Origin of the sequence: Stenotrophomonas chelatiphaga, assembly GCF_001431535.1 — a bacterium.
GTDB lineage: Bacteria > Pseudomonadota > Gammaproteobacteria > Xanthomonadales > Xanthomonadaceae > Stenotrophomonas > Stenotrophomonas chelatiphaga.
The window spans coordinates 1-56,272 of the sequence record NZ_LDJK01000018.1; the positions used below are offsets into that span (position 1 = coordinate 1).

The following is a 56,272-nucleotide window of genomic DNA, read 5'->3' on the forward strand; positions in this document are numbered from 1 at the left end:
ATGCGTGGCAGGGGGCGGGGCAGGGGCGTCGACGGGCGAGGGCAGCGGGGTGTCAGTCATACCCGAATTCTAACAGAGGCGGCCGGTCGGCCCCGGCCCATGGGGTTGCCGGCGAGCGGCTGCGGCCAGCCAGCGAGGGCCTTCCCCCCCAACGGCGGCCTCGAACGAGGAAAGCCGAGCAGGGCTCGGCTTCCAGGCAACACCGTGCCACGGATCATTCCGCGGCGCTGGAGGTCTCGTCGCGCTTCTCGCGCGGCGGCAGCGGCTGTTCGCCATGCACCAGGAACCAGACGTTTTCGGCGATGTTGGTGGCGTGGTCGCCGACCCGCTCCAGGTTCTTGGCCATGAACAGCAGGTGGGTGCACGGGGTGATGTTGCGCGGGTCTTCCATCATGTAGGTCAGCAGCTCGCGGAACAGCGCGGTGTACTGCGCATCCAGGCGTGCGTCGTCCTCGCGCAGCGCCAGCGCCGCGTCCACGTCGTTGTCCCGATAGGCTTCGATGGCCCGACGCACCTGCACCGCGGCCAGCCGGCCCAGCGCACGCAGGCCCTGGATCTGCGGCAGCGGCGGCACCCTGCCCAGCGCGATGGAGCGCTTGGCCACGTTGGCGGCATAGTCGCCGATGCGTTCGATATCGGCCGGGATGCGCAGGCCGGCGAGGATCTCGCGCAGGTCGCGCGCCATCGGGCCACGCAGCGACAGGCGCATGACGTCGTGGCTGATCTGCTGTTCCAGCGCGTCGATGGCTTCGTCGTTGGCGATGATGCGGCGGGCGGCATTCTCGTCGCGCTTCTCGATCACGTCCATCGACGCCTCGAGCTGGGCCACGGCCATCTCGCCCATGCGCACGATTTCGGCCACCAGGCGCTGCTGCTCTTCGTCGTAACTCTTGACGATGTGGTCGTTGGGAAGGTTCATGTCTGTGCTCTCGGAAGGGGGCGTGCGGCGGATCAGCCGAAGCGGCCGGTGATGTAGTCTTCGGTCTGCTGCTTGCTGGGCTGCGAGAAGATCACCTCGGTCCGGTCATGCTCGATCAGGTCGCCCAGGTACATGAAGGCGGTGTAGTCCGAAACACGCGCGGCCTGCTGCATGTTGTGGGTCACGATGACGATGGTGTAGTCGTGCTTGAGCTCTTCCACCAGCTGTTCGATGCGGCTGGTGGAGATCGGATCCAGCGCGGAGGTCGGTTCGTCCAGCAGCAGCACGTCCGGGCGCAGGGCGACGGCGCGTGCGATGCACAGGCGCTGCTGCTGGCCACCGGACAGGCCCAATGCGCTCTGGCCCAGCTTGTCCTTCACTTCGTCCCACAGCGCGCCCTGGCGCAGCGCATGTTCGACGCGGTCGTTCATGTCCGCCTTGGACAGTTTTTCGTGGTGGCGGATGCCGTAGGCCACGTTCTCGAAGATGGTCATCGGGAACGGAACCGGCTTCTGGAACACCATGCCGACCTTGCTGCGCAGGCGGTTCATCGGGTACTTCGGCGACAGGATGTTCTCACCATCCAGCAGCACTTCGCCGCGCGCTTCCAGCTTCGGGTACAGCGCGTAGATGCGGTTGAAGATGCGCAGCAGGGTCGACTTGCCGCAGCCGGACGGACCGATCAGCGCGGTGACGCGCTTTTCCGGCACTTCGATGTCGATGCCCTTCAGGGCATGGAACTTGTCGTAGTAGAAGTCCAGTCCACGCGCGGTCAGCTTGACCGGCGCCGGGGTGGCAAGCGATTCATGCGAGGCCGGGACCACGATGCGCTGCATCGGCACGGCGTTGGAAAGATCGTTCATGGCAGTGTCCGCGGAAAGGTCAGTCATGGGAGATACGGTTGCGCAGCAGGATGCCGCGTGCGCTCAGGCTGATAAGGAGCACGAAGACGGTCAGCACCAGCGCGCCGGCCCAGGCCAGCACCTGCCAGGATTCGTACGGGCTGCCGGCGAACTGGTTCATCACCACCGGCACCGAGGCCATCGGCTGGAACACGTTGCTGCTCCAGTACTGGTTGCCGAAGGCGGTGAACAGCAGCGGGGCGGTCTCGCCGGAAATGCGTGCCAGCGCCAGCAGGATGCCGGTGACGATGCCGGCCGACGCGCTGCGATACAGCACCTGCACGGTGACCTTCCACTGCGGGATGCCCAGCGACAGCGCCGCTTCGCGCATCTGCGAAGGCACCAGGCGCAGCATCTCGTCAGTGGTGCGTACCACCACCGGCAGCACGATGAAGGCCAGCGCCAGCGCACCGGCGAAGGCGGAGAAGCTGCCGCCGGTCTGCATCACGAACAGCGTGTAGACGAACAGGCCGAGCACGATCGACGGGGCCGACAGCAGGATGTCGTTGACGAAGCGGACCACGGTGCCGGCCTTGCGGAAGTTGCCGTACTCGGCCAGCCAGGTGCCGGCCAGCACGCCCAGCGGGGTGCCGATGCCGATCGCCATGGCGCACATCACCGCGCTGCCGTAGAAGGCATTGGCCAGGCCACCTTCCTGCATCGGCGGCGGGGTCATCTGGGTGAACAGCGCCCAGTTGATGCCCGGGATGCCCTTGGAAAACAGCGTCCACAGGATCCAGCCGAGGAAGAACAGGCCGAACAGCGCGGTGACGACGGACAGCAGGATCGCGATGACGTTGCCGATGCGACGGCGCAGGTACAGCGATTCAGTGGCAGTGGACATCAGTTGCCCTCCTTGCGGGACAGGCGCATCAACATCAGGCGGGCGATGGCGAGCACCACGAAGGTGACGATGAACAGTACGAAGCCGAGCAGCAGCAGCGCCGAACGGTAGGTTTCGGTGGCCTCGCCGAAGTCATTGGCGATCAACGCGGCGATGGTGGTACCCGGCTCCAGCAGCGACGGCGACAGGCGCACGCTGTTGCCGATCACGAAGGCCACGGCCATGGTCTCGCCCAGGGCGCGCCCCAGGCCGAGGAAGATGCCGCCGATCACCGCCGAACGGGTGTAGGGCAGCACGATGTCCCAGCTGACTTCCCACTTGGTCGAACCCAGCGCATACGCCGATTCCTTCAGGCGGGTCGGCACGGTCAGGAACACTTCGCGCATCACCGAAGAGATGAACGGAATGACCATGATGGCCAGCACGAAACCGGCGGTGAGTATGCCGATGCCCAGCGGCGGACCCTGGAACATCGGACCGATGATCGGCCATTCGCCCAGGGTTTCGTTGAGGAAGGGGGTCACATGCTCGGTCATCACCGGCACCAGCACGAACAGGCCCCACATGCCGTAGATGATGGAAGGAATGCCGGCCAGCAGTTCGATGGCGGTGCCGACCGGGCCACGCAGCCAGCGCGGGGCGACTTCGGTCAGGAAGAAGGCGATGCCGAAGCTCACCGGTACGGCGATCACCATCGCGATCAGCGCGGTGACCAGGGTGCCGTAGATCGGTGCCAGCGCACCGAATTTGTTCTCCACCGGATTCCATTCGGAGGAGTAGAAGAAACTCAGGCCCTGCGCTTCCAGGGCGTGGCGACCGCCCCACAGCATCGACAGCGCGGCGCAGGCCAGCGCGGCCAGGACGAAGATGACGGTGCCGACCAGCACCCAGCGGAACAGGCGGTCGTTGCGGGCATCACGCGTGTCACGCGTGGAAGGTACGGCGGCAGGCTGTGCGATGGCATTCATGGGATGGGCGGCGCGGCCAGTTGGGGGCGGGGTGATGCGGTACGCAGAAGGACGGTGCCCGCGCGGGGCGGGCACCGTGCCGGCATCACTTCAGTTCGGTGCCCCAGTAGGCTTCGATCTGGGTGACCAGCTCGGCCGGCAGCGGCACGTAGTGCAGCTCGTTGGCCTGGGTCTGGCCGTTTTCGAAGGCCCACTTGAAGAACGCCAGCGCGTCCTGGTTGCGCTTGGCATCCTTGGGCTGCTTCTGCATCAGCATGAAGTTGGTGGCGGTGATCGGCCAGGCCTGCTCACCCGGTGCATTGGTGATGACCAGGTTGAAGTCCTTGGCACTGGCCCAGTCGGCGCTGGCGGCCGCGGCGGCGAAGGTTTCAGCGCTCGGCTGCACCCAGGTGCCGGCCGCGTTCTGCATGGAGGTGTACGGCATGCTGTTCTGCAGGGCGTAGGCCAGTTCGACGTAGCCGATGGAACCCTTGATCTGCTTCACGTACGAAGCCACGCCTTCGTTGCCCTTGCCACCGACGCCGTCCGGCCACTGTACGGAGGTGCCTTCGCCGACCTTGCCCTTCCAGTCCGCGCTGACCTTGGACAGGTAGTTGGTGAAGTTGAAGGTGGTGCCCGAACCGTCGGAGCGGTGGACCAGGGTGATCTTGCCTTCCGGCAGGGTCACGCCCGGGTTGGCGGCGATGATCGCCGGGTCGTTCCAGGTCTTGATCTTGCCCAGGAAGATGTCCGCCAGCAGGGTGCCACTCAGGCGCAGCTTGCCCGGCTCCAGGCCTTCGATGTTGACCACCGGCACCACGCCGCCGATGGCCGACGGGAACTGCGCCAGGCCGGACTGGGCCAGCTCTTCGCTGCTCAGCGGCTTGTCCGAGGAACCGAAATCGACGGTGCCCGCCTTGATCTGCGCGATGCCGCCGCCGGAGCCGATCGACTGGTAGTTGATCTTGGCGCCGCTGGCGGCGTTGTAATCGGCCGACCACTTGGACACCAGCGGGAAGATGAAGGAAGCGCCGGCGCCGGAGACTTCGGCGCTGACCTTGTCACCGGCGGCCGGGGCCGCAGCGGTGGAGCCGTCAGCCGGCTGCTGGGCGGTCGGTGCTTCGTTGCCGCCGCAGGCCGACAGGCCGAGGGCAATGGCCAGGGAAAGGGTGGCCAGGCCGGCCTTCTGCAGTTTCATGCGTCACTCCATAGCGGTAGGTTGCCGGTCTGTCCGGCGGTTGCGGCTATGAAATGATGTTTTTGTTACAACCTGATGACGCAGGTGACAGGCTACCCGCAGCGCCCCTGTTGACGGGCCTTTCACGACCCAGCGCCGTCCAGCCAAGGCACCTGCGCCACCCGAACTGCGCGGCTTCTGCTCTCGCCTTTCACCCCCACCGCGCCCGCAGTCTGTCCCCAGCGGTGCCGGGTGCGGTAGTGCAGGACGCTGAGCCGCATGGATGCGGCGACGCAGCCTACAAGGACGTACTTACGGCGTGTCCGGCACTACCCCACCCGGCACCGCGTTCCTGCAGGAAGACCGGGCGCAAAAAAAAACGCGCAACCCTGGAAGGTCGCGCGCCCCGGAAAGGGCCGGCGGAGGGAGAGAGTCCCCGCCGGCCCCATGCCTCGATGGATCAGTACTTCAGGTTCTGCGTCCAATACGTTTCGATCTGCTGCACCAGGCTGTCCGGCAGCGGCACGTAGTCCAGCTGCTTGGCTTGGTTGTCACCGCTCTTGTAGATCCAGCGGAAGAAGTCCTGGGTCGCCTTGGCGTTGGCCACGTTGCGCGGCTGCTTGCGCACCAGGATGAAGTTTGTGGCGGTGATCGGCCAGGCCTGGGCGCCCGGTGCGTTGGTCATCACCAGGTAGAAGTCCTTGGCGTTGGCCCAGTCGGCGCTGGCGGCCGCAGCGGCGAAGGTGGTGTCCGACGGTTGCACGACATTGCCGGCGGCGTTCTTCATCGACGCATAGGACATGCGGTTCTGCAGGGCGTAGGACAGTTCGACGTAGCCGATGCCGCCCTTGATCTGCTTGACGTACGCGGCGACGCCTTCGTTGCCCTTGCCGCCGATGCCGGCCGGCCACTGGACCGAGGTGCCTTCACCGACCTTGGTCTTCCACTCCGGGCTGACTTTGGACAGGTAGTTGACGAAGTTGAAGGTGGTGCCCGAACCGTCCGAACGGTGGACGATGGTGACCTTCGCAGCCGGCAGGGTCAGGCCCGGGTTCAGCGCGGCGATGGCCGGGTCGTTCCAGGTCTTGATCTTGCCCAGGAAGATGTTGGCCAGGGTGGCGCCATCCAGCTTCAGCGCGCCCGGGGCGATGCCGGCCACGTTGATCACCGGCACCACGCCGCCGATCACCGACGGGAACTGGGCCAGGCCTGCAGCCGCCAGTTCTTCCGGCTTCAGCGGGGCATCGGAGGAACCGAAGTCGACCGTGGCGGCCTTGATCTGCGCGATGCCACCGCCGGAACCGATGGACTGGTAATTGACCTTCTTGCCGGTGGCGACGGTGTAATCGGCCGACCACTTGGACATCACGGGGAAGATGAAGGACGCGCCGGCGCCGGTCACATCAGCGGCGTTGGCGGCGAAGACGGACGACGCGGCCAGGATGGCGACGGCGGCGCGCGACTTGAAGGCGTGGATCACGGGGATGGCTCCTGGGTGGTGGACGGGTGAGTACCCGTCGTGTCGCTGCACATTCCATAACCATTTCGTGACACCAGCGCGACTGTCACATGACGCATCCATGACAGCGCGAAAAAGCTTCCGCGGCCGATCAGCCCGCAAACGCAGAAGGGCACGGCGCAATGCCGTGCCCTCCACGATCAGCTGACTGCAACTGCGGGGCTTACCAGAAGAACTGCAGGCGCGCTTCCAGGATGTTCGGGTCGTCGTTGACGAAGCCACGCGCGCTGGAGCTGTACTTCTCGCTGTCCACCATCACGTAGTTCAGCGCGAACTTGGTGTTGGAGCGCCAGTAGTAGTTCACGCCCACGGTCCAGATATCCATCTTGCCGCCCAGCACGCCGTCCACGATCGGCGGACGACCGGCGACCGGGTTGGCGCTCAGGTTGCCGTCGTTGAGGTCCATGTGGTCGTAACGTGCGCCAAGCTGCCACATGCCGCTGCCCGGGTTGTCCGGCAGGCCGGTGCCCGGCACGCCGCCCTTGTAGCCCCAGGTCTCGCCGGTGATGTTCCACAGGCCGCTGACATAGAAGCCATCGCTGGTGTAGTTGTCGTTGGCCATGCGCTTGGCCTTGCTGCTGTAGTACTCACCTTGCGCCTTGAACGGGCCGCCGATGTACATCGCTTCCACGCCCAGCGTGGTGACGCGGTCGGTGTCGACCATGTTGCCGCTGTCGACGAGGCGCACGGTGGCCAGGTCGGCGTTCGGACGGGCACGCACGCGCAGGGTATCTGCGTCGGTGTCGTAGGCCACGTAGCTCAGGCCGAAATGCAGCACCTGGCCCTTTTCGTTGATCGGGGCGAAGGTGCCGCGCGCGCCGTAGCCGCTGCCGTGGGCCAGGTTGCGGGTCAGTTCGCGGCCGAAGGCGCTGGCGGTCACCGACCAGTTGTCCTGGCCGTAGCCCCAGGCGCCGCCGAGGCGACGCGCCACCGCGTAGGTGTTGGTGACGGCGGCCTTGGAGATGAAGTCGTTGTTCTTGGTGCTGGACAGCTCTTCCAGGCTGTTGGGCTGCTTGTACTGGCCCAACTGCAGGTAGTGGTTGCTGTTGCCACCCAGCTTGTACTTGATGTTGGTGTCGAGGAACTTGTCAGCCTTGGCGTCGTAGCCGACCACCCATTCCACGTTGCCCGGGCCCTTGCCCTTGAGCACCAGTTCGGCGCGGCGCAGCTCGAATTCGCTGTCCTTGCCGTTGGCTGCATCGCCGCCGTTGAGGTCGGCTACATCGTTGTCGAACCAGTTGCCATCGGCCTGGACCAGGCCTTCGAAGGTGATCTCCGAGCCGCCGATCACATCGATGGCCACTTCAGCGTGGGCGGCCGGGACGAACAGCGCAGCCGCAACGGCCGCAGTGAGAAGTTGGCGATGCAGTTTCATGGAGAAAGTAGCCTTGCAGGCAGGTGGGAAGATGCGCGCAGGCTAGATCGTGAAGATTGCGTAAATATGACAGTTCGCGAACGGCCGTCGGCCGCGAGGGGCCTTGCCCACCAACAAGGTGCCTATCAGGCCCGACCCATATGACGGCAGGATTGCGTCCCGATGGCAGCGCGTGTGCCCGCGTCAGGCGGCCAGCGTCTTGTCCTTGAAGCGGCACAGATCGCGGATCACGCACTGCGGACAGTCCGGTTTGCGCGCTTTGCACACATAGCGCCCGTGCAGGATCAACCAGTGGTGCGCATCGAGCAGGAACTCCGCTGGAATCGCCTTCATCAGCCCGTCCTCGACCGCGCGCACGTCCTTGCCCGGTGCCAGCCCGGTTCGGTTGGAAACGCGGAAAATATGCGTATCCACCGCCATGGTCGGCTGCCCGAAGGCGGTGTTGAGCACCACGTTGGCGGTCTTGCGGCCCACGCCGGGCAGGGCTTCCAGCGCGGCGCGGTCCTGCGGCACCACGCTGCCGTGCTGCTCGACCAGCAGGCGGCAGGCGGCGATCACATTCTTCGCCTTGGCGTTGAACAGGCCGATGGTGGAGATGTAGCGCTTCAGTCCTTCCTCGCCCAGGTCCAGGATTGCCTGCGGCGTGTTGGCCACCGGAAACAGCTTGCGCGTGGCCTTGTTGACGCCCACGTCGGTGGCCTGCGCGGACAGTGCCACGGCCACCAGCAGCTCGAACGGCGAGCTGTATTCCAGCTCGGTCTTCGGGTGCGGATTGAGTTCGCGCAGCCGGGTGAACATTTCCACCACGTCGGCGCGCGGCATCTTCGCGGTACGCCGCGCGGGTGCGCGTGCGGTCTTGCTGGCGGTAGCCATCAGTTTCCTTTCGATGCGGCGGCGCGCGCCTTCGCGCGGGCCAGGATCGCCGCGGCGGCAGAGGGCAGGGCAGGCTTCTGGTCGGGTGCCGGCGGCGGTGCACGGCGCGCATCACGCTCGGCATCGCGGCGCGCCAGGCGTACCGCGCGTGCCCGGTAGCGCTCACGTGCCGCCCAGGCCCGGCGCAGTTGGTGCTGGGCCTGCAGCAAGCGCTGCGGCAGATCCGGATGCCCGGGCACCCGGCTGCCATCGGCATCACCGGGCGCGTACTCCATCAGGCCAGCCTGCACGGCGCCATCCAGGTCGTCGGCCAGCACCCGCTGCAACAACAGCGCAGGGTCGATCACGCGGGCCATGGTTCAGCGGTTCTGGAACATGGCGGCACGCCGCTCAAGGAAGGCGCTGGTGCCTTCTCGCATGTCGTGGGTGGCAAACAGCAGCCCGAACTGCGCACTTTCGTATTCCAGCCCCGATTCCAGGCTGCATTCGCCGCCCACGTGTACCGCATCCAGCAGCGCACGCACGGCCAGCGGCGCCGCGTTTGCCAGCCGCTCGGCAAGTCCGGCTACCCGCGCATCCAGGTCATCGGCGCTGGCGACCTCGTTGACCAGCCCCAGCTGCAGCGCCCGCGCGGCATCGATCGGGGTGCCCAGCAGGCACAGTTCCAGCGCTGCGGCGCGCCCGCACAGGCGCAGCAGGCGCTGGCTGCCGCCGAAGCCGGGAATCAGTCCCAGGGTGATCTCCGGCTGGCCCAGCCGGGCGGTATCGACGGCAATGCGCAGGTGGCAGGCCATGGCCAGTTCCAGCCCGCCACCCAGCGCGAACCCGTTGACGCGCGCGATGACCGGCTTGGGCATCCGCTCGATCTGACGCATAAGGCGCTGGCCCAGAAGGGAAAAGTCCCGTCCCTCCACGGCCGACAGGGTATTCATCTCGCTGATGTCAGCCCCTGCAACGAAGGCTTTCGGCCCGGCGCCGGTCAGGATCACGACGCGTACGGCCGGGTCCTGGGCGGCCTGCTCGAAGGCTGCAGCCAGTGCGCGCAGGGTTTCCCCGTTGAGCGCATTGAGTTTCTCCGGCCGCTGCACCGTCACGGTGCGGATGAAACCGTGGTCCAATACGACAACGGGGGCGGCAATCGGGGCGTCGGCCACGCTGAATCTCCAGAAACGTTAAAAAATAGTGATGTTGAACTCTTGAAACGCAGTCAGGTCAAAGCCTGCGTTGTCAGTAGCGGAACCCCCCTCGCGGCCGCTATCCTAACCCGTCGCCTCAGGGCGGCGAAAACGCCCCCTGAGTTACCACCCCTGGAGAATTGTTTGATGAAGTTGCGTTCTATCGCGGTCGCCGTCGCGGCCCTGGCCCTGACGGGCAATGCCTTCGCCCAGGACGTTGCGTCCGAAAAGGGCAAGCTCAGCTATTACTTCGGTTACGACTACGGCAATAACCTTGCCGAGCTGACCGGTCGCGGTGAACAGCTGGACATCAACTCGGTGGTGAAGGGCCTGCAGGATGCCTACGCCAAGAAGCAGCCGGCCATCACCGCCGACCAGCTGAAGCCGGCCGTTGAAGCGTTCCAGAAGCGCGAGCAGGGTCGTGCGCAGGCTGCCAAGGCCGAGTACGACAAGGCTGCTGCTGAAAACAAGACCAAGAGCACCCAGTTCCTGGCCACCAACAAGGCCAAGTCGGGCGTGCAGACCCTCGCCAGCGGCGTGCAGTACCGCGTGATCGAAGCCGGCAACGGCGCCAAGCCGACCCAGGCCAGCACCGTGCAGCTGGAAGTGGCCGGTCCGTTCCCGTACGGCACCCGCCCGGCTGAAGCCCGTCCCGCCCAGCAGATTCCTGCGATGAAGCTGAGCGAAGTGGAAATGAAGGCCATGCGCGAGACCCTGCTGCAGATGCCGGCCGGTTCGAAGTGGGAAGTCACCCTGCCGCCGGAACAGGCCTACGGTGCGGACCCGCGTACCCCGTTCCCGCCGAACGTGGCCGTGCAGTTTGAAATCAAGCTGGTCAGCGTCAAGTAATCAGCAACACGGTTCTACCCGACGCGCCGGTGGCTTCCACCGGCGCGTTTTTGTTTGCGCCGGGTGCCGGCCGTGGCACATTCGCGGTAATGTACGGCGGTGCAAACCACGGAAAAAACAGCACGTGCCGTGCCCAGTCCCTGCATTGGAAAATGCGAACTCGACCCGCATCGGTCGTGCACCGGCTGCCTGCGCAGCATCGACGAAATCGCGCGGTGGTCGTCGATGAGCGAGCGCGAACGGCAGCACGTCATGCACCATCGGCTGCCGCTGCGCGAGCAGCTCCGCGCTTCACTGGAAGGCTCGCTGGCCGACCACCAACGCCTGATGCGCGCGCTGCATCCGCTGGATGCGCCGCCCCAAGGTGATGGCTGGAACCGCAGCGAACTGATCGACCTGCTGCCCCCCGGGCCGCTGGTCGAAGCGGCCGTGCTGGCCGGTATCGTGCCGCGTGCCACCGGCGCGCAGGTGATCCTGACCCGCCGCACCGAAGCGCTGCGCCAGCATGGTGGCCAGGTGGGTTTTCCCGGCGGCCGCACCGAAGCCGATGACGCCGATGCGGTTGCCGCGGCGTTGCGCGAAAGCAACGAAGAGATTGCGTTGGCGGCCGGCCAGGTGCAGGCACTCGGTTATCTGGATCCGTTCGTGACCATTACCGGTTACCGCGTGACGCCGGTGGTGGCGGTGATCGATCCGGCCTTCAAGCCCATTCCATCCCCTGATGAAGTGGCCGATGTGTTCGAAGTGCCGCTGGATTTCCTGATGTCTCCGGACAACCTGCGCCACGTGGAAATCACCCATCGCGGGCGCGTGCGCCATGTCCTGGAATACAGCTGGCCGGGCCAGCGGATATGGGGCGCCACCGCAGCCATCCTGTACAACCTGCGCCGTCGCCTGGAGCAAGTGCAATGACCGACATTGAAGGACGCTGGAACCCGCTGGTCGACGCGGCATCATTGGCCGCGATGCTCGACGCCGATACGCTCCGCGTGGTGGACGCACGCGCCACCGCCAGCACCGCCGTGCGCGTGGTCGATGCGCGGTTTTCGCTGACCGATGCGCAGGCCGGGGCTGCGCAGTACGCCGCCGGGCACATTCCCGGTGCGGTGCATGCCGATCTCGACCACGATCTTTCAGACAAGCGCAGCGTGGGCCACGGCCGGCATCCGCTGCCGGACAGCGCATCCTTTGCTGCCACCGTCGGTCGCTGGGGCATCGGCCCGGACACCCAGGTGGTGGTGTATGACGCGGCCGAAGGCAGCATGGCCGCCGCACGCCTGTGGTGGCTGCTGCGCTTGATGGGGCATGCCCGGGTGTCCGTGCTTGATGGCGGCTTCGCGGCGTGGCAGCAGTCCGGTCTGCCGGTAAGCACGGAGGTCATCCCCCCCGCCGCACTGCCGCCGTATCCCGGCCAGCTGGATGGCCGCCAGGTGGCGAGTGCGGACGAAGTATCGATGCGGCTGAAGCATGCCGCCGGCTGGCTGGTCGATGCACGCGCCAACGAACGTTTCCGCGGTGCAGTGGAGCCGCTCGATCCGGTGGCCGGCCACGTACCCGGTGCGGTCAACCGTCCGTTCGCGTTGAACGTGGTGGACGGCAGGATGCGTCCGGCCGATGCACTGCGTGCCGAACTGCAGCAGGTGATCGGCGCGCATGATCCCGCGCAGGTGGTGCTGATGTGTGGATCGGGCGTTACCGCCTGCCATCTGTTGCTGGCGATGGAATCGGCCGGCCTGCATGGCGCGCGCGTCTACGCCGATTCGTGGAGCGGCTGGATCAGTGACCCAGCCCGGCCGGTGGCGACCGGCGCGTAATCCATCCGTGGTGGCGGGCAGGCCCGCCGCCCTTTTACGGTACGGCGTGCCGGAGCGGGACGCCGGCCAGCACCTCGTGCCATGGGAACAACGGGCCCGGATCGCGCTTGCGCGCCACCGTGATCGCCGCATCGTCGCTGGCCGGGATCTGCTCCAGGTCCAGCTCGTCGTGGCCCACGATGTGGCGCAATGACGGATGGCGCGCCGCCAGCGCGCGCACCAGCACGAGCAGGGCCGCGATCTGCGCGGCAGGGTAGGCTTCCTGCATGGATTGGCAACGGCTGTCGAACCAGTCCGGATAGCGGCCCGTGTTGACCAGCTCGATGCCGATGGACGTCGCGTTCATGCCCCGCACGTGGTGGGCGATGCGGTCGGTGGCCACGTACTGGTACACGCTGCCATCGCGGTCGATGTAGAAGTGTCCGCTGTTGCCGGTCCCGCTTTCGTACAGCGGCTTCTCACCGTACTGGCGGGCCATCGCCAGGTCCGGCAGTTCGGTGCAATGCACCACCACCGTCTGCAGGCTGTCCGTCGCGCGCAGGGGCAGCAGGTCGTGGTAGGGCAGCGGCTGGATCTGCAGCCCGGGAATCAGCGGATTCGGCATGTGCCGATGCTAGCATTGCGCGATGAACTGCATTCCCGAAATGACCGCTGCGCGTGTCCCGACGGTGTCCGCATGAGCCGCGGCCACTGCATCCTGTCGCATGGCTTCGAAAGCGGCCCCGATGCCATCAAGGTGACCGCGCTGGCCGACGTGGCCGAGCGGCTTGGCTGGACCCACGAGCGGCCCGACTTCATGGACCTGGATGCCAGGGCGGAGGTGAGCAGGCTCGGCGACGTGCCGGCACGGCTGCAGCGGCTGATCGTGCTGGCCACGACCGCCGCGGCCCGCGGCCCGGTGGTGCTGGCCGGGTCCAGCCTGGGCGCCTACATTTCCGCCATCGCCTCGCTGCAGGTGCCGGTGGCGGGCCTGTTCCTGATGGTGCCGCCGACCACCATGGGCCCCATGCCCGCGTTGGATGCGGCTGCCGTGCCAATCAGCGTAGTGCACGCCTGGCATGACGAACTGATCCCCGCGACTGCGGTCATCGACTGGGCGCGCAAGCGCTCGGCATCGCTGCTGCTGGTCAACGACGGCCATCGCCTGAACGACCACGTGGCCGAATCCTCGGCCGCCTTCGAAGCCCTGCTGCGCCGCCTGTAAGACGCCGCCCCCGGTAGGGACGGCCGCTGGCCGTCCTGCGCTTGCAACAGGCACGCCCCGGTAGGGACGGCCGCTGGCCGTCCTGCTCCTGCACCCCGCCGAGCACGGCTCGGCGCTACCACGGGCTTGCTCGCTGACGACCGATCCCCACGGTGGGTGACGACCGTTGGTCGTCACGCCCTTTCCCAACGCCCGACACCGGTCAGGGCGGGCCGGGCCGCCAGCGATTACAATGGGGCCCCCGTGCCGCCGGCATGGGCGCGGGCCCGTTGCCAAGGCCTGCCCGATCCTGCGCCGTGCAAGCGGCCGCCCCACCTGCGAAACCGATCCCGTGAATTTCTTCGTCTCCTGCGCCAAGGGCCTGGAATACCTGCTTGCCGATGAACTGTCGGCCCTGGGCCTCGCCAAGGCGACCGCTACCATTGCCGGCGCCAACGCCGAAGGTGACCTGGCCCAGGCGCAGCGCGTGGTGCTGTGGTCGCGCCTGGCCAGCCGCGTGCTGTGGCCGCTGGCCGAGTTCGAATGTCCCGACGAACAGGCCCTGTATGACGGCGTGCACATGATGCCGTGGCAGGACCACATGAAGCCGGAGATGACCCTGGCCGTGGATGCCCACGTCTCCGGAGACAAGATCACCCACGCGCGCTTTGCCGCGCAGCGGATCAAGGATGCGGTGGTCGACCGCATGCGCAGCGAAGGGCTGGAGCGTCCGTCGGTGAATACCGATCTGCCGGACATCCGCATCAACCTGTCCCTGCGCAAGGGCCGGGCCACGATCTCCATCGACCTCGGGGGTGGCCCGCTGCACCGCCGCGGTTGGCGTGGCGCCGCGCACGATGCGCCGCTGCGCGAAAACCTCGCCGCCGCCGTGCTGCTGCGCGGGCAGTGGCCGCGCCTGCACGCCGCCGGAGGGGGCCTGCTGGACCCGATGTGCGGCAGTGGCACGCTGCTGATCGAAGGCGCCTTGATGGCCGCCGACGTGGCACCCGGACTGATGCGCCATGGCAGCCTGCCGCCCAGCCGCTGGCTGGGCTTTGACAAGGACAGCTGGAAGGCCCTGCTGACCGAGGCGCGCGAGCGCGAGACCGCCGGCCTGGCGGCGCTGAAGCCGGTGGTGTTCGGCAGCGATATCGATCCGCTGGCGATTGCCGCGGCGCGCGAAAATGCCGAAGTGGCCGGCGTCGCGCATGCGATCACCTTCACCCGCGCCGATATCGATGACCTGCCGGCGCCGCCGCTGGAGATCGGTACAGTGGTCTGCAACCCGCCCTATGACGAGCGGCTGGCGGCCGATCCGGCGCTGTATCGCCGTCTCGGCGATGCGCTGCAGAAGGCCGTGCCGCAGTGGCGCGCCAGCCTGCTGTGTGGCGATGACGAACTGGCCTTCGCCACCGGCCTGCGCGCCGGCAAGAAGTACCAGATGTTCAACGGTGCGCTGGAGTGCGCGCTGATCGTCTGTGATCCGGTGGCCGTGCCCAAGCGCGACCCGGCCGTGCCGCGCGAGCTGAGTGAAGGCGCGCAGATGGTGGCCAACCGCATCCGCAAGAACCTGAAGAAGTTCAAGACCTGGCGAGCGCGCGAGCAGGTGAGCTGCTTCCGTGCCTACGATGCAGACCTGCCCGAATACGCGGCGGCCATCGACGTGTACCAGGAAGACGGCGGCAAGGGCCGCACCTTCCTGCACGTGCAGGAATACGCCCCGCCGGCGACCATCCCGGAGAACGACGTGCGCCGCCGCCGCAACGAACTGCTGTCGGCCGCGCGCGAGGTGTTCCAGGTTCCGCCGGAGCAGGTGGCGCTGAAGTCGCGCGAACGCGGCAAGGGCGGCAGCAAGTACGGTCGCTTCGAGCGGCGCGATGAGTTCCTCATCGTGCGCGAGAACGACGCGCTGCTGCGGGTGAACCTGTTCGATTACCTCGATACCGGCCTGTTCCTGGACCACCGTCCGCTGCGCCGGACGATGGCCGAACAGATCCGCGGCAAGCATTTCCTCAATCTGTTCTGCTATACCGGCGTGGCCAGTGTGCAGGCGGCGGTGGCGGGTGCGGCCAGCACCACCAGTGTGGACCTGTCGGCAACCTACCTGCAGTGGTGCTACGACAACCTGGCCTTGAACGGGCAGGGCGGCAACCAGCACCTGCTGGTGCAGGCCGATGCGATGGCGTGGCTGGAGGCCGACGAAGGCCGGTACGACGTGATCTTCTGCGATCCGCCGACCTTCTCCAACTCCGCGCGTGCCGAAGATTTCGACGTGCAGCGCGAGCAGCTGCGGCTGCTGCGTGCGGCCGTGGCGCGTCTGGCACCGGGTGGCGTGCTGTACTTCTCCAACAACTTCCGCCGCTTCAAGCTGGAAGAAAACGCGATCGCCGCGTTCGCCACCTGCCGCGAGATCAGCCCACGCACCATCGGGCCGGATTTCGAACGCAACGCGCGCATCCATCGCGCATGGGAACTGCGCGCGCTCTGATCGCCCCGGCGGGTCGCGCCCGCCGCGACCCCGGTAGTGACGGCCGCTGGCCGTCATGCTTTTCGCACCCCGCCGAGCATGGCTCGGCGCTACCAACGCGCCCGCCGTTCCCCGGTAGCGCCGAGCCATGCTCGGCGAGCGCAGCGGCAGAAGCGTGACGGCCAGCGGCCGTCACCACCTCACACCAGCGCCGCCACCAGCCCCAGTACCGGCAACGCCAGCGCCACCGGCGCGATCCAGCGCGGCTTCCACGGATACAGCCCGAAGGCCAGCAGCAGCCCGGCGATGGTCATCGTGCCCAGCCACAGCACCGGGCCCATCGCCCAGCCGTGGTCGACCACGCTCAAGCCGAACGCCACGCCCAGCAGCACCCAGCCCAGCACCGACCACTGCCGGCGCCGCGACAGCGGCGCGGCCTGCTTGCCATGCAGGTCCAGCTGGTGCTTTTCCATCGCCAGCGACAACGCCGCGAACGCGCTGAAGGACACGCCCAACGCCAGCAGCATCATGCCTTCGCCTCCATCGCCACCGCACTGCCCGCGGCTGCGGCGGCCGCTCGTTTTTTCTTCTCCGCCGCGCTCAACGGCGGCGTCCAGCGCTGCATCCTCCAGCCGCACATCGCCAGCATCGCGCCGAAGGCCAGCATCACCAGGTCGAAGCCGGCCAGTACCCAGTCGCCGGCCGGCACGGTCACGCCCAGATGGGCGTGGGTGGTCAGCGCATTGAGCAGCGGCAACAGCGCGAACAAGGCCGCACCGAGGTACAGCTGCCACGTCCACATGACCCGCTTCGGCCAGACGAACGCGGCCAGCAGGGCTGCACCCCAGGCGTAGAAGAACACGCTTACCTCGGCGTCGGCGCGCTCGGGCAGCTGCAGCGGCAGCAGCCGGTTACCCCAGAAGTACGCTGCGAACGCGATCGGCAGGCCGGCCACCGCGCCGATGTTCAGTGCGTCCACCAGCCGCAGGCCGAAGCCGATCCGGCCACTCTTGGCATGTTTCGGCCGCTCCTTGACCGCCCACAGCACCACGCCGCTGGCCACCATCAGGCAGCCGGTCAGGCCGGACAGGAAGAAGAACGCACGCAGTCCCCAGTCGGCGAAGTGGGCCAGGTGCAGCCCGTACATCACCCCGCGCGTCGCAGTAGCCGCGCCGGAGGCCGGTGATTCCATCAGCAGCTTGCCGGTCACCATGTCGTAGCGCAGTGCCGGCGTATCGATGGACAGGCGTCGACCATCGCGCTGGCGGATGTCGATCACCGCATTGGCCGCGCCCGGGCTGGTGACGCTGAAGCCGGACACATCCACGCCCTTCCAGTGCGTGCGCGCGCTGTCCAGCAACTGCTGGATCGGCAGCGGCGCAGCGCGTCCTTCGGCCGGTGCGCTGACCTCGGGCATGCCGCCGAACGCTTCGCTGAAGAACGCATCTTCATCAGTGGGGTAGGCCGCCTTGATGCCCCACGGCAGGTACATCACCATCAACGTGACGATGCCGGTGTAGGTGATCATCGCGTGGTAAGGCAACGCCATCACCGCGCTGACGTTATGGAAATCAAGCCAGGAGCGCAGGCCCTTGTCTTTGCGGAAGGTGAAGAAGTCCTTGAAGATCTTCTTGTGGGTGATGACCCCGGTGATGATCGCCACCAGCATGAACATCGCGCAGAAACCCACCAGGTAACGCGCCCACAGCACCGGGATGTAGTGCAGGTCGAAATGCAGGCGGTAGAAGAATTCGCCGCCGCGGGTTTCGCGCGCCTCCAGCTTTTCGCCGGTGTTGGGATCTACCGTGGCATCACCGAAGCGTCCGCCACCGCGGCGGCGGCGCTCGCCTTCCACCGGCGGTTTGACCACCGATTCCGGATTGCGCCAGAACATCCGCATGGCCGGGTTGCGCGGGTCGGGCAGGGTGACGAACCAGGTCTCGGCCTGGCCGGCATGTTCCTGCAGGTAGTGCACCGCGCGCTCGGCGGCGACGTCGGTACTGACCGTGGTGGCCGGCAGTTCCGGGCGCATCCAGCGGCTGATTTCCTCGCGGTAGTAGCTGGCCGTGCCGGCCATGAAGATCAACAACAGCAGCCAGCCGACCAGCAGGCCGGTCCAGGTGTGCAGCCAGGCCATCGACTGGCGGAATCCGTTTTTCATGCCCACGCTCCCAGTGCCCGTGCAACCGCCGCCATCACCACCGTGGGCAGCGCGATGCCCAGCCAGGCACGCAACGCGGTACGGCTGGCGAAGGCCCACAGCGCCGCACAGGCACAGACCACGATCGCCACCAACATGCCGGTCAGCACGGTCTGGCCGCGCGCGCCGGGCAACGCCAGCGCGCAGAACACGCAGGTCACCGCGGCCAGCGCGTAGCCACCGAAGATGGCGGCCATGCTGCGCGAAAACACCCCCCAGCCGGGGCGGGCGAAGAACGTGGCCAGGCGGGCGCTGGCGGTCGTGCTGGCAGAAGGAGGCGAGCGGTCCACGGTGATCCTGCAGTTGCGGTTGATGGCATCGCTGCCGGTGGAGAGGGGGCCATCCGTGGCCGGCCACCGGCACATCGCCGGCGGCATCCATCGGATCGTCAGAGCTTCCAGCGCAGCGTCATGGTCACGTTGCGGGGTTCGCCCCAGTAGACACCCTGGTAGAAGCCGACGTTGTTGTAGTACTCCTTGTCCAGCACGTTGTTGATGTTGAGCTGGGCACTGAAGTTTTCGTTGAAGCGGTAACCGGCCGACAGGTTCACCAGGTAGAACGCATCCTGTTCGATGCGCGCGCTTTCGGTGCGGCCGCTGGTCAGGTAGTCCGCGCGCGGCTTGGTGCTGTTGTTCCAGATGCCGCTCTGCCAGGTCGCGCCGCCGCCCAGCCAGAAGCGGCCCTCGGCGCCGCCCGGACGCCAGCTGGCGTTGAGCCGGAAGGTGTCCTGCGGGTTGGTGGTCTTCTGCAGCACGCCGGCACGGTTGCGGATGGTGGTGTGGGCAAACCCGGCGGAGAGGTTCCAGTGCTCGCCGATGCTGCCCTGGGTTTCCAGCTCCCAGCCTTTCACCTTGTTGCCCTTGCCGGTGGAACGGTAGGCCTGGCTGCCATCGGGCAGCGACGACGGCGGGACCGAATCATCGATCTCGGCCACGTTGTCCTGCTCGCCTTCGAAGATCGCCGCGGATGCATTGAGCAGCCCGCCGAAGAACTCGGCTTTCAGGCCGCCTTCCCACATCGTGCCGACCACCGGTTCCAGGTAATCGCCATTGCGGTCGCGGTAATTCTGCGGCTGGAAGATGTCGGTGTAGCTGACGTAGCCGCTGAAGATCGTGTTGAAGTCGTACACCAGTCCCAGGTACGGGGTCAGCGAATCGTCGGGCTTGTAGCCGGTGCGGGTGGTGGCGGTCAGGTTGCCGGCGGTGTCATGGGTGTAACGCCAGGTCCTGGTTTCCCAGCTGCCATAACGGGCACCGACCACGGCCAGCAGCGGATCCGCCAGCTGCAGCCGTGCGGCCACGTAGGCGGCGCTCTGCTTCAGCTCGTTCTCCGACGCCAGGTAGCCCAGCCGGGTGACCGGCAGGCGCGGCACATCGCCGGTCCAGTTGCGCCAGTCCGGCACCACCGCATAGGCGGTGGTGTAGTCGAAGTCGAGCGCATCGGATTCGCCCTTGCGCACCGACTGGCCCAGCCCGAACACCAGTTCGTGGTTGCGCCCGAACAGCTTGAACGGACCGCTGACGTTGAGGTCGAACACATCCATCGTGCTCTGCTCGTTGAAGTGCGAAACGTAGGCCGACACGCCGGTACCGTCCGGGCGTGGGTAGCCCTGCGCGCCATACCAGACGCTGCCATCGGTATCGCGGTCGGCGTGGGTCAGGTTGGCCTTGGCCGACCAGCCGTTGCCAAGCTGCTGCTCCAGCCGTACGAAGCTGGTCTTTTCAATGATCGGCCAGGCACTCCACGATGCCGACAGGTTGGTCGAGCGCGGCAGGTTGGCCGGCTTGCCATCGGCGCCCCAGTACGGCACCACACCCCAGGTCACCCCGGAGGTGTGCGGCGACTGGTATTCGTAGCCCAGTTCCAGCAGGGTGCTGTCGGTGACGTCGGCCTGCACGATGCCGTAGAACACGTCCTTGTCCAGCTTGTACACATCGCGGAAGGAATCGCTCTGCTGCTTGGCCGCGACCACGCGCGCCCGGATGCGCCCGTCCAGCGCCACCGGACCGCCGAGGTCGGCCTCCAGGCGCTGGTTGCCCCAGCGTCCCACGGTCAGGTTGGCACCGGCCTGGAAGGTATCGGTGGGGCGCTTGCGCACGAAGCTGATGGTGCCCGACGGATCGCCGGCACCGGTGGTCAGGCCGGTCGCACCGCGGATCACTTCGATACGCTCGTAGATCACGCTGTCGGTGTTGGTCTTGATCGACCCACCGAAGGTGTTGAGCATGCCATCGACCTGGAAATTGGTGATGTTGTAGCCGCGCGACACATAGTTGATGCGCTCGCTGTCGGTGACCGAAACGTGCACGCCGGTGACCTGGCCCATGACATCGGACAGCGCGAACAGGCCCATGTCGTCCAGCCGCTGGCGGGTGATCACGGTGACCGACTGCGGTGTCTCGCGCAGCGAAAGGTCCAGTTTGGTGGCGGTGCTGGCGTGCTTGACCGTATAACCGTTCTTGATCTCGCCATCGGCGGTGACCTGCACTGCATCCAGGGTGCGCGCGGAGGCATCGGCCGGGGTGTCGGCGTGGGCGGTGGAAGCGAGCAGCAGGCTGCCGATGGCAAGCGCGAGCAGCGAACGGGGCGGAGCGTTGAACAGCGACGACATGAGGGATGCGATTCCATGCAGGTAAGAAAGCCGGCGATGGAAGTGGCCGCGCAGGCGCGCAGGCCCAGCGCCAGGATGCGGCGCCCGCTCCCATCGTCACCGCACCGGACGGGGCGGCGAACGTTAGCTGGTACACGGGGCGGCAACGACGGAACGGGTCCGCGACTGACTGGCTGGGCGTACGATGTGACTAAATGATAAGTATTCGCATTTAGTTAAGCAAGCGTTTTCAGTACGGTCACACGGTTCACCGCACGGCTTTCAGCGCACCGCGCAGGCGCGGTGGATTTCCTGGTCGATGCGGGCCGGCGCGCTGCGGCCGGTGAACACTTCGGCCATTTCCTTGCGCAGGCGTGCGTCTTCGCAGGATTGCGGATCGACCACGTTGTCGATCACCGTGCCGCGCACGTCGGGCTGATCGTAGCCGGCGCTCTCGCGCACCCAACGCCGTGCCTGCGACGATTCCTGCGCCACGCGGATCCGGTCGGCGGTGGTCAGCCTGGGATCACGCACCACCGGGCGGCTCACCCCGGTGTCCTGTTCCTTCGGGCAGGGCACCGACTGGTAGGCCACCTGCTGGCCATCGCTGCACTTGTACACGCGTTGCGCGTGCGCCTGTGTTGCCAGCGCACACAGCGCCAGCGTCATCAACATCCTGGTCATGGATCCCCCCGGCGCACCGCCTTGGCGCGCGATGCGCGGGAGAATACCCTATTCAGGGAGCGTCAACACCTATGTTTGTGTAGAACCCGGAACAGTAGCGCTGCCCCTTGCGGCTCAGGTTGAATCGCTGGCAATTGGTGTCGTAACTGAAACCTGTCGCGGTGATCAGATAACTGGACAGCGTGACGCCGTTCAGATGGTGCTGGCTGCCATTGGATTTCAGCGACCAATGCTCATGCGGACCGGTCGAGGAGCCGCCATCGCACAACGCCTGGCGCCTGGTATTGGCCGGATTGGCAATCGGTTCATTGGCGGCCACCGTGGCGCCAGTGGCCTGGCGGATGTTCATCAGGTGGTAATAGGTCGTGGACCACCCGCCTTCATGCACGACCTCGGCCATGCACGACGAATGGCGCTTGAACCTGCCCGCTGCAGAGGACGTTACCCAGTTGTTGCTCTGGTTGCTGCCCCATCCTCCGCCAACGGACATGTCCAGCGACGACATCGGGAAGCGGCCGCTGCCGGAATGGGTGTGCGCCCCGCCTACGTGCCATCGCGCGTTGAGCGGGTAAGGGAACTGCAGCAGATCGGTCGGAGGGGCATCGGCGCGAGGCTGCGGCAGGGCCGTGCGCGAGCGCAGCGCGACCTGCCGGGTGCTGCCGAACAGCCGGCGATAGACATCGTTGAACCCGGCGCCGGCCAGCGCGGCAGCACGCGTGTCGTCCATGCCTGACAACGCGTACAGGGTACGCAGCGGATTGTCGCCGGACAGCGCCACCGGCCCCTTGGTGCTGGTGTCACTGGCGTCGTACATCGCATCACGCAGGGACTCGGCCACTTCCCGCAGTTGCGGCCCGAAGCCGGTGGTGGCGACCAGCGCACCGAACGGCCGCTCCAGGCGTGCAGGCGGAGCATCCTGATTGCCGACCACGCCGGTCTGCAGTTCCATCAGGGCGAGCAGGACGCGCGGACTGATGCCGCTGTAGCCTGCCCAGTGCGAAAGTGTTTCGGCATGCGGGCTGAGCTGTGGGGCATGCCCGGCCAGCCACGTGGCAATATCGAAATCAAACATTTCATCGTACTGGTACACCAGATCGCGGCTTTGCAGCGAAGGTGCGTCGGCGTGTGCCGTGGACAGGGTCGATGCCGCGCAGAGCACAGCAAGGAGGAGCGGTTTCATCAGTCGGGGCGCAGGAAGGGTCATGGTTCGGATTCCAGAGTGGATCTGAGCGGCATGGGGATTTCAGGCCGCAACCATCCCTGGACCCCGTAAAAGGGGATCCTGTCGAGAGGTAAGGACTGGCTCGCTGCTGCCGCTGTTGGCGGGCGGGCAAGGCCAATGCTAGGTACGTGCGATGCCGTCGGGTTTGTCGGCAATCACAGAGTTACTTGCGTCGAAAATATCCATCGGAGTGGACATCCAGCGCTGCGCCATCAATGGGCCATGCGACTACGACTACGCTCACGTCGCCAGCAACGTAGTGGCTGCATGCAGCAGCAACCCGATCAGCCCGCCGACCAGCGTGCCGTTGAAGCGGATGAACTGCAGGTCGCGGCCGACGCTCAGTTCCAGCTGTTCCACCAGATGGCGTTCGTCCCACCCCTTCACCGTCTGTGCGATATGCGCGGTGACGCCATCGCGCAGGCGCGAGGTCAGCCGCTGCGCGCCCTCCAGCAGGTGCTGGTTGAGCGCATCACGCAGGGCCGGGTCCGAAGACAGGCTGCGGCCGAGCGCGGCCATGCTGCGCTCCAGGTACCCGGCCAGTGCGGAATCTTCGCTCTGCAGGTCGGCGCGCAGGCTGGCGTGGATGCGCGACCATAGTCCCTGCACGTACTCCTGCAGGGCAGGGTGGTCGATCATTTCCTGTTTCAGCTGTTCGATACGGGTGGCCAGCGCCGGGTCCTCGCGCAGGCGCTGCACGTAGCTGCCCAGCCACTGTTCGTAGTCCTGCCGCAGCGGGTGCGTCGGCTCGGCCAGCACCTGCTGCATTTCTTCCAGAACCGCACCGGCCAGGCGCTCGGCCAGGCTGTCGCCGATCTCATCGATCGGTTTGATCCAGTTCACCGTGCTGGACAGGGTCGGCCACTCGCGCTGGATGTAGCGCACGATCAGCTGCGAGGCGCGTTCCTTGACCTCCGGCTGTTCCAGCCAGCGCGCCAGCCGCTGAAGGCCTTCATCCAGCACGCGCTGGTGGCGGCCATCGGCGGTCAGCAGGGCCAGCAGTTCACCGGCGGTGGAGGCCGCGTTCCACTGCCGCAGCTGCTGCACCACGAAGCCGTGCAACTGGCGGCGCACGGCGGCTTCGTCGAAGAAATCCAGTGCCTGCAATGCCCAGCCACGTGCCATGTCGGCCAGCATGCGCACCTGCTCCGGTGCGGACAGCCAACTGCCCAGGCGGGCAGCCGGATCGAACACTTTCAGCCGCGCCAGCAGCATGTCCGGCGCCAGGAACTGGTCGCGCACGAAGACCGCCAGGCTGTCGCCGATGCGCTCCTTGCTGCGCGGGATGATTGCCGTATGCGGGATGGGCAGGCCCATCGGCCGGCGGAACAGCGCCACCACCGCGAACCAGTCGGCCATCGCGCCCACCGCGGCGGCTTCGCAGAAGGCGGCAACCCACGCCCAGATACCGCGCTCGCCCTGCCAGTGGCTGACCGCGAAACCGGCCAGCATCACCAGCAGCATGCCGAACGCGATGGCTTTCAGGCGCCGCAGCTGGGCGCGGCGCGGATCAACGGGAGTCGTGGTCATGCGGGCAGTCTACCGGGGCCGGTGTTGAGCCCCGTTGACGGTGAACATCGATCCCATCGGCGGTGGACATGGAGCGGTAGCGCCGAGCCATGCTCGGCGAGCGCAGCGGCCGCCTGTCCCTGTCGCCCAGCTCGGCACCACGCAGTGATCAGGCCAGCTGCGCGCGCAGCGCCGCCAGCTGCTGGCGCAGCGCATCGTTTTCGCGGGTCAGGCTGACGATGCGGGCACGCAGCGCCGGGGCGCCTTCGCCCAGTTGTTCCAGCGCGTGCATCACTTCGGCATCGCGCAGCGCCTGCTCGTCCTCGCTGACCTCTTCCGCCTGTACCGCCACCTCCGGCTTGGCGGCACGCGGCTTGCGGTTGGCCTCGCGGGCGCGCTTGGCGGCCTGCTTCAGTTCGTCCTTGCCACCGGTGGCGGCCGCGCGCTGCTCGTCTTCCGGCAGCGATGCCACCGCCGCCGCCGCGCTGATCGACAGCTGGCCGTTCTTCACCGCTTCCACCACTTCCGGCGCAGCCTGCGCACGGATGCGTTCGATCATGCTGATCTGGTTGCTGCTCAGCTTGGCTTCGCGGGCCAGTTCGGCGCGGCTCAAGCTCGGTGCCGGATCCCACGGTGGGCTGTCCTGCTCGTCGTCCTGGCCTTCGGCGGTGCCGTCGCTTTCGCGCTGCAGTTTTTCCTGCTCGATGCGCTTGCGCTGGGCCAGGATTTCGCGCTTGCGCAGCGCCAGTTCGCCACGCTGGAAGTCCGACACGCTGCGCCGTCCCAGGTGCTGTTCGATCATCCACAGGTGGACATCGTCCATGCTCTGGAAGCGGGTGTTCTGCACCGTGTTGAACGGCAGGTCGTGCTTCTGGCAGATACCGTAGCGGTTGTGTCCGTCCACCAGCACGTCACCCCACAGCACCAGCGCGTCGCGGCAGCCTTCGGCCAGGATGCTGCGCTCCAGCGCCTCGTATTCGTCCGCGGTGAGCGGGTCGATGTAGGCCTTGAGTTCTTCTTTGACGACGATGTTCATGGGCAACGGGCGGTCGTGGAGCGGAACCGCCCATTGTACCGGCTCGGGCTGGCGCGTCCCGGCTCAGGCGGTGGCGCGGATCATCGCGCCGAGAACGTCGGCGATCTGGTCGATCTGCGCCGGTTCCACGATCAGTGGCGGCGACAACGCGATGGTGTCGCCGGTCTGCCGCACCAGCAGGTTGCCGTCGTGGAAGCAGCGCCGGAACACCTCGTAACCGCGGCTGCCCGGGGCATCGCGGCGCGGGGCCAGTTCCACCGCGCCGACCAGGCCGAAGTTGCGGATGTCCACCACGTTGGGCAACCCCTGCAGCCCGTGCAGGGCGCGCTGCCAGTGCTCGCCAAGTTCGATGGCGCGCTCGAACAGGCGCTCCTCGGCGTACACGTCCAAGGTGGCCAGTGCGGCCGCGCAGGCCAGCGGGTGGCCGGAATAGGTATAGCCGTGGAACAGGTCGATCGCCTGCGTCGGCCCCTGCTGCAGGCTGGAATGGATGGCGTCGCCGACCAGCACCCCGCCCAGCGGCACCGCTCCGTTGCTGGCGCCCTTGGCGAAGGTGATCAGGTCCGGGGTGACGCCGAAGCGCTGTGCGGCGAAGGGCATGCCGACGCGGCCGAAGCCGGTGATGACCTCATCGAACACCAGCACGATGCCGTGGTGGTCGCAGATTTCGCGCAGGCGCTGCAGGTAGCCCGGCGCCGGCAGGATGACCCCGGCCGAGCCGGCGATGGGTTCCACGAACACCGCCGCGATGGTGGATGCATCGTGCAGCGCGATCAGCCGCTCCAGCGCATCGGCCAGCTCCGCCCCATGCCGTGGCAGGCCCTGGCTGAAGGCGTTGCGCTGCAGGTCCAGCGTATGCGGAAGGTGCGCGCTGCCGCCCAACTGCAGGCCGAACTGGCGCCGGTTGTTGGGCAGGCCGCCGATCGCCATGCCGCCGAAGCCGACGCCGTGGTAGGCCTTCTCGCGCCCGATGAACCGGGTGCGCTGGCCTTCGCCGCGGGCACGATGATGCGCCAGCACGATCTTCATCGCGCTATCGACTGCCTCCGAACCGGAATTGGTGAAGAACACATGGTTCAGCCCGGCCGGGGCCAGCGCGGCCAGGCGCTGCGCCAGCACGAACGGCAGCGGCGAGCCCATCTGGAAGGTGGGCGCGAAATCCAGCGTGCCCGCCTGTTCGGCGATGGCCTGCACGATCTTCTTGCGGCCATGACCGGCATTGCAGCACCACAGCCCGGCGGTGCCATCGAGGATCTGGCGGCCTTCCACATCCTCGTAGTACATGCCCTGCGCGCGCACCAGCAGGCGCGGCGCGCCCTTGAACTGCGCATTGGCGGTGAAGGGCATCCAGAAGGCATCTAGAGTGTCCGGCTGCGTGGTGGCCAGGACGTTGATCGGCGGGGTCGGGGAGGGCATGGCGGGCTCCGGAACGGCGGCGGTTTTTCTGACTGTAGCGTGGGGATATGCCGCGTTGGCGTGTCGAATCTTTGGAGAGGAGCGCTGCATGGAAGCGCCGTTCGGAAATCCAGCGAACTGTGCGCAAACCGAGCCTCACGTCGCGCTTGACTCAATCTGAACCAGGCATGACTATCAGCAGGCCGATAACAGGGGTGCAGGGATGCAGATCGTGAAGCAGGGCCGCTTGGGTGCGGCCGTGGCGTGCGTGCGCGTAAGCCAGTGGGCAGGGATTGCGTTTGTCTGGGCAGGTATGACGGTGGCGGCCTCAGCCCAGCCAATGCAGCCCTATCAGGAATACGACAAGCGACTCCGCTCCGCTGAGCAGGTGGGGGCGCTGACCTCGGACCTGTTCGGCGATGCCGTCAATGTCTACGACCAGAGCACCACGTTCAACCAGACCGACATTGATCTGCCGGGAACGAATGCGTTGCCGGTACGGTTGAGTCGGTCGCTCATCATCCGCCCCATCCCGGCAGTCGGTATCGCACCGAAAACCTACGCAGGCGCCGCGGACTGGAACATCGATGTTCCCTACATCTCCGGCGTGTTCGATTCGGCTTTTCGCTGGAACGTAACCGTCACCGGTAACACGCCGCGTTGCAGCACCAACTTCTACCCCCGCACGGAACTTCCCAACAAACTGGAAGATGTCTGGTCAGGCTACAACGTCAATCTGCCAGGCCAAGGTGCGCGGTCGCTCGTGGCCATGCCGCCGGATGAGTTCAAACGCCCCGACGGGCAGGCTCACGTCTGGACTACCACATCGCTGGATTCCATCACCTGCACCGCCATGGCCGGCGGATACCCGGGCGAAGGCTTCGTACTGCAGACCACCGATGGCATTACCTATACCTTCAACGTCGCCACAGAGCGCGCGATGGGCCTGATGGCGAGGGATTCCGGCGGCGCCGGTCGCCAGCGCGTGGAAATCTTCCTGATGGCAAGCCGCATCCAGGATCGATTCGGCAACTTCGTCGACATCAGTTACAACGGCAATGGCCATCCAACGGCCTTCAGTGCCAGTGACGGACGCCAGATCACCCTTCAGTACTCGGGTGATCGGCTGGTCAGCGCATCCGCCCATGGGCGTACCTGGACCTATGCCTACAGTGGTGAAACCCTGCAACGGGTGACTCAGCCTGACCAGGCCGCATGGGAGTTCACGCATCTGGAAGATCGTCGGATCAACTATGAGATCTGGCGCGAAGATATCGGGCCGGGCTGCGGCAACGTCGCGCCGATGGCTGACAAGCTCTATCGCGTACAGATGCGCCACCCATCGGGCGCGCTAGGAACATTCCGCTTCGACCATCAGCGGCTGTCGCGTTCCGGCGTACCGGGCATCCTGTGCCAAGGCGAGGCGCAAGGGGGCAATATCGGAACGGGGTTCCCGATCGTGCATTACACCCCTGTGCCGACATGGTTCGACGTGCTGGGCCTGACCGAGAAGACGATTGAAGGGCCTGGCCTCCCTGCTCCCCTGCGTTGGTATTACACCGACCTCGGTGACTACTACGAATCCTGGAGCGGCAACGTGCCGCCATGCACCACCTGTGTCCAGTCCAAAGTGGTGCGCATCACCCAACCAGATGGCAGCCGTGTCGATGAGACCTACGGCGTGGTGTATTCGTACAACGAGGGCAAGATGCTGGCGCGCAGTACCGTAGCTGCCAGCGGCGCCACCCTGGAAAGCGAAACCCTGAGCTATGTCAGCAACGCGCAGGTTCCGTCCATGCCGTTCCCTGATCGTTACGGCTCACGCTGGGGCGGTAGCGATGAGTCGTCGGTGCTGGTGCGTCCACTTGCCAAGAAGATCATCGTGCGTGATGGCGCCACGCTGACCTGGGAGGCCACCACCTTCGACGCCAAAGCCAGGCCGGTGAAGGTCACCCGCAGCAGCACCTTGGGCTACAGTCGTACCGATACCACCGCTTACCATGACAACACCGGTGCGTGGTTGCTCGGTCAGACCGCCAGCGTGACCAACAACGACACCGGGTTGGTGGAATCCCAGACCAGTTTCAACGGTATGGCGTTGCCAGTGGAGCAGCGTCAATTCGGCAAGCTGGTGCAGACGCTGAACTATCACGCCGATGGCGCGGTGGCCAGCTTTGCCGACGGTCGTGGCAACACCACCACGCTCAACAACTGGAAACGCGGCACGCCGCAGACCATCGGCTTTGCCGACGGCAACGGACTGAGCGCCACGGTGGATGACAACGGATGGATCCGTTCGGTTACCAATGAGCTGGGCTACCAGACCAGCTATGACTACGATGGAATGGGGCGCATCACCGCGACGGTGTTCGCCAGCGGCGATTCGGTCGCCTGGAACGCGAGCAACCAGGTATTCGAGCGCGTGGATGCCGACGAACATGGTATGGCGCCGGGCCATTGGCGGCTGAGCAGCAGCACCGGCAACCGCCGCAAGACCACCTGGTTCGACGCCATGTGGCGCCCGCTCATCACCCGTGAGTTCGACGTCGGCAATGTGGCCGACACCGACCGCTACCAGCGTTTCAGCTATGACCATGCTGGCCGCACGACGTTCCAGTCCTATCCAGGCGCAACCGTCAACCTGGCCACTGGCCAGTGGAGTGAATACGATGCGCTGGGTCGTCCGACGTCCAATTCTGCCGACAGCGAACTGGGCCTGCTGACCACGGTTACCGAATACCTGTCCAGCCTGCGCACGCGTACGACCAACCCACGCGGGCAGAAAACGATCACCAGCCACCAGGCTTTCGATACGCCGAACTATGATGCGCCCACGCGGATAGAGCACCCCGCTGGCGCCTTTACCGAGATCGCCCGCGACCGCTTCGGCAAGCCGACATCGATCAAGCGCCGTAACGCAGACAGCAGCGTCGCCATCACCCGGTCCTATGTGTACGACGGGCAGCAGCAACTGTGCAAATCGGTCGAGCCCGAGTCCGGTGCGACGGCGATGGCCTATGACGCGGCGGGTAACCTGGCTTGGAGCGCAGCAGGCCTGGCCCTTACGGCGGCGAATGGCTGCGAGACCGCCACGGCACAGGCCTCTGGTCGCCGCGTGGATCGCAGCTACGACAGTCGCAACCGACTGAACCAGCTGAGCTTCCCGGATGGGAACGGCAACCAGACCTGGAGCTACAACGCGGCAGGCAAGCCGTCCCAGGTGGTGACCGAAAATGCGGGTAGCCGCCAGGTCATCAATACCTACGCGTACAACAAGCGGGGGCTGATCACCGGTGAAACCATGCAGCAGCAGGGTGTGGGTATCTGGACAATGGGCTACGGCTACGATGCAAACGCGGCCATGGCCAGCCTGCAGTACCCCAGTGGCCTGCAGGTGACGCTGGCGCCCAACGCACTGGGTCAGCCAACACAGGTGGGCAGCCATGCATCGGCAGTGCGCTACTACCCGAACGGCGGGCTGCGTTCGTTCACCTATGGCAATGGTGTCACCCACAGCATGACCCAGAACGCGCGTGCGATGCCGGCACGTGCCATCGATGCGGGCGTGCTGGACAACACGATCACCTACGATGCCAATGGCAACGTGGCCACCGTGACCGATGCGGTGGAAGCTAGCAAGTCGCGTCAGATGCAGTACGACGCGCTTGATCGCCTGACCCTGGCTACCTCGGCTGCGTTCGGTGGAGGCGGCGCGTTCCGCTATACCTATGACGTGCTGGACAACATTCGCAGCGCCAAGCTCGGCACAATCAAGCAGCACAACTATTACTACGACGCGCGCAACCGCATGACGACGGTGAACCGCGACGACGGCAGCGCGATCATGGGCCTGGACTACGATGTCCAAGGCAACCTGGCCAAGAAGAACGGCGAGGTGTTCCGATTCGACTACGGCAATCGGTTGCGCGACGGCGCGGGCAAGGAGCTGTATGCCTACGACGCGCACGGCCGCCGCGTCGGCAACTACAGCACCTCGCTGGGTGACATCCTGTCGTTCTACGGCAACGATGGGGTCCTGCGCCGGCAGCACAACAAGCGCACCGGCAAGGAGTTGGAGTACGTCAGCCTCGGCAGCAGTCTGATCGCAGAGCTGGAGAGCACGGTGGCAGTCGCTGTTCCGGCGTTGAGTGGGCCGGCCAACGTGGCTAGCGGCAGCTACAGCGTCAGTTGGACGTCGGTTGGCAACGCAAATCGCTACGAGCTGCGCCATTCCAGCAACGCAGGGGCCAGCTGGTCGTCGGCCTATACTGGAGCCGCCCTATCGCATGCGGTAACTGGCGCACCCACCGGATCGCGCTCCTATCAGGTGCGTGCCTGCCAAGGTTCCAACTGCGGCGGATGGAGTGCCACGCTGGTGGTGCAGGTCGTACCGGTTCCTGCCTCGGCGCCTGCCTTGGTGGTGCCGGCTGCCGGTTTGAATGGCAGCTACAGCATCAGCTGGCCGGCCGTGACCGGGGCCATGCGCTATGTCATCGAGGAGCGCGCCGGGGCGGGTGTGTGGGCATCCGTCCATAATGCGGCTGGGCTGAGTGTGGCACTGAGCGGTCGAGCCGCTGGTGCGTACAGCTACCGTGGCCAGGCCTGCAACGTGTCGGGCTGCAGCGGCTGGTCTGCCGAACAGGCCATGACCGTTATCTATCCGTCGGAGTCCGCGCCCACCATCACCGCGCCGACGAGCAACAACAGCGGCAGCTTCATCGTGAGCTGGACCGCCGTTACCGGCAGCACCCGGTACGAGCCGCAAGAGCGGCTGGGGACTGGTGCATGGACCAACTTGGCCAACACAACGGCGACCTCGCTGAGCATCAGCGGCAAACCGACCGGTAGCCATGGCTACCAGGTGAGGGCCTGCAACGCGGCCGGTTGCAGCCCCTGGTCCAACATCGTTACCACGGCAGTATTGTTGCCACCTGCCGCAGCGCCTGTGATCACCCTGGCGGCAAGCAATACCAACGGCAGCTACAACATCAGCTGGAACGCCGTGGGCGGTGCCGTGGAATATCGTCTGGAAGAGCGCGTGGGTACCGGCAGCTGGGTTTCGTTGCAGGCCGAGGCGGCCACGCTGCGGGCAATCAGCGGCAAGGGAAACGGCACCTACGGTTACCGCGTACAGGCCTGTAATGGCGGGGGCTGCAGCGCGTGGTCAGCGGAGAAGATCACCACTGTGCTGCTTGTGCCAGGTGCCGCTGCAGTCACTACGCCAGCCACCAGCAACAGTGGGGCGTGGACGGTGAGTTGGGCGGCTGTGACTACTGCGACGTCGTATCAGTTGGAAGAGCGTATAAACAGCGGCGCATGGACCAACGTGTATACGGGTGCGGCCAACAGCTGGGCTACCAGCGGGCGCGGCACAGGCAGCCACGGATATCGCGGACGCGCTTGCAATGCCAGCGGTTGCGGCGCGTACTCGGCCATTGTCACAACGGCGGTAACGCTTCCGCCTGCCGCCGCACCGGCCTTGAGTGTGCCAGCGTCAAATGGAAACGGCAGTTTCAGCGTCTCATGGGCCGCGGTGGCCACATCCACGCGGTATGAACTGGAAGAGCAGGTCGGAAGTGCTTGGACCCAGCAGCAGAACACCTCCGCGCTGAGCAAAGCGTTCACCGGCCGAGCCACCGGCAGCTACCGCTTCCGGGTCCGTGCCTGCAACGCCGGTGGCTGCGGCGCATATTCTGGTACGGGTACCGTGGCAGTGCTGCTGGTGCCGCAGAGCGCCCCCACGTTGACGGTACCTGCTTCGGCTCCCGGCGCTTACACCGTCAGTTGGTCCGCTGTTTCGACCGCGACCAGCTACAACGTGCAGCAGAACATCAACGGTGGGGGCTGGGGCACGCTTGGCAGCTATGGCAGCACCAGCGTTGGGTTGAATCCCGGTAGCTCGGGAAGCTACGCCTATCGCGTGCAGGCCTGCAATGCGACGGGGTGTGGTGGGTGGTCGTCTACCAAAACCGTCGCGGTGCAACGTCCGCCTGCAGCACCGAGCATGAGCTACGCCAACCAGCACAACTACTACGCTGGGCCGCATAACGCGGAGTACTCGATGTGCCAGATCGGCTGGACCGCAGTAGGTTACGCGGAGCGCTATGAGCTGCACGCCCACGGCGGGATCATGTTGTACAACGGCCCGTTGACGAGCGTGGCAGGGCAGCAGTACACGATTCAGTTCTGCGCACCGGTGTACGTGGTGCGCGCCTGCAACGCCTCGGGCTGCTCGGCGTTCTCAGCGCCAATGAACCATACGTTGACCCAGGACCCGCATCCGGGCGATGGCGGCGGGGTGATCCCGTGAGCATTGGAGCGATGATGATGACGAAGCTGCTCAAGGCGTTCGGACTGCTGGCTATCACCGCAGCCGTGGCGAGTCTGGCGCCTGCCCAGGCGCAGACAACGGTGCGCTACCTGCACACCGATGCGCTGGGCACGGTGGTGGCGAAGACCGATGCCAATGGGAACGTGGTCGAGCGGACTACGTTCGAGCCGTATGGGGCTGTGGTGGGCGGTGCCGTGGCTGACGGCCCGGGGTATACGGGGCATGTGAGTGATGCGGCTACCGGGCTGAGTTATATGCAGCAGCGGTACTATGATCCGGAGGTGGGACTGTTCTTGTCTGTTGATCCGGTGACGGCTTACAGCGAACCGGTTATCCAGTTTAATCAGTACCGCTACGCCAACGGAAATCCTTACCGGTTCATAGATTTGGATGGGCGAGAGTCGGGTGCGGCCTTTAGGGTTGTAAATGACGCGACGAATGGGGGGGCGGTTGTTCCACCACCGCGAAACCCGAATGACAAACTTGGCCCGGCTATCGGTGTCGCACTAACTTTGGCATTGGCGGTCCCGGTAGTGGCAGAGGCAGGGATGGCGGCGCTCGCAAACCCTAACGCTGTAGCTGCCATTGGAGGAACTGCCGCCGACGCCGCAGGTGTGACGGGAATCGCCGGCGCTGCCGGTGGGTCGGTCGCTGCCGGACGTGCTATTTCGGTTGAAGCAAAAGCTGCCTTGGTTTCTGCGCGTGCGGGTAGCAATAGTGTCACCGTGAGGACCAGCGGCGGTCATTCGCGCTACGATCTGCAAGGAAGGTCGCACTTCTCAAAGGAGAATCAGTCTGGCACTCCCACCCCTCATGTGCAGTCGTACCAAAACCATGTCATTCCAGTGGGGCCAAGAGCAGGTGAAGTTGGTAGTGTTACGCAGGCTGGAGGCGTGAGGGCTGCAACGATGCAGGATCTGCGAACTGTCGAAAAGGCACTGGATAAGAGAGGTAAGTAGATGATCAAAAACTTCTCGATTCTGTCGACGGTAGAAGTATCGTGCGATGGGCAGATTTATGACCTTCATAGCGATTATGAAGCTACCAAAGTTGAGCATGATCTTCTTGATAACGCGCTTGTAATTTCATGGCGCGCAACGCGCGAGGGACTGCCGCAAACATTGTCGATGACGTTCGAGAAGCTGGAGACGTTGGTTCTGCGCGGGACGGATGTTGAAATGCCCCGAAGTGAGGATGGGCATCTATCGTTTATAGGGTACTCAAGCCCTGAGGATGAGGGAATGGATAGCTTTCTCTTGGAGGAGATGGCCGGTCAGGACGCTCGCATTATTCTAAACTTCGAGGGAGGCCTTGCCATAAAGGTCTGTGCGGAGGCGGCCTTCCTGCTGGTCGATTAAGGTGGTTGTCCGGTTGAACGAGGTTGCGTGGAAGCAGCGTGTAAGGCCTTCAATGACGAGGAATCGCCATTTCAGGCTTCGCGGATCAGCTCGCGCGCCGCGATGATCAGCCCTTCAACCAGCTCCTCGTTCATCACCACCACGTCGTTTCCGCTGGTGTGGCTGACATGCACCGCATGCAGGATGTCCAGGATGACGATCACGCACTGCTGCCTGCTGTAGACGGGGAAACTGCCCGTTTCAGGCTGCGGGGTGGTGTGTGCTTTGGCGGCGGCCGGCGGAGGGTCGGCAAGCGGTGGCACCAGCCGCAGGCGGGGCGTGTCCTGGAACACGGGATGCGGCACGCCATTGGCGCGCAGGATCCGTTCCAGCTTGTCGATGAAGTGCGGCGGCAGATCATGCATGGCATCGCCCAGCAGGGAGTACAGGCGCATACCGCTTAGGGTGTGATCGGACATGGGGCAACCTCGTAGCCGGATGGGCCCCCTGCGTCAGGGCGCAGGGTGGCGGGCGGTGCGGGTTGGCATACCGGTGCAGTCATCCAAAAACCGGCGGATAAACAGAATCCCCACACACCGCCCGCCGTATGACCGGCAAGGCAGTGCATTCTCCGCCGGGCCCGTGAGGGCAACAACAGAGTGTTTGGATAACTGCTATCAGGATGCCAATCCCGGCTGGCGCTTCTACGTCGCCAGCATCGTCATCGTGCGTAACGCGACCCGGCTAGGTACATGGGCAAAGCTGCAAAATGCGTCCGCCACGACAAACTGAGCTATGCTCGATGAAGACGCTTACGCAGGGGTGCGTGTCGTAATGCGAGCCGACATGATGCTGGACGAATCCGTAAACGTACTATCGGTCGGTGCTTGGGAATGAAGACGATCAATAGCCTGTTTGGCGTGATTTTCATTGTTTACGGTCTGTGGTTGATCATGGACGTCCGTGGGCGACCGGGGCTCCTCAGGGGGATCGATTTGTCCATTGATCCGGTGGGATTCGGCGCTCTCTTCTTCCTGCTCGGCGTATGGATCGTGATGAACGACACGGAGAAGGGCGCTTGACCAGGCTGCATGACGTGCCGTCGGCCCCGCAGCGCATCGCAGCCGTCACCACGTCATGCAGCGCACCTCACCGGCAGCTCGCGCTTACCTGATGTATCGCATCGCGCAGTGCCTGACGATTCCGCTCGTCCACTGCATCCTGGAAGTACTGCAGGTCCTGCTTGCCCAGCTCGCAGGGGTCATCTGTATAGCCGGGCGGCCACAGTCCGAGGAACTGCGCCACCCCGGCGATGATCTGTTGCGGGCTCATCTGCGGACGCATGCGGAAGTAGCGCGGACGCTCCTGGAAGGCCGCATGCACGGGGCGGCGTCCAATCAGTTTCGGGGCGAGGGTGGCGGCGTCGATGCCGTCGCCGCCGCTGACCGCATCGCCGCGCAAGCGAAGGTCCAGTGGCGCGTTTGCCACCGGGTCGGCAATGTCCACTACCACGGTTGCATCCGGTGCGTTAACCAACGGCTGCAGCGGGCTGACCACGCGGCGGCTGCGTTGCGCCGGCGCAACGTCAGGCCTTTTGGGTAGCACGAAAGGCTGCGCTACAGGCGGTGGCGGCGGCAACCAGCGCACGCTGGTGCGATGGCCATCGCTGCGCGCCAGGGTGGTGCGGGTGGTGGTCAGCAGCCACCAGCCGATCAAGGCGTGCACGGCGATCACCAGCGCCCAGGCGATGACGTGCGAGGCGGCTGCCGTGGGGAGTGATCGGCGAGGTAGGGCCAGGGTCGACATCGGCAGTGCATCCATGCGGTTACCTGGGGAGTGAGAGTAGGGGGAAGGGAGAAAAGTTTCGTTGGGTGGTTCAGGGGCGGCCGCTTCGCTCGCCGAGCATGGCTTGGCGCTACCAGGGCCGGGCGTGGCTGCGCGCTACCAGGGCCGGGCAGGAGGGCGCGCGCAGGAGGATGGCGCGGCGGTGTCGGCTGAAACCAATCTGCCCCCCATCGGGAGGGGCGTGGCAGAATCCGGAACGCTCTCTGCTTGTTGATCCTGCCCATGTCGTCCACTGCTGCACCCGCCTCGATCCCGCCCACGCCGGCCAATTCGCCGCAGCGCGTGCTGCTGGCCAGCCTGATCGGCACCACCATCGAGTTCTTCGACTTCTACATCTACGCCACCGCGGCGGTGCTGGTGTTCCCGCACCTGTTCTTCCCGGAAAGCAGTGACAAGGCGGCCATGCTGCAGTCATTGGCGACCTTCGCGGTGGCGTTCATTGCGCGGCCGGTGGGATCGGCGGTGTTCGGGCACTTCGGCGACCGCATCGGGCGCAAGGCCACGCTGGTGGCGGCGCTGCTGACGATGGGCCTGTCCACGGTGTTGATCGGCCTGCTGCCCACGCATGCGCAGATCGGCCTGTGGGCGCCGGCACTGCTGGCGCTGTGCCGTTTCGGGCAGGGGCTGGGGCTGGGCGGGGAATGGGGCGGTGCCGTGCTGCTGGCCACTGAGAACGCACCGCCTGGCAAGCGTGCGTGGTACGGCATGTTCCCGCAGCTGGGCGCGCCGCTGGGCTTCCTGCTGTCGGCCGGTATCTTCCTGATCCTTGGCCGCCTGCTCAGCGCCGATGACTTCCTGCAGTGGGGCTGGCGCATTCCGTTCGTGGCCAGTGCGCTGCTGGTCGGCCTCGGTCTGTGGGTGCGCCTGAACATCCATGAGACGCCGGCCTTCCAGAAGGCGCTGGATGCGCATGCGCGGGTCAAGCTGCCGATGCTGACGGTGCTGCGCGACCACGCCATGCCGATGCTGCTGGGCACGCTGGGCGCCTTCGCCACCTTCGTGCTGTTCTACCTGATGACCGTGTTCGCGCTCGGCCATGGCACGGCGGTGCTGGGCTACAGCCGTGAGCAGTTCCTGCTGCTGCAGATGGTCGGCATCCTGTTCTTCGCTGCCGGTATTCCCATTTCGGCGCGCTACGGCGATCGCTGGGGCACGCGTCGCACGATGATCATCGCCAGTGGCCTGATCGTGGTGTTCGGCGTGCTGCTGGCGCCGATGTTCCAGGCCGGCAGCCCGTGGATGGTGCTGGCGTTCCTGTCGCTGGGACTGTTCCTGATGGGCCTCACCTACGGCCCGTGCGGCACCTTCCTGGCGGAGATCTACCCGGTGGAAGTGCGCTACACCGGCGCGTCGTTGTCGTTCAACCTGGCCGGCATCCTCGGCGCGGCACCGGCCCCGTACCTGGCGACATGGCTGGCCGAACGTTTCGGTCTGGTGGCGGTCGGTTATTACCTGTGCATCGCCGCGCTGGTGACCATCTGCGCGTTGCTGGCGTTGCAGCGCCGGGTGCGCTGATCAGCCGAAGAAGCGCTTCAGCGTGCGTCCCAGCCAACTGCCGCCCTGGTGTTCGCGGGTGAACTGGTTGAGGTGCTGCTTGACCGTTTCGGCGTAGGCTTGGTCATCGCCGCGGATATGGTTGAACAGCCAGCGCGAGAGCATGGTGCGCAGTTCGTCGGTCACGTCCTCGCCGGCCTGGAAGCGCAGGCGGTAGTCGGACACGCGCTTGCCGAAGATTTCGTGCACGCGCTTGTGCGCGGCGCAGAACGGGTAGCCGGCTTCTTCCATGAGCTCTTCTTCGAAGGCGAAGTGGGACATGGTGTAGTCCACCAGTTCGTCGATCACCTCGGCCACGGCCAGCCGCTGCAGGCCCTGCTGGGCGACGTGCAGGTGGTTGAGCATCTCCACGATCCGCCTGTGCTGGTTGTCGATGACATCGATGCCGATGTTGAGATCGTCCTGCCAGACCAGCAAGGCCATCTGCGTGCTCCCTGTATGCGATGGGAGCGAGTCTGGGCGGGCGTGCCGATTGCGACACTGATCTGGATCAAAGCGGGTAAGCACGTGACCGGTAGCGCCGAGCCATGCTCGGCGGAATGTTGCAGGCATCGTGGTCGGCGCAGAAAGGCCGCCGAGCATGGCTCGGCGCTACCGAAAGCCTGCCTCAGGCGGCGGTGGCGGCCGGTGCGGCGCCGCAGACGCGGTTGCGGCCGCCGGCCTTGGCCAGGTAAAGCTGGCGGTCGGCTTCGGTGATCAGCTCATGCAGGCTGTCGTGGTTGGGGCGGATGCAGCACAGGCCGATGCTGACGGTCATGCGCAGCACGCTGTCGCCGATCGGCACCTGCAGCTGGGCCACGCTCTGGCGCAGGGTTTCGAAGTAGTCCGCTGCCTCGTCCGGTGCCAGCCCCGGCACCATCAGGCAGAACTCTTCGCCCCCGAAACGGGCGACCAGGTCGCCGCTGCGCGCATGTGCGGCCACGGTATCGGCGCAGGCGCGCAGCGCGTCGTCGCCGCCATCGTGGCCGAAGGTATCGTTGATGTGCTTGAAGTGGTCGATGTCCACCATCGCCACGGTGATCCAGTCATCCTGCTGCTGCACGCCATGCAGCTGGCGCTGGCTCTGTTCCAGGAAGCAGCGGCGGTTGGGCAGGCCGGTCAGGAAATCGCGGGTGGCCAGGTCCTGCAGGGTGCCGATCAGCTCCAGCTGGTCCACGTTCTGCGAAACGCGGCAGAAGAATTCTTCGCGCGAAAAGGGCTTGCGCAGGAAGTCGTTGGCGCCGTTCTTCAGGAAGCGCGGGATCAGCGAGGCATCGGTATTGCCGGACAACCCGATCACCGCCACCTTGTCGCGCGAACGCTGCATGCGCAGCCGGCGGGTGAACTCCACGCCCTGCATGCCGGGCATTTCCTGGTCCACCACGGCCAGCCGGATGGACGGGTGCGCCTCGATCGCCGCCAGTCCCTTTTCGCCGTCGGCTGCTTCGTAGACCGGGTGGCCGTACATGCGCAGCAGGGCTGCTGCATAGGCACGCGCGGACGGGGAGTCATCCACCACCAGCGCGGCGATGCGCCGGTTGCGGTCCAGCCGCTGCACCAGCCACACCAGGTAATCCACGCTGCCGGGGGTGTTCTTCAGCACGTAATCGATGACTTTCTGTTCCAGCACGCGCCGGCGCACGTCTTCGTCATACACCCCGCTGACCACCACCGTCGGCAGGCCGCGGGACACGAAGTAGTCCACCACCGCTTCGCGGTCACCATCGGCCAGCACCAGCCCGGTCAGCACCAGGAACCAGCCCTGTTCCTGTTCCAGCAGGCGGCCGGCTTCGGCCAGGGTCGAAGCCACTGTCACCTTCAGTTCCAGGCGCTGTTCGATGGCTTCGCGCACCAAGGTGGTGAAGGTTCGCGAATTTTCCACCAGCAGGATGCGCTGGGGCAGGGGGTCAACACCGGGGTCGCTTACGAAAGCGCCCTGCAGCAAGGCGGGCATGAGGCGTGCGCTCGGAACGGGCTGGGTCTTCAAGGCTATCGGCCGCTCCTCTGAAAACTTGAACTGCGTCACCAAATTAGATTGCGCATCTTTACAAATGCCATCGTGGCGACCAGCAACGGCGTGCGCAGCAGGCGTCCGCCCGGGAAGGGGCGATGCGGCAGGCGCTCGAATACGTCCAGCCGTGCGGCCTGGCCGGCGATGGCTTCGGCAATGACCTGGCCGGCCAGGTTGGCCGCGGCGACCCCATGGCCGGAGAACCCCTGCGCGAAGTAGATGTCCGGGGTCAGCCGGCCCCAGTGCGGCGCGCGGCTGGGGGTGATGTCCACGTAACCGCCCCACAGGTACTCCAGTGGTACGCCCTGCAGCTGCGGGAACACCTGCCACAGGCGCCGCTGCATCACGCTGTCCAGGCCGGCCGGCGGGCGCGAGGAATAGCTGGCGCCGCCGCCGAACAGCACGCGGTGGTCGTGGCTGAGCCGGAAGTAGTCCAGCACCAGCCCGGTATCGGACACGGCCATGTCGTTGCGGATCAGCGCCCGCGCGCGTGCCTCACCCAGCACCGGGGTGGCGCCCACGTAGGTGCCGACGGGCATCACGTGGCGCTCCAGTTCCGGGGCGATGCCTTCCAGCCAGGCATTGCCGGCCAGCAGTACGTGGGCGGCGTGCACGGTACCGGTGGCGGTGCGCAGGGCAGGGTGCGGCGTGCGCTGCAGTTCCAGCACCGGCGTGTGTTCGTGGATCACCGCGCCGGCGGCGATCGCCGCATCGGCAAGGCCCTGCGCGTAGGCCAGCGGATGCAGGTGGCCGCTCAGCGGGTCGAACATCGCGCCCTGGTAGCGCGGGCTGTCCAGCTGTGCGCGCAGGGTGGCACGGTCCCACCACTGCATGGGGTAGTCGTAACGGGTGGTCAGCCGCTCCATGTCGCGCTGCAGCGCCTGCGACTGGCGCGTGGTGATCGGTACGTTGGCGTGCCCGGGCACCCAGTGGCAGTCGATCCGGTACTGGTCGATGCGATCGCGCAGCAGCTGCACGCCCTGGCGCGAATAGTCGAACAGGGTGCGTGCGTCTTCAACGCCGACCTGCTTTTCCAGCACGTCCACTTCGCAGCCGTAGCCGACCAGGGCCTGGCCGCCATTGCGCCCGGACGCTCCCCAGCCGACCCGGCAGGCGTCCAGCACCACCACGCGCAGGCCACGGCGGGCCAGTTCCAGTGCGGCCGAAAGCCCGGTGTAGCCGGCGCCCAGGATCGCCACGTCCACCTGCACATCGCCATCCAGCGGCGGCTGGGCAACGCGTGGCGCGACGCTGGCGGCATACCAGCTGGGCGGCAGGGCAGGGTCTTCGCGCAGGGGGTGCGTGGGGTCCATGGGCATAGTCTGGCGCAGATGCCACGGTGATGGTGTGACTGGCGGTAAGGTTGCTGCGGTCATCTGCCGGGGTTACCGTGTGGGCAGCGCCGAGGACCTTCGCATGCGCCTTCCGCCCCTCGTGGGATTGCCGACCGACAGCAGCTTGCAGGGCCACCACCGTTTCGCGATGGCCGGGGAGAAGTACGTGCGCGCGCTGGTGGATGCAGCCGCGGTCACGCCGGTGCTGCTGCCCTCGCTGCAGCCGCCGCTGCCTGCGGGCGACTGGTTGTCACGCGTGCACGGATTGCTGCTGACCGGCGCGGTGAGCAACATCGAACCGCAGCATTACGCCGGCGGTCGTACCTGGCCGGGCAACCTGCATGATCCTGCGCGCGACGGCGCCGCGTTTTCGCTGCTGGTACATGCTTTGGCCGCCGACCTGCCGGTGCTGGCGATCTGCCGTGGTTTCCAGGAACTCAACGTCGCCCTGGGCGGCACGCTGCATCCGCAGGTACACAGGGTGGAGGGACGGCATGACCACCGCGAAGACCCGGCGGCCTCGGTCGAGGTGCAGTACGGTCCGGCGCACAGCATCGCGCTGGTCGCCGGCGGTTGGCTGGCGCAGTGGCACGGTGCGCGTTCGGCGGTGGTCAATTCGGTACACGGGCAGGGCATCGACAGCTTGGCCGATGCGCTGCTGCCCGAAGCGCACGCCGACGATGGCCTGGTCGAGGCGGCACGCAGCCGCAGGCATTCCTTCGTGCTGGGCGTGCAGTGGCATCCGGAGTGGCGCGTCACCCACAATCCCTTCTATCACGCTGTGTTCCACGCATTCGGCCAAGCTTGCCGGCAGCGACAACGACGTCAACAGGATTCCGCATGAGTACCGACAGCCGCACGCGCAGGATGCCAACGGAGGAAGATGCGCAGGAAAGCAGCCTGCTGCGCTGGCTGAAGGACCGCCGCATCACCGAAGTGGAGTGCCTGGTGCCGGACATCACCGGCATCGCGCGCGGCAAGATCATCCCGGCGGACAAGTTCTCCCATGATTACGGCACGCGCCTGCCGGAGGGCATCTTCGCCACCACCGTCACCGGTGACTATCCGGATGATTACTACGAACTGACCTCGCCCTCGGATTCGGACATGGTGCTGCGCCCGGACCCGGAAACCGTGCGCATGGTGCCGTGGGCGACCGATCCGACCGCGCAGATCATCCACGACTGCTATACCAAGAGCGGCCAGCCACACGAACTGGCGCCGCGCAACGTGCTGCGCCGCGTACTGGATGCCTACACCGAACTGGGCCTTCGCCCGGTGGTGGCACCGGAGCTGGAGTTCTTCCTGGTGCAGAAAAATACCGATCCGGACTTCCCGCTGCTGCCGCCTGCTGGGCGCTCTGGCCGCCCGGAGACCGCGCGGCAGAGCTATTCCATCGATGCGGTGAACGAGTTCGATCCGATCCTCGACCTGATGTACGACTACGCCGATGCGATGAAGCTGGACGTGGACACGCTGATCCACGAATCCGGCGCGGCACAGCTGGAAGTCAACTTCACCCACGCCGGTGCGATGAACCTGGCCGACCAGGTGTTCCTGTTCAAGCGCACCATGCGCGAGGCGGCGATGCGCCACGGGGTGTACGCCACCTTCCTGGCCAAGCCGATGGAAAACGAGCCGGGCAGCGCCATGCACATCCACCAGAGCCTGCTGCGGATCAGCGACGGGGCCAACGTGTTTGCCGGCGATGGCGATGGGGAAGGGGAGTTCAGCCCGGTGTTCGGGCATTACCTGGGCGGGCTGCAGAAGTTCGCCCCGCAGGCGATGGCGTTCTTCGCGCCCAACGTGAACTCCTACCGCCGGCTGGTGTTTGGCGAGGTGTCGCCGAGCAACGTGCACTGGGGCTTCGACAACCGCACCTGCGGCCTGCGCGTGCCGATGGACACCCCGGACAACATGCGGGTGGAAAGCCGCTTTGCCGGCTCCGATGCCAACCCGTACCTGGCGATGGCCGCCACCCTGGCCTGCGGGCTGCTGGGCCTGCGCGGCCAGCTGGCCCCGGATGCGCCGGTCAGCGGCAGCGCCAAGGAACTGGGGTACGACCTGCCGCGATCGCTGGGCGAGGCGCTGGACGGCCTGGAGCAGTGCGCCGAACTGCAGGCGCTGCTCGGCGAACGCTTTTGCAGGGCCTACATTTCAGTCAAGCGCAAGGAGTACGAGACCTTCTTCCGGGTCATCAGTTCATGGGAACGCGAGTTCCTGCTGTTGAATGTCTAGACATGGGACACAGCCCGCCGAGCATGGCCCGGCGCTACCAGTTCCGGCGCTGCGGCGTTAGGCTGGCACCCGTCTGCAGGCCGCAATCGGCCCCCACCCCGCTATGGAGCCCCCTCCCATGAAGCTGCGCACCCTCACGCTCGGTCTTTCCGCCGCCCTGCTTGCCGCCTGTGGCGGCGGTGGCAACGGCGCCGCGCAGGACGGCAAGGTCCTGAATGTCTACAACTACAGCGATTACATCGCCGAAGACACCATCCCGAACTTCGAAAAGCAGAGCGGGATCAAGGTCACCTACGATGTGTTCGACAGTGACGAGATGGTGGAAACCAAGCTGCTGGCCGGCAACAGCGGCTACGACGTGGTGGTGCCGACGCTGAACTTCTTCGGCCGGCAGATCCAGGCCGGCGTGTTCCTGCCGCTGGACAAGGCGAAGATCCCCAACCTGGCCAAGCTGGACCCGAAGGTGATGGAGCGCATCGCCACCCAGGACCCGGGCAACAAGTACGGCGTGCCGTACATGATCGGCACCACCGGTATCGGCTACAACGTGGACATGCTGAAGGAACGCTTCGGCGGCAGCGCCGACATCGCCAACAGCTGGGACCTGGTGTTCAAGCCGGAAAACATCGCCAAGATGAAGGACTGCGGCGTGACCCTGCTGGACACCCCGGCCGACATGATTCCGGTGGCGATGCATTACCTGGGTCTGGACCCGCACAGCAACAACCCGGCCGACATCCAGAAGGCCGCCGAGCTGCTGAAGTCGATCCGCCCGTACGTGCAGAACTTCCACTCCTCGCAGTACGTGGGCTCGCTGGCCAACGGCGGTACCTGCCTGGTGGTGGGCTGGTCGGGCGACATCATCCAGGCGCGTGACCGCGCCGAAGAAGCGGCTAACGGCGTGCACGTGGCCTATTCGATCCCGCGCGAAGGCGCGCCGCAGTGGTTCGACATGCTGGCCATCCCGAAGGATGCCAAGAACCCGGAAGCGGCCTATCAGTTCATCAATTACCTGCTGGAACCGAAGGTCGCCGCGGCCAACACCAACTTCATCCATTACGGCAACCCGGTGAGCGAGGCGACGCCGCTGGTGGACGAGGCGATCCGTAACGACCCGACCATCTACCCGCCGGCGGACGTGGCCGAGAAGATGTTCACCTATTCGATCAACACCCCGGAAACCGACAAGCTGTACACCCGCTTGTGGACGGAAATCAAAACCGGCCGTTGACCGCTGCGGCCCGCCGCCCACGTCCGTGCCGCAACGCGGGGACGTCCCCGCTGCAGGCCGCCAACTGCCGTCATGTCGCCTCGGCACGGGCATGGCTAGAATGGCGCCGCTGTCCACCATCCGCTCCCGGAGCCCCCCATGCCCGCTGAAGCCCTGCCGGAAGCCGCCGTCATCGATACCCACGGCGAGCCCGGCTACCTGTCCATCCGCGACCTGCGCAAGGAATTCGACGGTTTCGTCGCGGTCGACGACGTCAACCTGGACGTGCGCAAGGGCGAGATCTTCGCCCTGCTGGGTGGCTCGGGCAGCGGCAAATCCACGCTGCTGCGTTGCCTAGGCGGGTTCGAAACGCCCACCAGGGGCAGCATCGTGCTCGACGGCCAGCCGCTGGTGGCGCTGCCGCCGTACAAGCGTCCGGTCAACATGATGTTCCAGTCGTATGCGCTGTTCCCGCACATGAGCGTGGAGCAGAACATCGCCTTCGGCCTGAAGCAGGATGGGCTGGCGGGGGACGCAATCCGCCGCCGGGTGGGCGAGATGCTGGAGCTGGTGCACATGACCTCGCTGGCCAAGCGCCGGCCGCACCAGCTGTCCGGTGGCCAGCAGCAGCGCGTGGCGCTGGCCCGTTCGCTGGCCAAGGGGCCCAAGCTGCTGCTGCTGGACGAGCCGATGGGCGCGCTGGACAAGAAGCTGCGCTCGCAGATGCAGCTGGAGCTGGTCAACATCATCGAAACTTCCGGGGTGACCTGCGTGATGGTCACCCATGACCAGGAAGAGGCGATGACCATGGCCACCCGCATCGCGGTGATGGACGCCGGCTGGATCCAGCAGGTGGGCAAGCCGGATGAGGTCTACGAGCAGCCGGCCAACCGCTTCGTCGCCGGCTTCATCGGCTCGGTGAATTCGTTCGAAGGGGTGATCGACGAGGACCTGCCGGAGTACGTCACCGTGCGCTCGCCGGCATTCCCCGCGCCGATCTACATCGGCCACGGCATCACCTGCTACGAGGGCCAGCCGGTCGCCTTCGCGGTGCGCCCGGAGAAGATCATCATCGGCAAGGACGAGCCGGAAGGGCACACCAACAAGGCCCAGGGCGTGATCGAGGACATCGCCTACTTCGGCAGCCATTCGGTTTACCACGTGCGCCTGCCGAGCGGGGCCAAGGTGATGGCCAACTTCGCCAATTCCCAGCGCTGGGCCAGCGATGGCCTGACCTGGGGCGATGAGGTCTGGGTGCACTGGCGCGACAACGACGGCGTGGTGCTGACCTCATGAGCGCGGCCGTGCGCAAGCGCTGGATGCCCGGACTGCGCGACGCGGTGGTCGGCGTGCCGTACCTGTGGCTGCTGCTGTTCTTCGCGGTGCCGTTCGTGATCATCCTGATGATCTCCTTCGCGCACACCCAGGTGGGCTCGCCGCCGTACACGTGGCTGCTGCAGTACGTCGATGGCGCACTGGCGCTGAAGTTGAACCTGGAAAACTACCTGCAGCTGGTGCGTGACCAGCAGTACGTGCTGGCCTACGTCAGCTCGTTCAAGATCGCCGCCATTTCCACCGTGCTGACCCTGCTGATCGGCTACCCGATGGCCTATGCGATCGCGCGGATGAAGCCGTCCACGCGCAACATCATGATGATGCTGGTGGTGCTGCCGTCCTGGACGTCCTTCCTGATCCGCGTGTATGCCTGGATCGGCATCCTGGACCGCAATGGCCTGCTCAACCAGCTGCTGCTGAAGATCGGCCTGATCGACCAGCCGCTGCAGATCCTGTACACCCCGACCGCGGCCTACATCGGCATCGTGTACTGCTACCTGCCGTTCATGGTGCTGCCGTTGTATGCCAACCTGGTCAAGCATGACCAGCGCCTGCTGGAAGCCGCCTACGACCTGGGCGCCAAGCCGTGGGAGGCCTTCCTGCGCATTACCCTGCCGCTGTCCAGGGCCGGCATCATCGCCGGCTGCATGCTGGTGATGATCCCGGCGGTGGGCGAATTCGTGATTCCCGAAATGCTGGGCGGGCCGGACACGCTGATGATCGGCCGCGTGCTGTGGGGTGAGTTCTTCAACAACCGCAACTGGCCGGTGGCCTCGGCGGTGGCGGTGGTGATGCTGTTGCTGCTGCTGGTGCCGATCTTCCTGTTCAACCGTTCGCAGCAGCGCGTGCTGGAAGGAAAGCAGGCATGAGCACGATGCGCGGTTACCGCTGGATGGGCTGGGGCGCGCTGGCGCTGGGGTTTGCCTTCCTGTACCTGCCGATCCTGCTGCTGATGGTGTTCTCCTTCAACAGCTCGCGGCTGGCCACGGTGTGGGCCGGTTTTTCCACCCGCTGGTATGGCGAACTCTTCAACGACCGCGCCCTGATGGATGCGCTGTGGACGAGCCTGAAGGTGGCGTTCTGGACGGCGTGTGCGGCCACCGTGCTGGGCACGATGGCGGCCATGGTGATGACCCGCTTCCGGCACTTCCGCGGCAAGTCCGCGTTCAGTGCGCTGATCACCGCGCCGCTGGTGATGCCGGACGTGATCCTGGGCTTTTCGCTGATGACCCTGCTGGTGTCGATGGGCGGCATTCCCGGCTTCCCGGCGCGCGGCGCGGCCACGATCTGGATCGCCCATGTGACCTTCACCCTGTCCTTCGTAACGGTGGTGCTGTCATCGCGGCTGCAGGAACTGGACATCTCGCTGGAAGAGGCAGCGATGGACCTTGGTGCGAGCCGGTTGACCGTGTTCCTGAAGATCACCCTGCCGATCATTGCCCCGGCCCTGCTGGCCGGCTGGCTGCTGGCCTTCACCCTGTCGCTGGACGACGTGGTGATCGCCAGCTTCGTGGCCGGGCCCAGTTCCACCACTTTGCCGATGAAGGTGTTCGCCTCGGTCCGCATGGGCATCAGTCCGAAGATCAACGCGCTGGCCACGCTGATGGTTTCGGCGGTGGCGGTGGCGGCGGTGATCGGCTGGTATGTGACCGCGCGCGGTGAGAAACGGCGCCAGCGCGACCTGCTGCTGGCGCGCCAGGACAATGGCTGATGACCGGCGCTGGCGTGCCGCCAGCTGCCGCTTGTCCGGGTTGATCGATCAGCGCGGCCCCTTGTCGCGCAGTGTTCCGCTCAGGTGGGTGAACTCCAGTCCTTCGCCGGTGATATTGGTATGGACCCGGCGCCCGTACCAGTCCTGGACCTGCACCACGGTCGCCCGGTGGACCGGCTCGGTCCAATAGAGCAGGTACTGGTCCGGCGCCGTGGCGATGGCGGTGTACTCCACGGTTTCGGTTTCGCCCAGCTCGGGACCGCGGATGCCGACATAGGTCATGGTGCGGCCATCCTTTTCGAACCGCAGCTCGAAGACATTCTCACCGAAATCCACCTCCACGACCCTGCCGATGCCGGCGTATGGCCGGTCCGGCTGGGTCTGCGGCGTGGGACTGGCCAGCGCGGCGGCGGCGGTCAGCGCCAGCAGTGTGCTGACGATGATGATCTTTTTGAACATGGCGTCTCCTCGTGGGCCTGTTTGAAAGGTGTGGATGGCGCTGACCGGACCGTTCGCGCACAAGAAGTTTCACCGCCTGTGACTGGCGCCGTAAGAGGGAAGTGGGTCGCGGATTGACGGCTACCGTTGATTCGCACGGCTCACCCCTGGCCGGCAGACGGGCGCGACATCCGGTCGCACCGTGGGGCGCCAAGGCAGCCGATCCGGCAACATCCGGCTCACGGTGGGCGGCGCAGAATGGAGGCCTGACTTACAGGAGCCCTCCATGACCGTCGAGATCGTCAACCCCACCACCGGCCGCGTCGACTACCGCCATGAGCTGCTGGACAAGGCCGGGATCGAACAGCGCCTGCAGGCTGCCGCCGGCGCCTTCCCGGCGTGGTCGGCCACGTCGCTGCAGGAACGCGCTGCGGTGCTGCGCGCCATTGGTGCCCAGTTGCGTGAGCGCAAGGACGACATCCAGGGTGCGATGACCCGCGAAATGGGCAAGCTGAAGGTCGAAGCGCTGGCCGAAGTGGAAAAGTGTGCGGCCGCCTGCGAGTACTACGCCGACCATGCTGCCGATTACCTGAAGCCGCAGTTGATCGATACCGAGGCACAGCGCAGCTATGTGCGCTATGAGCCGATCGGCTGCGTGTTCGCGGTGATGCCGTGGAATTTCCCGATCTGGCAGGTATTCCGCTTCCTCGCCCCGGCCTTCATGGCCGGCAACGTGGCCCTGCTGAAGCACGCCAGCAACGTGCCGCAGTGTGCGGACCTGATCAACGAAGTGGTGCGTGCCGGTGGCCTGCCCGACGGCGTGTTCGACGTGCTGCATATCGACAACGACCAGGCCGCCGACGTCCTGCGCGATCGTCGGGTGAAAGCGGTGACCTTGACCGGCAGCGAGCGGGCAGGGCGCTCCATCGCCGCCAACGCGGGCGACCAGTTGAAGAAGTGCGTGATGGAACTGGGCGGCAGCGATGCCTTCGTCGTGCTGGATGACGCAGACCTGGACAAGGCGATCGACGCGGCGGTGAAGTCCCGCTTCGACAACAGCGGACAGACCTGCATTGCGGCCAAGCGGTTCATCGTGGTCGAGGCCGTGGCCGATGCCTTCACCGAACGCTTCGTTGCCGCCGCCGGCGAGCGTCGGTATGGCGATCCTGCCGACGCGCGCACCACGCTGGCGCCGATGGCGCGTGCCGACCTGCGCGACGAACTGCACAAGCAGGTCCAGGCCAGCGTTGCCAAGGGCGCGCGGGTGCTGGCCGGTGGTGAGCCGGTGGACGGCAGCCATGCCGGGTATCCGGCGACGGTGCTCGACCAGGTCGGCCCGGGCATGCCGGCCTACGACGAAGAACTGTTCGGGCCGGTGGCGGCGGTGATCCGGGTCAAGGACGAGGCCGAAGCGCTGAAGGTGGCCAACGATACCCGCTTCGGCCTGGGTGGCAGTGTGTGGACCACCGATGCCGCGCGTGGCGAAGCGTTCGCGCAGCAGATGGAGTGCGGCGCGGCCTTCGTCAATTCCATCGTCAAAAGCGACGTGCGGCTGCCGTTCGGCGGCAGCAAGGAATCCGGCTTCGGTCGCGAACTGGCCGAGCATGGCATTCATGAGTTCATGAACATCAAGACGATCTACGTCGCCTGATCCGCACCCATGGCGCCGAGCGATGCTCGGCGTCGGTGGCAGCGCCGCGCAGCGCCCGGCGCTGCCGCGTTACAGCCAGCGCACGCGCTTGAACAGCCGGTACAACCCGACGCAGATCGCGCCGACGCCGATGATCATCGCCGGATAGGCCCACGGCTGGTCCAGTTCGGGCATGTGGGTGAAGTTCATCCCGTACCAGCTGGTTATCAGCGTCGGCGCCGCCAGCAGCGCGGCCCAGGCGCCCAGTCGCTTGACCGTCTCACCTTGGGCCAGCGTGACCAGCGACAGGTTGACGCTGAGTGCGGTGCCCAGCATCTCGCGCAGCGTATCGATGACATCGCTGATCCGGACGGCATGGTCGTGCACGTCGCGGATGTACAGCTTGACCTCATCGGGCACCAGTCCGGACTCGGACGGATAGCGCCTGAGGGCCGACAGCACGTCCTGCAGCGGTGCCACCGCCATGCGCATCTTGTTGAGCTCGCGCTTGAGTTCATACAGCCGCACCACGGTGCTGCGCTTGTAGTTCTCGGCGAAGATGTCCTTTTCCAGCAGCTCCAGCGTGTCGCGGAAGCGGTTGGTGATCGGCAGGTAGTTGTCCACGACGAAGTCCAGCACCGCGTACAGGCAGTACGAAGGACCCATCTTCAACAGGTGCGGCTCACGCTCCACGCGTGCACGCACCGGCGCGTAGGACAGCGACGCGCCGTGCCGCACGGTGACCAGGAAACGCGGACCGACGAAGGCGTGCGTTTCGCCGTACTGGATGCGCTCGTCGACCATCTGCGCGGTGGTGACCACCACGAACATCGAGTTGCCGTAGGTTTCCACCTTCGGCCGCTGGTGCGCGTTGCGCGCGTCTTCGATGGCCAGGTCATGCAGGCAGAATTCTTCCTGCAGTTTCAGCAGCACCGAATCGGCCGGATCGTACAGGCCGACCCAGACGAAGCCGTTGCCGCTGGCGATGACGTCGCTGATGGCATCCAGGCTGATGTCGTGGCGCTTGCCATCGTCATCGTAGTGGACGCAGTTGATCACGCACGCAGGGTTATGCGCAGCGGGGGCGGTGGTATCGGGCAGGGTCATGCCACGTATCCTGCGTCAGTGTGCGTGAAGCGCCAATCGCGGCAGGCGCCGGCCGAGTACCCAGGCCAGCGCGGCATGCACGGGCAGCAGCAGCACGATCCACTGGATGTTGTATTGCGCCTGCAGGCTGAGCCAGTGCAGCACCAGGCCGGCCAGGGAGAGCAGCGCTACGCTCCACAGGGTTATGCGGAACAGACGGCCGGGCGCACGACGGCGCAGCAGGCCGATCGCCCCCGGCAGCAGCAGCAGGCACAGCGGCGAGAGCTGCAGCAGGTTGCGGTTGGCCCACGCGGCGTGGTGGTCGCTGAAGCCCCACAGGAAAACCAGCAGGCCGCCGGCGATCGTGCTGAAGGTCCAGAACGGCAGGGCCAGTGCGGCCAGCAGGCGCGGCCGGCGGCGCAGCGCGATCACGCCGGCGCCCAGCCCCAGGCCCAGTACCAGCCAGGGCCACCACGCACGGGCGTGTTCGGCCGGTTCGGGGTCGATGCGATGGGCCAGCAGGTGTTGTTCGGACTGCACAAGCGGACGTCCTTCGCTGTTGCGCACCTGGCGCAGCGCGTCGGCCAGCCGCATCGGTACGAACGCTTCCTGCCAGCGGGACAGCGGCTGGTCGGCGAACGGGCCCAGGCCGAGGTCGAAACCGAGCCACATCCAGGGCGCCGGTGACGCCAGCCGCACCGATTCGCTGCGGAACGTATTGCCGCGCGAACGGCCGGACAGCTGCGCATGCAGGCCGCCGCCCAGCGCCTTGTCCAGGGTGTCGCGCACCATCGTGGCGCAGTTGGCGGTGTAGTAGTCGTAGCGGTAGCGCGCGTTCTCCGGCTTGGCACGTTCGGCCAGGTCGGCGGCCAGTGCACGTGCCTGCGCCGGGTCCAGGTCGAGCCACTGCACGCTGGCACCGCGGCCGGCTTGGTCGTAGTAGCCCAGGTCCTGTTCCAGCGGCAGCGCGACCAGGTAATACATCATCTCGCCGCGCACGAAGCGGCTGACGAAATCAGGCTCGCCCGGGTCGAAATAACCGAAGTTGTACGAGGTGGCGGCGCCGGTGAGCGGGTCCACCACCACGATCGCATCGTGGCCGAAGCGTTCGAAGAAGATGGTGCCCGGTTGCATGGTGACCACGCCGATGCGCGGTACCGGGGCCTGGGTCGCTGCGGCGGCGACCGGGCCTGTGGGCGGCTGCTGCGCCAGCGCCTGCAGGGGCAGTCCCAGCAGGCAGGCCAGCATCAGCACCACCATCGCGCAGCTCAGCCGCGTTGCCCTGCGCAGGTTCAAGCGTTTTCCTGCTCGTCCGCCGGCAGCACGGTCACGTGGAAGGCCTGCACGCGGCGGGCGTCGGCACGGGCAACGCGGAACATGAAGCGGTCCAGCGCCAGCTCGTCGCCGATTTCCGGCAGGTGGCCGATGGCTTCGGTGACCAGTCCGCCGATGGTGTCGTAGTCATCATCGGGGAAGGTGGCGCCGAAGCGTTCGTTGAAATCGCCGATGGCGGTCAGCGCATCCACCACGTACTGGCCGTCGGCCTGGATGGCGATGCCGGCGGCCGGATCCTCGGCTTCGTCGTGCTCGTCGTCGATCTCGCCGACGATCTGTTCCAGCACGTCTTCGATGGTCACCAGGCCGGCGACGCCGCCGTACTCGTCGACCACGATCGCCATGTGGTTGCGCGACAGGCGGAATTCCTTCAGCAGCACGTTCAGGCGCTTGGCTTCGGGGATCAGCACCGCCGGCCGCAGCAGCTCGCGGATGTTGCCCGGCCCGTTGTCAGCGACCACGCCGCGCAGCAGGTCCTTGGCCAGCAGCACGCCGAGGATGTCATCCTTGTTGTCGCCGTGCACCGGGAAGCGCGAATGGCCGGACTCGACCACCTGCCGCATCAGCTCCAGGAACGGCGCCTCCACCGGCAGCGACACCATCTGCGAACGCGAAATCATGACATCGCCCACGGTCAGGTCGGCGACCGAAATGGCACCTTCCATCATGCGCAGGGTGTCGGCCGCAATCAGGCCGTCTTCGTGTGCTGTGTGCAGCACCGCAACCAGCTGGTCGCGCGTATGCGGTTCACCGGAAAACGCAGCACCAAGGCGTTCAAGCCAGCTGCGTTTCTTCTCACTGTGCTCCTGTGCGGAGCTTGTACTGTCGTCTTCAGACATCTCGGGAAAAAAGGCACCCGGCAGGCCGGGCGATGGACGCAGTCTAGCAGGATGGCGGGGCGTGCAACGCGTCACCCCCCGGTGCTGCGGGCCGGCACCGAGCTGCGTGTTCAGCCCTCGCTGGCGGCTGCGGCGGGCGTGCCTTCCTCTTCCGCCGGCAGGTCAAGACTGTAGGAGCAGCCGGCCAGGGTCTGCCCGGGATGGCTGCGGACGGTGGACACGCTCAGGATGATCGATTCGATCATCGGCTCACCGGTCTTCGGGTCGGTGGTGTCGCGGCTGACCACCTCACGCCCGGCCATGAACTTGCCGTCGGCGTCGTAGGCGGTCTCCAGCTTCAGTCCCGCAGCCAGCGGCCGGGGATCGGCCAGGTCCAGCACCGCCATGACGCTGGCGCCGGCCAGCGCGATGTGGTCGGTGGGGTGGCCGAACGCGGTGGTCGGGTTGGCCAGGCGGAACTCGGTCATGAAGGGGTTCTGCTGCGCCAGCGGCTGCAGGCCCAGGGCCACTGCCTTCAGCGGATCGGCCGCGGCGGCGCTGAGTGCAGCATGCTCGGCGATCCCCTGGCGGCACTCGACCAGCGCAGGAATGTCCACCCCATTGGCGGCGGCCGGCAAGGCAGGCAACAGGGTCAGCAGGGCGATGCAGGCGGGCAGTTTCATGGCAATCAACAGGCGGGCGCAGGACATGCCCGATGATAACGGCCCCACGCCGGTGACGACCAATCGTGGCGAAGGCGGAGCGCGGTTGGCTCAGCCCAGGCTCTGCAGGGTGCGGGCCCACCAGCGCCACGCCGGCCCGGCTGCCAGTACCACCCCGACGGTACCCAGTGCCGTCAGTGCCATGCCGCTGTTGGGCGACAGCGGCAGCCAGCCTCCCCCCAGCGCGCAGGCCGCGCCGAGGATGAGCAGCAGCGGGGCGACGGCGGTGGGACGTTGTTCCAGCATCACAGCCTTCCTGGCATGGAGTCGAGGCGGGATTGAAGCACGAACGCCATCCCTCCAGGAAGCGCCGTGAACTACAGATTCAGCGCTCGCCGGCGTAGGGATCGGAGATGCCGAGCTCGGCGAGAATCTCGCGCTCCAGCTGTTCCATCGCGTCGGCTTCCTTGTCGTCCTCGTGGTCCCAGCCAAGCAGGTGCAGCACCCCGTGCACGGTGAGGTGCGCGTAGTGGGCGGTGAGTGCCTTGGCCTGTTCGTCGGCTTCGCGCGCCACCACCGGCGCGCAGATGATCAGGTCACCCAGCAGCGGGAACTTCACGCCCTTCGGCAGGCCTTCGGGCAGTTCGGCCGGGAAGCTGAGCACGTTGGTGGCGTAGTCCTTGCCGCGGTAGTGGCGGTTGAGGGATTGACCTTCCTTGGCATCGACCAGGCGGATGGCAAGATCCGCCTCGCGGATGCGGCCTTTCAGCGCCGCCGCCACCCATTTGCGGAAACTCACCGCCGAAGGCAGTCCGGCGCGGGGCAGGGCGTAGCTGACGGCGACATCAAGGCGGACGGGACCCTTGGTCATGGGGTGGCTCCAGGCTGGATTTCGTGCAGGTCGTGACGGTCGTAGGCGGTGACGATGCGGGCCACCAGCGGATGGCGCACGACATCGCGCGCTTCCAGGAAGGTGAAGCTCACCCCTTCGACATCACGCAGCACGTCGATGGCATCGCGCAGGCCGGATTTCACATGCTTGGGCAGGTCGGTCTGGGTCAGGTCGCCGGTGACCACGGCGGTGGAGCCATAGCCCAGCCGGGTCAGGAACATCTTCATCTGTTCGATGGTGGTGTTCTGTGCCTCGTCCAGGATCACGAACGCGTCGTTGAGCGTGCGCCCGCGCATATAGGCCAGCGGCGCGATCTCGATCACGTTCTTTTCCAGCAGCTTGACCACTTTTTCCACGCCCAGCATTTCATACAGCGCGTCATACAGCGGGCGCAGGTACGGGTCGACCTTCTGGGTCAGGTCGCCGGGCAGGAAGCCGAGCTTTTCGCCGGCTTCCACGGCCGGGCGCACCAGGATCAGCCGCTGCACGCGCGATTCGTTCAGTGCTTCCACCGCGCTGGCCACGGCCAGGAAGGTCTTGCCGGTGCCGGCCGGGCCGATGCCGAAATTGATGTCATGCGCGGCGATCTGGTGCAGGTAGCGGGCCTGGTTGGCGCCACGTCCGCGCACCGTGCCGCGCTTGACCTTGATCGCCACGTCCTGCGCCTCGTAGGCGCGTTCGGCGATGTGCTCCACGTTGGCCTGGTTCAGCCGCAGGTGGATGGCCTGGCTGTCGAAGGTGACTTCGGCGGCCTCTTCGTACAGCGCCTCGACCAGTTTCTGGGCTTCGGCGGCGGCTTCGGCCGGTCCGCTGATGCGGAACACATGCGCGCGGTTGGCGATCTCCACGCCCAGTTTCAGTTCGATCTGGCGCAGGTGGCCATCGAAGGGGCCGCTCAGGTTGGCAAGCCGCTCGGTGTCTTCCGGGGCCAGGGTGAAATCGCGATAGGCAGGTGCGGTCATTGCGTCAGGCGGCACCGACCGGAACGACCGTGCCGCAGGGCTTGGAATGGGACAACAGGGTAGCGCTGTCATGCCGGGACTGCCACCGCATCGCGCGTGCGCCGCGCTTTCCACAGGAACTGTGGGCGGGCGTGGGAAGAAGGTGTGGATAAGCCGCACCAGGCCCCTGCGCGCAAGGGCTGCGGTACGCTGGTCAATTCATCGCCAGCGCCCGCGTGCCGTCACCGCTCAGGCGCGCTCCACCACCCGTCCGCGCAGCGAGTTGGCGTACGCCTCGGTGATCAGTACATCGACGAACTGCCCGACCAGCCGCGGCGGTGCGGCGAAGTTGACCGTGCGCATGTTCTCGGTCTTGCCGCTCAGCTCGTTGGGGTCCTTGCGCGAGGGACCTTCCACCAGCACCGACTGCACCGTGCCGACCATGCGCTCGGAGATCCCGCTGGCGTGCTGGTTGATGCGTGCCTGCAGGCGCGACAGCCGGGCGTGTTTTTCCGCATCGCTGATCGTGTCTTCCAGGTCCGCCGCCGGGGTGCCGGGACGACGCGAATAGATGAAGGAGAAGCTCTGGTCGAAGCCGATGTCTTCGATCAGCTTCATGGTCTTCTCGAAATCGGCATCGGTCTCGCCGGGGAAGCCGACGATGAAGTCCGAACTGATCGAAATATCCGGGCGCACCGCGCGCAGCTTGCGGATCTTCGACTTGAACTCCAGTGCGGTGTAGCCGCGCTTCATCGCCGACAGCACGCGGTCGCTGCCCGCCTGCACCGGCAGGTGCAGGAAGTTGGCCAGCTGCGGTACGTCGCGGAAGGCGTCCACCAGCGAATCGCTGAACTCCAGCGGATGCGAGGTGGTGAAGCGGATGCGCCCGACGCCGTCGATCTCCG

The 56,272-nt window shown here is 66.1% G+C and carries 51 protein-coding genes (1 of these 51 cut by a window edge); 17 read left to right on the plus strand and 34 right to left on the minus strand.

Going from position 1 to position 56,272, the window contains the following annotated elements; genetic code table 11:
- Positions 1-214 precede the first annotated feature (214 nt).
- The 10 genes from phoU to ABB28_RS05820 form a co-directional block, all read right to left on the minus strand.
- Complete coding sequence (gene phoU / locus ABB28_RS05775) at positions 215-919, minus strand: phosphate signaling complex protein PhoU (RefSeq protein WP_057507730.1); 705 nt, start codon at positions 917-919, stop codon at positions 215-217.
- A 32-nt stretch (positions 920-951) separates the two neighbouring features.
- Positions 952-1,782, minus strand: a complete 831-nt coding sequence (gene pstB / locus ABB28_RS05780; RefSeq protein ID WP_057507731.1) for a phosphate ABC transporter ATP-binding protein PstB — start codon at positions 1,780-1,782, stop codon at positions 952-954.
- 19 nt (positions 1,783-1,801) lie between these two features.
- Positions 1,802-2,665 (minus strand): phosphate ABC transporter permease PstA, encoded by an 864-nt coding sequence (gene pstA / locus ABB28_RS05785; protein WP_057507732.1) that lies wholly within the window; start codon positions 2,663-2,665, stop codon positions 1,802-1,804.
- Positions 2,665-3,633, minus strand: coding sequence for a phosphate ABC transporter permease subunit PstC (gene pstC / locus ABB28_RS05790; RefSeq protein WP_057507733.1), 969 nt, complete (start codon positions 3,631-3,633; stop codon positions 2,665-2,667). Before pstC ends, pstA begins: the two co-directional genes overlap by 1 nt.
- Positions 3,634-3,718: 85 nt before the next feature.
- Positions 3,719-4,810, minus strand: coding sequence for a phosphate ABC transporter substrate-binding protein PstS (gene pstS / locus ABB28_RS05795; RefSeq protein ID WP_057507734.1), 1,092 nt, complete (start codon positions 4,808-4,810; stop codon positions 3,719-3,721).
- Positions 4,811-5,249: 439 nt separating this feature from the next.
- A complete protein-coding gene (gene pstS, locus ABB28_RS05800) occupies positions 5,250-6,269 on the minus strand; it encodes a phosphate ABC transporter substrate-binding protein PstS (RefSeq protein WP_042614357.1) in 1,020 nt (339 codons plus the stop codon).
- Between the two features lie 202 nt (positions 6,270-6,471).
- Positions 6,472-7,683, minus strand: a complete 1,212-nt coding sequence (locus tag ABB28_RS05805) for an OprO/OprP family phosphate-selective porin (protein ID WP_057507735.1) — start codon at positions 7,681-7,683, stop codon at positions 6,472-6,474.
- 183 nt (positions 7,684-7,866) lie between these two features.
- Complete coding sequence (gene nth / locus ABB28_RS05810; RefSeq protein ID WP_057507736.1) at positions 7,867-8,556, minus strand: endonuclease III; 690 nt, start codon at positions 8,554-8,556, stop codon at positions 7,867-7,869.
- Positions 8,556-8,912 carry a hypothetical protein gene (locus ABB28_RS05815; protein ID WP_057507737.1) on the minus strand — a complete coding sequence of 119 codons (357 nt, stop codon included), beginning with the start codon at positions 8,910-8,912 and terminating at the stop codon, positions 8,556-8,558. The genes nth and ABB28_RS05815 overlap by 1 nt, the downstream gene beginning before the upstream one ends.
- Before the next feature lie 3 nt (positions 8,913-8,915).
- Positions 8,916-9,710, minus strand: a complete 795-nt coding sequence (locus tag ABB28_RS05820; RefSeq protein WP_152983405.1) for an enoyl-CoA hydratase-related protein — start codon at positions 9,708-9,710, stop codon at positions 8,916-8,918.
- A 168-nt stretch (positions 9,711-9,878) separates the two neighbouring features.
- Between ABB28_RS05820 and ABB28_RS05825 the strand changes: the two genes are divergently transcribed.
- The 3 genes from ABB28_RS05825 (at position 9,879) to ABB28_RS05835 (ending at position 12,394) form a co-directional block, all read left to right on the plus strand.
- Entirely contained in the window at positions 9,879-10,580 is a 702-nt protein-coding gene (locus ABB28_RS05825; RefSeq protein WP_057507738.1) for an FKBP-type peptidyl-prolyl cis-trans isomerase N-terminal domain-containing protein, read from the plus strand.
- 99 nt (positions 10,581-10,679) lie between these two features.
- Positions 10,680-11,492 (plus strand): CoA pyrophosphatase, encoded by an 813-nt coding sequence (locus ABB28_RS05830; protein WP_057507739.1) that lies wholly within the window; start codon positions 10,680-10,682, stop codon positions 11,490-11,492.
- Positions 11,489-12,394 (plus strand): sulfurtransferase, encoded by a 906-nt coding sequence (locus ABB28_RS05835; RefSeq protein WP_057507740.1) that lies wholly within the window; start codon positions 11,489-11,491, stop codon positions 12,392-12,394. The genes ABB28_RS05830 and ABB28_RS05835 overlap by 4 nt, the downstream gene beginning before the upstream one ends.
- Positions 12,395-12,428: 34 nt before the next feature.
- Here ABB28_RS05835 and ABB28_RS05840 read toward each other — a convergent pair whose 3' ends face one another.
- Positions 12,429-12,998 (minus strand): N-acetylmuramoyl-L-alanine amidase, encoded by a 570-nt coding sequence (locus ABB28_RS05840; RefSeq protein WP_057507741.1) that lies wholly within the window; start codon positions 12,996-12,998, stop codon positions 12,429-12,431.
- Positions 12,999-13,070: 72 nt separating this feature from the next.
- On the opposite strand from ABB28_RS05840, the gene ABB28_RS05845 reads away from it, so the two are divergent.
- Both ABB28_RS05845 and rlmKL read left to right on the plus strand, forming a co-directional pair.
- Entirely contained in the window at positions 13,071-13,598 is a 528-nt protein-coding gene (locus ABB28_RS05845; RefSeq protein ID WP_057507742.1) for an alpha/beta hydrolase, read from the plus strand.
- A 331-nt stretch (positions 13,599-13,929) separates the two neighbouring features.
- Complete coding sequence (rlmKL, locus tag ABB28_RS05850) at positions 13,930-16,065, plus strand: bifunctional 23S rRNA (guanine(2069)-N(7))-methyltransferase RlmK/23S rRNA (guanine(2445)-N(2))-methyltransferase RlmL (RefSeq protein ID WP_057507743.1); 2,136 nt, start codon at positions 13,930-13,932, stop codon at positions 16,063-16,065.
- A gap of 179 nt (positions 16,066-16,244) precedes the next feature.
- On the opposite strand, the gene ABB28_RS05855 is transcribed toward rlmKL, so the two are convergent.
- From ABB28_RS05855 to aptA, 9 genes are all read right to left on the minus strand, one after another.
- On the minus strand, positions 16,245-16,574 hold the full coding sequence (locus ABB28_RS05855) for a DUF3325 domain-containing protein (protein ID WP_057507744.1): 330 nt from the start codon (positions 16,572-16,574) through the stop codon (positions 16,245-16,247).
- Positions 16,571-18,205: a PepSY-associated TM helix domain-containing protein gene (locus ABB28_RS05860; RefSeq protein WP_057507745.1), complete on the minus strand. Its 1,635-nt coding sequence runs from the start codon at positions 18,203-18,205 to the stop codon at positions 16,571-16,573. The genes ABB28_RS05855 and ABB28_RS05860 overlap by 4 nt, the downstream gene beginning before the upstream one ends.
- On the minus strand, positions 18,202-18,534 hold the full coding sequence (locus tag ABB28_RS05865) for a DUF3649 domain-containing protein (RefSeq protein ID WP_057507780.1): 333 nt from the start codon (positions 18,532-18,534) through the stop codon (positions 18,202-18,204). The genes ABB28_RS05860 and ABB28_RS05865 overlap by 4 nt, the downstream gene beginning before the upstream one ends.
- Before the next feature lie 98 nt (positions 18,535-18,632).
- Entirely contained in the window at positions 18,633-20,855 is a 2,223-nt protein-coding gene (locus ABB28_RS05870; protein ID WP_057507746.1) for a TonB-dependent siderophore receptor, read from the minus strand.
- A gap of 261 nt (positions 20,856-21,116) precedes the next feature.
- Positions 21,117-21,518, minus strand: a complete 402-nt coding sequence (locus ABB28_RS05875) for a DUF4124 domain-containing protein (RefSeq protein WP_148049415.1) — start codon at positions 21,516-21,518, stop codon at positions 21,117-21,119.
- Positions 21,519-21,570: 52 nt separating this feature from the next.
- Complete coding sequence (locus ABB28_RS05880; protein WP_057507748.1) at positions 21,571-22,698, minus strand: M23 family metallopeptidase; 1,128 nt, start codon at positions 22,696-22,698, stop codon at positions 21,571-21,573.
- A gap of 282 nt (positions 22,699-22,980) precedes the next feature.
- On the minus strand, positions 22,981-24,270 hold the full coding sequence (locus ABB28_RS05885; RefSeq protein ID WP_057507749.1) for a DUF445 domain-containing protein: 1,290 nt from the start codon (positions 24,268-24,270) through the stop codon (positions 22,981-22,983).
- 148 nt (positions 24,271-24,418) lie between these two features.
- Positions 24,419-25,285: a ParB N-terminal domain-containing protein gene (locus tag ABB28_RS05890; protein ID WP_057507750.1), complete on the minus strand. Its 867-nt coding sequence runs from the start codon at positions 25,283-25,285 to the stop codon at positions 24,419-24,421.
- A gap of 63 nt (positions 25,286-25,348) precedes the next feature.
- Positions 25,349-26,701: an omega-aminotransferase AptA gene (aptA, locus tag ABB28_RS05895; protein ID WP_057507751.1), complete on the minus strand. Its 1,353-nt coding sequence runs from the start codon at positions 26,699-26,701 to the stop codon at positions 25,349-25,351.
- Between the two features lie 202 nt (positions 26,702-26,903).
- Between aptA and ABB28_RS05900 the strand changes: the two genes are divergently transcribed.
- The 3 genes from ABB28_RS05900 to ABB28_RS05905 are packed head-to-tail and all read left to right on the plus strand — an operon-like array spanning position 26,904 to position 34,369.
- Positions 26,904-32,990 (plus strand): hypothetical protein, encoded by a 6,087-nt coding sequence (locus ABB28_RS05900; protein ID WP_083491953.1) that lies wholly within the window; start codon positions 26,904-26,906, stop codon positions 32,988-32,990.
- Positions 32,991-33,007: 17 nt separating this feature from the next.
- Positions 33,008-33,970, plus strand: a complete 963-nt coding sequence (locus tag ABB28_RS17725) for an RHS repeat-associated core domain-containing protein (RefSeq protein ID WP_245625297.1) — start codon at positions 33,008-33,010, stop codon at positions 33,968-33,970.
- Positions 33,971-34,369: a hypothetical protein gene (locus ABB28_RS05905; protein WP_057507753.1), complete on the plus strand. Its 399-nt coding sequence runs from the start codon at positions 33,971-33,973 to the stop codon at positions 34,367-34,369.
- Between the two features lie 71 nt (positions 34,370-34,440).
- On the opposite strand, the gene ABB28_RS05910 is transcribed toward ABB28_RS05905, so the two are convergent.
- Entirely contained in the window at positions 34,441-34,827 is a 387-nt protein-coding gene (locus ABB28_RS05910; protein WP_152983407.1) for a hypothetical protein, read from the minus strand.
- A gap of 414 nt (positions 34,828-35,241) precedes the next feature.
- Here ABB28_RS05910 and ABB28_RS05915 point away from each other — a divergent pair, with 414 nt between their 5' ends.
- Positions 35,242-35,430, plus strand: coding sequence for a hypothetical protein (locus tag ABB28_RS05915; protein WP_057507755.1), 189 nt, complete (start codon positions 35,242-35,244; stop codon positions 35,428-35,430).
- A gap of 67 nt (positions 35,431-35,497) precedes the next feature.
- Here the strand turns inward: ABB28_RS05915 and ABB28_RS05920 are convergent, their stop codons facing one another.
- The gene (locus tag ABB28_RS05920) at positions 35,498-36,154 is read right to left on the minus strand and encodes a hypothetical protein (RefSeq protein WP_152983408.1); all 657 of its coding nucleotides are present in this window, start codon (positions 36,152-36,154) and stop codon (positions 35,498-35,500) included.
- Positions 36,155-36,415: 261 nt separating this feature from the next.
- On the opposite strand from ABB28_RS05920, the gene ABB28_RS05925 reads away from it, so the two are divergent.
- On the plus strand, positions 36,416-37,708 hold the full coding sequence (locus ABB28_RS05925; RefSeq protein WP_057507757.1) for an MFS transporter: 1,293 nt from the start codon (positions 36,416-36,418) through the stop codon (positions 37,706-37,708).
- Here the strand turns inward: ABB28_RS05925 and ABB28_RS05930 are convergent, their stop codons facing one another.
- The 3 genes from ABB28_RS05930 to ABB28_RS05940 form a co-directional block, all read right to left on the minus strand.
- Positions 37,709-38,170, minus strand: coding sequence for a bacteriohemerythrin (locus ABB28_RS05930; RefSeq protein ID WP_057507758.1), 462 nt, complete (start codon positions 38,168-38,170; stop codon positions 37,709-37,711).
- A 184-nt stretch (positions 38,171-38,354) separates the two neighbouring features.
- On the minus strand, positions 38,355-39,680 hold the full coding sequence (locus ABB28_RS05935; RefSeq protein WP_057507759.1) for a GGDEF domain-containing response regulator: 1,326 nt from the start codon (positions 39,678-39,680) through the stop codon (positions 38,355-38,357).
- 68 nt (positions 39,681-39,748) lie between these two features.
- On the minus strand, positions 39,749-41,056 hold the full coding sequence (locus ABB28_RS05940) for an NAD(P)/FAD-dependent oxidoreductase (protein ID WP_057507760.1): 1,308 nt from the start codon (positions 41,054-41,056) through the stop codon (positions 39,749-39,751).
- 97 nt (positions 41,057-41,153) lie between these two features.
- Between ABB28_RS05940 and ABB28_RS05945 the strand changes: the two genes are divergently transcribed.
- The 6 genes from ABB28_RS05945 (at position 41,154) to ABB28_RS05970 (ending at position 47,565) form a co-directional block, all read left to right on the plus strand.
- Positions 41,154-41,915: a gamma-glutamyl-gamma-aminobutyrate hydrolase family protein gene (locus ABB28_RS05945; protein WP_057507761.1), complete on the plus strand. Its 762-nt coding sequence runs from the start codon at positions 41,154-41,156 to the stop codon at positions 41,913-41,915.
- Positions 41,912-43,309 (plus strand): glutamine synthetase family protein, encoded by a 1,398-nt coding sequence (locus ABB28_RS05950; RefSeq protein ID WP_057507762.1) that lies wholly within the window; start codon positions 41,912-41,914, stop codon positions 43,307-43,309. The genes ABB28_RS05945 and ABB28_RS05950 overlap by 4 nt, the downstream gene beginning before the upstream one ends.
- 118 nt (positions 43,310-43,427) lie before the next feature.
- On the plus strand, positions 43,428-44,540 hold the full coding sequence (locus tag ABB28_RS05955; protein ID WP_057507763.1) for a polyamine ABC transporter substrate-binding protein: 1,113 nt from the start codon (positions 43,428-43,430) through the stop codon (positions 44,538-44,540).
- A 138-nt stretch (positions 44,541-44,678) separates the two neighbouring features.
- Entirely contained in the window at positions 44,679-45,815 is a 1,137-nt protein-coding gene (locus tag ABB28_RS05960; protein WP_057507764.1) for an ABC transporter ATP-binding protein, read from the plus strand.
- Positions 45,812-46,723, plus strand: a complete 912-nt coding sequence (locus tag ABB28_RS05965; RefSeq protein WP_057507765.1) for an ABC transporter permease subunit — start codon at positions 45,812-45,814, stop codon at positions 46,721-46,723. The genes ABB28_RS05960 and ABB28_RS05965 overlap by 4 nt, the downstream gene beginning before the upstream one ends.
- Positions 46,720-47,565 carry an ABC transporter permease subunit gene (locus ABB28_RS05970; protein WP_057507766.1) on the plus strand — a complete coding sequence of 282 codons (846 nt, stop codon included), beginning with the start codon at positions 46,720-46,722 and terminating at the stop codon, positions 47,563-47,565. The genes ABB28_RS05965 and ABB28_RS05970 overlap by 4 nt, the downstream gene beginning before the upstream one ends.
- Before the next feature lie 48 nt (positions 47,566-47,613).
- On the opposite strand, the gene ABB28_RS05975 is transcribed toward ABB28_RS05970, so the two are convergent.
- Complete coding sequence (locus ABB28_RS05975) at positions 47,614-48,024, minus strand: MoaF-related domain-containing protein (RefSeq protein WP_057507767.1); 411 nt, start codon at positions 48,022-48,024, stop codon at positions 47,614-47,616.
- Positions 48,025-48,289: 265 nt separating this feature from the next.
- Here ABB28_RS05975 and ABB28_RS05980 point away from each other — a divergent pair, with 265 nt between their 5' ends.
- Positions 48,290-49,654 (plus strand): NAD-dependent succinate-semialdehyde dehydrogenase, encoded by a 1,365-nt coding sequence (locus tag ABB28_RS05980; RefSeq protein ID WP_057507768.1) that lies wholly within the window; start codon positions 48,290-48,292, stop codon positions 49,652-49,654.
- A gap of 69 nt (positions 49,655-49,723) precedes the next feature.
- Here the strand turns inward: ABB28_RS05980 and ABB28_RS05985 are convergent, their stop codons facing one another.
- From ABB28_RS05985 to miaB, 8 genes are all read right to left on the minus strand, one after another.
- On the minus strand, positions 49,724-50,740 hold the full coding sequence (locus ABB28_RS05985; RefSeq protein WP_057507769.1) for a magnesium and cobalt transport protein CorA: 1,017 nt from the start codon (positions 50,738-50,740) through the stop codon (positions 49,724-49,726).
- A gap of 15 nt (positions 50,741-50,755) precedes the next feature.
- Positions 50,756-51,979 (minus strand): lipoprotein N-acyltransferase Lnb domain-containing protein, encoded by a 1,224-nt coding sequence (locus ABB28_RS05990; RefSeq protein ID WP_057507770.1) that lies wholly within the window; start codon positions 51,977-51,979, stop codon positions 50,756-50,758.
- A gap of 32 nt (positions 51,980-52,011) precedes the next feature.
- Positions 52,012-52,893, minus strand: a complete 882-nt coding sequence (locus ABB28_RS05995; protein WP_057507771.1) for a CorC family transporter — start codon at positions 52,891-52,893, stop codon at positions 52,012-52,014.
- 110 nt (positions 52,894-53,003) lie between these two features.
- Positions 53,004-53,555 (minus strand): hypothetical protein, encoded by a 552-nt coding sequence (locus ABB28_RS06000; RefSeq protein ID WP_057507772.1) that lies wholly within the window; start codon positions 53,553-53,555, stop codon positions 53,004-53,006.
- A 90-nt stretch (positions 53,556-53,645) separates the two neighbouring features.
- Positions 53,646-53,840, minus strand: a complete 195-nt coding sequence (locus ABB28_RS06005; protein WP_057507773.1) for a hypothetical protein — start codon at positions 53,838-53,840, stop codon at positions 53,646-53,648.
- A 79-nt stretch (positions 53,841-53,919) separates the two neighbouring features.
- Positions 53,920-54,405, minus strand: coding sequence for an rRNA maturation RNase YbeY (gene ybeY, locus ABB28_RS06010; protein WP_057507774.1), 486 nt, complete (start codon positions 54,403-54,405; stop codon positions 53,920-53,922).
- Positions 54,402-55,388: a PhoH family protein gene (locus ABB28_RS06015; protein WP_057507775.1), complete on the minus strand. Its 987-nt coding sequence runs from the start codon at positions 55,386-55,388 to the stop codon at positions 54,402-54,404. Before ABB28_RS06015 ends, ybeY begins: the two co-directional genes overlap by 4 nt.
- A gap of 228 nt (positions 55,389-55,616) precedes the next feature.
- Positions 55,617-56,272, minus strand: partial view of a tRNA (N6-isopentenyl adenosine(37)-C2)-methylthiotransferase MiaB gene (miaB, locus tag ABB28_RS06020; protein ID WP_057507776.1) — the 3' portion only. It continues 766 nt past the right edge of the window; 656 of the gene's 1,422 nt are visible here — the last part of the coding sequence; the start codon falls outside the window, past its right edge — the gene reads right to left on this strand; the stop codon is at positions 55,617-55,619.

Excerpts from the sequence above, each read along its gene's own strand:
- ABB28_RS05885 (WP_057507749.1), bottom strand. The coding sequence starts at position 24,270 with ATGACCACGACTCCCGTTGATCCGCGCCGCGCCCAGCTGCGGCGCCTG.
- ABB28_RS05910 (WP_152983407.1), bottom strand. The coding sequence starts at position 34,827 with ATGTCCGATCACACCCTAAGCGGTATGCGCCTGTACTCCCTGCTGGGC.
- ABB28_RS05985 (WP_057507769.1), bottom strand. The coding sequence starts at position 50,740 with ATGACCCTGCCCGATACCACCGCCCCCGCTGCGCATAACCCTGCGTGC.
- ABB28_RS06015 (WP_057507775.1), bottom strand. The coding sequence starts at position 55,388 with ATGACCGCACCTGCCTATCGCGATTTCACCCTGGCCCCGGAAGACACC.
- ABB28_RS05900 (WP_083491953.1), top strand. The coding sequence starts at position 26,904 with ATGCAGATCGTGAAGCAGGGCCGCTTGGGTGCGGCCGTGGCGTGCGTG.
- ybeY (WP_057507774.1), bottom strand. The coding sequence starts at position 54,405 with ATGACCAAGGGTCCCGTCCGCCTTGATGTCGCCGTCAGCTACGCCCTG.
- phoU (WP_057507730.1), bottom strand. The coding sequence starts at position 919 with ATGAACCTTCCCAACGACCACATCGTCAAGAGTTACGACGAAGAGCAG.
- ABB28_RS17725 (WP_245625297.1), top strand. The coding sequence starts at position 33,008 with ATGACGAAGCTGCTCAAGGCGTTCGGACTGCTGGCTATCACCGCAGCC.
- ABB28_RS05960 (WP_057507764.1), top strand. The coding sequence starts at position 44,679 with ATGCCCGCTGAAGCCCTGCCGGAAGCCGCCGTCATCGATACCCACGGC.
- ABB28_RS05940 (WP_057507760.1), bottom strand. The coding sequence starts at position 41,056 with ATGCCCATGGACCCCACGCACCCCCTGCGCGAAGACCCTGCCCTGCCG.
- ABB28_RS05945 (WP_057507761.1), top strand. The coding sequence starts at position 41,154 with ATGCGCCTTCCGCCCCTCGTGGGATTGCCGACCGACAGCAGCTTGCAG.
- ABB28_RS05815 (WP_057507737.1), bottom strand. The coding sequence starts at position 8,912 with ATGGCCCGCGTGATCGACCCTGCGCTGTTGTTGCAGCGGGTGCTGGCC.
- ABB28_RS05875 (WP_148049415.1), bottom strand. The coding sequence starts at position 21,518 with ATGACCAGGATGTTGATGACGCTGGCGCTGTGTGCGCTGGCAACACAG.
- ABB28_RS05835 (WP_057507740.1), top strand. The coding sequence starts at position 11,489 with ATGACCGACATTGAAGGACGCTGGAACCCGCTGGTCGACGCGGCATCA.
- ABB28_RS05995 (WP_057507771.1), bottom strand. The coding sequence starts at position 52,893 with ATGTCTGAAGACGACAGTACAAGCTCCGCACAGGAGCACAGTGAGAAG.
- ABB28_RS05920 (WP_152983408.1), bottom strand. The coding sequence starts at position 36,154 with ATGTCGACCCTGGCCCTACCTCGCCGATCACTCCCCACGGCAGCCGCC.
- ABB28_RS05845 (WP_057507742.1), top strand. The coding sequence starts at position 13,071 with ATGAGCCGCGGCCACTGCATCCTGTCGCATGGCTTCGAAAGCGGCCCC.
- ABB28_RS05855 (WP_057507744.1), bottom strand. The coding sequence starts at position 16,574 with ATGATGCTGCTGGCGTTGGGCGTGTCCTTCAGCGCGTTCGCGGCGTTG.
- ABB28_RS05890 (WP_057507750.1), bottom strand. The coding sequence starts at position 25,285 with ATGAACATCGTCGTCAAAGAAGAACTCAAGGCCTACATCGACCCGCTC.
- ABB28_RS06000 (WP_057507772.1), bottom strand. The coding sequence starts at position 53,555 with ATGAAACTGCCCGCCTGCATCGCCCTGCTGACCCTGTTGCCTGCCTTG.
- ABB28_RS05930 (WP_057507758.1), bottom strand. The coding sequence starts at position 38,170 with ATGGCCTTGCTGGTCTGGCAGGACGATCTCAACATCGGCATCGATGTC.
- aptA (WP_057507751.1), bottom strand. The coding sequence starts at position 26,701 with ATGCCCTCCCCGACCCCGCCGATCAACGTCCTGGCCACCACGCAGCCG.
- ABB28_RS05990 (WP_057507770.1), bottom strand. The coding sequence starts at position 51,979 with ATGGTGGTGCTGATGCTGGCCTGCCTGCTGGGACTGCCCCTGCAGGCG.
- nth (WP_057507736.1), bottom strand. The coding sequence starts at position 8,556 with ATGGCTACCGCCAGCAAGACCGCACGCGCACCCGCGCGGCGTACCGCG.
- ABB28_RS05980 (WP_057507768.1), top strand. The coding sequence starts at position 48,290 with ATGACCGTCGAGATCGTCAACCCCACCACCGGCCGCGTCGACTACCGC.
- ABB28_RS05870 (WP_057507746.1), bottom strand. The coding sequence starts at position 20,855 with ATGTCGTCGCTGTTCAACGCTCCGCCCCGTTCGCTGCTCGCGCTTGCC.
- ABB28_RS05950 (WP_057507762.1), top strand. The coding sequence starts at position 41,912 with ATGAGTACCGACAGCCGCACGCGCAGGATGCCAACGGAGGAAGATGCG.
- ABB28_RS05840 (WP_057507741.1), bottom strand. The coding sequence starts at position 12,998 with ATGCCGAATCCGCTGATTCCCGGGCTGCAGATCCAGCCGCTGCCCTAC.
- ABB28_RS05935 (WP_057507759.1), bottom strand. The coding sequence starts at position 39,680 with ATGCCCGCCTTGCTGCAGGGCGCTTTCGTAAGCGACCCCGGTGTTGAC.
- ABB28_RS05955 (WP_057507763.1), top strand. The coding sequence starts at position 43,428 with ATGAAGCTGCGCACCCTCACGCTCGGTCTTTCCGCCGCCCTGCTTGCC.
- ABB28_RS05860 (WP_057507745.1), bottom strand. The coding sequence starts at position 18,205 with ATGAAAAACGGATTCCGCCAGTCGATGGCCTGGCTGCACACCTGGACC.
- ABB28_RS05965 (WP_057507765.1), top strand. The coding sequence starts at position 45,812 with ATGAGCGCGGCCGTGCGCAAGCGCTGGATGCCCGGACTGCGCGACGCG.
- ABB28_RS05970 (WP_057507766.1), top strand. The coding sequence starts at position 46,720 with ATGAGCACGATGCGCGGTTACCGCTGGATGGGCTGGGGCGCGCTGGCG.
- ABB28_RS05975 (WP_057507767.1), bottom strand. The coding sequence starts at position 48,024 with ATGTTCAAAAAGATCATCATCGTCAGCACACTGCTGGCGCTGACCGCC.
- ABB28_RS05825 (WP_057507738.1), top strand. The coding sequence starts at position 9,879 with ATGAAGTTGCGTTCTATCGCGGTCGCCGTCGCGGCCCTGGCCCTGACG.
- ABB28_RS05925 (WP_057507757.1), top strand. The coding sequence starts at position 36,416 with ATGTCGTCCACTGCTGCACCCGCCTCGATCCCGCCCACGCCGGCCAAT.
- ABB28_RS05915 (WP_057507755.1), top strand. The coding sequence starts at position 35,242 with ATGAAGACGATCAATAGCCTGTTTGGCGTGATTTTCATTGTTTACGGT.
- ABB28_RS05805 (WP_057507735.1), bottom strand. The coding sequence starts at position 7,683 with ATGAAACTGCATCGCCAACTTCTCACTGCGGCCGTTGCGGCTGCGCTG.
- ABB28_RS05905 (WP_057507753.1), top strand. The coding sequence starts at position 33,971 with ATGATCAAAAACTTCTCGATTCTGTCGACGGTAGAAGTATCGTGCGAT.
- pstC (WP_057507733.1), bottom strand. The coding sequence starts at position 3,633 with ATGAATGCCATCGCACAGCCTGCCGCCGTACCTTCCACGCGTGACACG.
- ABB28_RS06005 (WP_057507773.1), bottom strand. The coding sequence starts at position 53,840 with ATGCTGGAACAACGTCCCACCGCCGTCGCCCCGCTGCTGCTCATCCTC.
- ABB28_RS05880 (WP_057507748.1), bottom strand. The coding sequence starts at position 22,698 with ATGAAACCGCTCCTCCTTGCTGTGCTCTGCGCGGCATCGACCCTGTCC.
- pstA (WP_057507732.1), bottom strand. The coding sequence starts at position 2,665 with ATGTCCACTGCCACTGAATCGCTGTACCTGCGCCGTCGCATCGGCAAC.
- pstB (WP_057507731.1), bottom strand. The coding sequence starts at position 1,782 with ATGAACGATCTTTCCAACGCCGTGCCGATGCAGCGCATCGTGGTCCCG.
- pstS (WP_057507734.1), bottom strand. The coding sequence starts at position 4,810 with ATGAAACTGCAGAAGGCCGGCCTGGCCACCCTTTCCCTGGCCATTGCC.